Genomic DNA, 55,770 nt, shown 5'->3' with positions numbered 1-55,770 from the left:
GACCTCCTCGAGGTTGAAGGGTTTGGCGACGTAGTCGTCGGCGCCTACGGCGAGGCAGCCGACGCGTCGGCGCGCGCCCGCTTCGCCCGCGAGGACGAGGACGGGGGTGTCGGGGAACTCCGATCGCATGCGGCCGAGCAGGACGAGGCCGTCGATGTCGGGCATGGCGAGTTCGGTGACGACGAGGTCGGGTCGCTGCGCGCGCATGTGGGCGAGCGCGGTCGCGCCGTCGTCTGCCGGTATCGCGTGCCAGCCTTCGAGGCGGAACGCCAGGTTGAGCAGTCCTCGGACGTTGGGGTCCGGGTCGGCCGTGAGGATCCTAGTGAGGGTGGAGTCAGAACCGCTCAGCCGTGGTGTCTCGATGTTGAACTCCACGTGAACATTCTAAACCTGACATTCCATATACATCCACATGTATCGATACATAGTTGTAGGAGGCATGGTTGTAGGGGCATGGTTGCGGGCCGGCGCGGAGTCGTGGGCCGGTGCCGCGTGAGGTGGCGCGACAGGACACCGGGGGCCTCGGTGGGCCCGTCGGCCGTTGCCGCGCGGGGGCGAACTCGCCCCCGCGCGGGGTCGGTCAGATCCCTGCGGCGGTGCAGGCGGCCTGTTCGACCTTGTCGCGGTAGGCGACCCACCAGTCTTCGTCGCCTTCGGGGAGGTTCTCGCCGCCCTTGCGCAGTCCGGCGGTGCCGTCGATGGTCTCGCGGACGATGTCGGCGTGGCCGGCGTGGCGGTTGAGCTCGGCGATCATGTGGACGAGGATCTCGCCGAGGGTGACGGGCACGTCGCCCCACCAGGGGACGGTGCCGGGGGCGTCGAGGTCGAGCGCCTCGATGGTGGCGTCGGCGTGCTCCCAGACGCGGCGGTGGAGGTCGAGGAGGGACTCGGTGGACTCCTCGGCGAGGGCGTACATGTCGGCGTTCGGTTCGGCCTCGGGGTCGAACCAGGGCTGCGGGTCGGGGAAGGGTCGGTCGAAGACCGCGCCGAAGTAGTCGGCGCTGACGCAGGTGACGTGCTTGACGAGGCCGAGGAGGTTGGTGCCGGTGGGGGTGAGCGGGCGGCGAAGGTCGTACTCTCCCAGGCCTTCGAGTTTCCAGACGAGGGCGTCGCGTCCGGACTTGAGGTAGCGGTGGAGGTCGCTCTTGAGGTCGGTCATGGGGCGAGTGTGCCACCCGGGTGTGACATCAGGGGCGCATGGGGGGCGTCGGGCGGGATTCGGCCAGGTGGGTGCCGTGGTGGGTCAATGCGATTGCGGGCGGGGTGGGGCGGTGTTAGCGTGGCGCGCGATGACTACTCATGACGGGCCGACTCGGTACGGCTTCCTCGACTGCAACTCCCCCATCGCGCCGTGGCGCTTCGACCGGCAGGTCCGGGAGTGCGCGGCGGCGCGGCCGCAGACCATCGTCGACATCGGGTGCGGGTGGGGCGAGCTGCTCCAGCGCGTCGCGGCGCAGGTGCCGGGCGCGAAGGCGTACGGGATCGACTCGGACCTGGAGCTGCTGGAGCGCGGCCGGGCCGGGGCCGTCGAGAAGGGCGTGGGCGACCGGGTCGAGTTCGTCGAGTACCGGGGCGAGTCGTGGACCGAGCCTGCGGACCTGGTGATCTGCATCGGGGCGGCGCACGTGTTCGGGACCTGGGCGGAGGCGCTGGCGGCGTTGTATCCGCTGGTGAAGCCCGGCGGGCGCCTCCTGTTCGGAGACGGGGTCTGGGCGGTCGAGCCGACCGAGGCCGACCTGGCGCGGATGTGGCCGGGTACGACCAGGGGCGACTGGCCGCTGCTGCCGGACCTGGTCGACGACGCGGTGGCGGCGGGGTTCCGGCCGTTGCGCGTCGAGGCGGTCGAGCAGCACGAGTGGGACGACTTCGAGTCGGCGTTCCTGGCCGACAAGGAGGTCTGGCTCCTGGCGAATCCGGACCACCCGGAGGCGGCCGCGGTTCGCGCGGGGGCCGACGAGCACCGCGGCTGGTGGCTGCGGGGGCACCGCGGCGTGCTGGGGTTCGCGTATGTGACGTTGGGCAGGCCGGTGGCCTGATCCGCCTCTGAAGGCCCCGAACACCGTTCGGGGCCTTCGTCGTGTCCGTCTCAGAGTGCGGCGAGGACGGCGAGGGCGATGAAGAGGAGCTGTTCGGGCAATCGGAGGGCGAGAGGTGTGGGGCCCTTGCCGGCGAGGGTGACGCCGCGGCGGGCCGCCGAGTGGTTCGCCGGGTACATGGCGACCAGGAGCAGTGCGAGGCACCAGCCGGCGGCCGGGGCGGTGGCGGGGACGAGGAGGCCGAGGGCGCCGGCGATCTCCAGGACGCCGGTGAGGGCGACCAGGGCCGCGGGGGCGGGCAGGCGTTCGGGGATCATGCGGATCATGTCGTCGCGGAACTTCGGGACGAAGTGGACGGCGCCGGTGAGCAGGAACATCGCGGCCAGGCCGAGGCGCAGGCTCGCCTGCCAGCCGTCGAGGGGTTCGACGCCGAGCTGGCCGGTGAGGCGGGCGAGGAGGGTGACGGCGGTGAGGGTGATGACAGGTGCCATGGTCGTTCCTTGGAGTCGGTGGCGGGCGTGCCCCGACACGGTCATCTTGACGGTGTCAAGTTCATCATGCGGCAAGCATCTTGACGATGTCAAGTAGGTGTGGTGTCGCCGAGCTGTGACGTGGGCCGCGGTGCGGCTAGGCCCGGCGCTCGCGCCAGGCGGTCACGGTCGCCTCGGCGTCCAGGAGCCCGAACCGCAGGGGCGGTCCGTCGACCGGTCCGATGAGGGCCCGCTTGATGCGCGCGTTCAGCGCCGCGACGGCCTCGCGCACGGCCGCTTCGCCGTCGAGGGCGTCCAGGGTCTGGGGCAGGTCCTCGACCTCGCGGGCCAGGCGCAGCGCCGGAGGGAGGGCGTCCAGGCCCATGTTCTCGCGCGTGGCCTGCTGACGCAGCCACCAGTCCTCGTGGAGCGGGGCGTCCATGCCGGGGATCGGCTTGCCGGCGCCGGGCAGGTTCTTGAACTCGCCACGGGCCTCGGCTTCACTGATCTGCCGTTCCACCCCGCGCAGCCGCCTGTCGCTCATGCGGACCTCCTCGCCTTGGGCCCCATCGTAGCCCTCAGCCCGCGGCCTGGACCACCATTGCGACGGCGACGAACTGCACCGCGTAGGCCGCCAACGTGAACGCGTGGAAGACCTCGTGGAAGCCGAACCAGCGCACCGACGGGTTGGGGCGCTTGAGCGCGTAGATCACCCCGCCGACGGTGTAGAGGACCCCGCCGGTGAGGACCAGGACGGTCGCGGCGACGCCGGCGCCGGCGACCAGTTGCGGCATGACGAAGACCGCGGCCCAGCCCAGGAGGATGTACAGCGGCGTGTAGAGCCAGCGCGGGGCGCCGACCCAGAGGGTGCGGAAGGCGATGCCGGCGGCGGCGCCGGCCCAGACGGCGGTGAGGAGGGCGGTGCGGGTGGTGCCGTGGAGGGCGAGGGCGGCGATGGGGGTGTAGGTGCCGGCGATGATGAGGTAGATGTTGGCGTGGTCGAGGCGTTTGAGGGTGCGGGTGGGGCGGGGGGCGAGGTCGGTGCGGTGGTAGAGGGCGGAGATGCCGAAGAGGGCGGCGGAGGCGGCGGTGTAGACGGCGGCGGTGAGGCGTGCGGTGGGGGTGGGTGCGGTGGCGGTGAGGAGGAGTCCGGCGAGGAGGGCGGTGGGGAAGGCGCCGAGGTGGAGCCAGCCGCGGAGGCGGGGTTTGGGGGGTGTGGTTGCCGTTGCCGTTGCCATGGTTCGAGGGTACGTCTGTTGGTTACCGGTCGGTAGTGTCGCTGATCCCCCGGTCGGTGGTGGGGTTAGGCCCCGAAGGTGCCGCGTGCGGGGTGGGTGGGGGCTTAGGCTGCGGCCGTGGACTTGGACGGGTTGTCGGTGCAGTTGGTGGTGCTGGCGTTGGCGGCGGTGGCGGCGCCGTTGCTGGTGGACCATGTGGAGCGGTGGGTGCGGTTGCCGAGCGTGGTCGTGGAGATCGTGCTGGGGATCGTGATCGGTCCGCAGGTGCTGGGGTTGGTGCAGACGGGGCCGTTGCTCGAGGCGGTGTCGCAGTTGGGTTTGGCGATGCTGTTCTTTCTGGCGGGGTTCGAGATCGATTTCCGGTCGGTGCGGGGGCGTCCGATGGGGTTGGCGGGTGCGGGGTGGTTGGTGTCGTTCGGTCTGGCGGCGTTGGGGTTGTGGTTGGCGGGTGCGGGGGCGGCGGTGTTGATCCTGGCGATCGGGGTGTGTTCGACGGCGTTGGGGACGATTCTGCCGATCGCGCGGGATGCGGGGTTGTTGGCGGGGCCGGTGGGGCCGCATCTGATGGCGGTGGGGGCGGTGGGCGAGTTCGCGCCGATCGCGTTGCTGGCGTTGTTCTATTCGGAGGGTGCGCATTCGGGTCGGACGACGTTGGCGATCGCTTTGGTGGGGTTGGCGGTGGGTGCGGCGGCGTTGGGGTCGTTGCGGCGGTCGGCGCGGGTGGGTCGGTTGCTGTCGGCGACGTTGGGGACGAGTGCGCAGTTGGCGGTGCGGTTGTCGGTGCTGGTGCTGTTGGCGTCGGTGCTGTTGGCCGCGGAGATCGGGGTGGACATCGCGTTGGGGGCGTTCGCGGCGGGGGTGTGCATGCATGTGCTGCTGTCGGCGTTGGACGACCGGGAGGAGGCGCTGGTGCAGTCGAAGTTGGACGGGATCGGGTTCGGTGCGGTGGTGCCGGTGTTCTTCGTCTATACGGGGGTGACGTTCGATCTGGACGAGTTGTTGGGGTCGGCGGTGGCGTTGGTGTTGATTCCGGTGTTCTTGGCGGTGTTCGCGGTGGTGCGGGGTGTGGTGACGTGGGTGTCGGCGCGGGGTGTGCTGGTCGGTGGGGAGCGGGGTGCGTTGGGGGCGTTCGCGGCGACGCAGTTGCCGATCGTGGTGATCGCTTCGGGGACGGCGGCTGAGCGGGGTCTGGTGTCGGCGGCGGTGGCGGCGGCGATGGTGGGGGCGGCGATGGTGTCGGTGCTGGTGTTTCCGCTGGTGGGGTTGCGGTGGGCGCGGCGGGACACGTCGGCGGTGTCGGTGGAGCCGATCTAGTCGGGTCTCAGCGTGGGGGCGTAGGGGTGGATACGTCGGTGCGGTGATGTGCGGGTGCGGTGGGGGCGGCGAGGCTCGGGGGTATGAGAAAACTGCGTCGTCCTGTGTATCGGTTCTTCGTCGTCGTGCATGTCGCCTCGTCGGTGGCGTGGCTGGGGTTGTCGTTGAGCCTGTTGGTGCTCGCGGTGCGGGCGTTGACGACGTCGGAGGCGCGGGTGCAGTTCGCGGCGGGGACGGCGATGGAGGCGTTGGCGTCGGCGCTGGCGTTGCCGTTCGGTGCGGTGGCGATCGTCTCGGGTGTGGTGTTGATGTTCGGGACGCGGTGGGGGCCTTCGCATAAGTGGGTGCTGACGAAGCTGGTGGCGACGGTGGCGGCGTATGCGGCGACGGTGTTCGCGTTGCTGCCGGGCCTGGGGGTGTTGGCGGCGACGGTGGATCCGGGTGTGCTGCGGGTGGTGGACGAGGGCGTGGTGGCCGGGCCGATCGTGTCGTCGGGCGTGTATCTGGGGGCGACGGTGCTGTCGTACGTCAAGCCGTGGGGACGGGTTGGCGGGCGGCGGGCACCGGTCCGAGCGCGAGTGCCCGCCGGTAGTGCTCGATGAGGGCGTCGCCTTCGGCTTCCCAGGTGCGGGTGCGGACTTTCATGCGTCCGCGTCGGCCCCATTGGCGCAGGACGTCGCGGTGGTCGGCGAGGGCGGCGACGGTGGTGGCGAGGGCGGCGGGGTCGCCGGCGGGGAAGTGGGTGCCGTCGACGCCGGGGTCGACGAGTTCGGCGGCGCCGCCGGTGTCGACGGCGACGACGGGGACGGCGGAGGCGTGGGCTTCCTGGACGGTCTGCCCGAACGTCTCGAACGGTCCGGTGTGGACGAACAGGTCGAGTGAGGCGTAGAGGCGCGAGAGGTCGTCGCCGCCGAGGGCGCCGAGGAACGATGCGCCGGGCAGGAGCCGTTCGAGGGCGCGGCGGCGGGGCCCGTCGCCGACGACGACCAGGCGCACCCCGGGGAGGCGGGCGAGGTCGGCGAGCCAGTGGAGCTGCTTCTCGCGGGCGAGGCGCCCGACGTAGCCGACCAGGAGATCCCCGTCGGGGGCGAGGGCGTCATGGAGGGCGCGGTCGGCGTAGCGGGGGTGGAAGCGGTCGGTGTCGACGCCGTGGGGCAGAACGGCGACCGAGCCGATGCCCTGGGCGGTGAGGGACCGGGCGGTGCATTCGGACAGGGCGAGGTTGACCGCGGCGCGGGAGTGGATGGAGCGCAGGCGGTGCCATACGAGCTGCTCGAAGGCGGTGAGGTGGTAGGCGCGGGTGTAGGCGGGCAGGTCGGTCTGCCAGACGGCGACGGCGGGGACGCCGCGGCGCTGGGCCCAGGCGGCGGCGCGGGCGGTGTAGCCGAAGGGGCTGGCGAGGTGGAGGACGTCGGGGCGGTGGGCGTCGAGGGCGTCGTCGAGCGCTCGGGTGGCCAGGCCGGCGCGGAAGTGGCGGTAGGCGGGCAGGCGCACCGAGGGGACGTGGACGACCGGCCAGTCGAAGGCGGGGCGGGGGCCGGGCCCGGGGGCGGGGGCGACGACGACCGGTTCGACGCCGCGCGCGGCCAGGTGGGCCGCGGCCCGCGCGACCGAGCGGGCGACGCCGTTGACCTGGGGCGGAAACGATTCGGTGACCAGTGCGACTCTCATGACCGGAGCGTAAAGGCGCAGGTGGGCGCCGGAGGGAACCCGACATGGCGGGGGCTTGAACCCCCAGGGGACATTCCCGGCCCTGCCGGGGCGCGGGGCGGTGTCGTACCCGTGCGGTAGGTATTGGAGGATCGCACTGGCCGCCCGCTCCAGGTCGGCCGCACACGTATGAAGGAGCCCTCGATGTCACTGTCGAGTGCCGACATCGCCCATCTGGAATCGGTGTTGGCCCAAGGGAAGAAGCCCAAGGTGGTGTTCACCGACGCCGCGGGGCAGATCGCCGGGCGGGCCGGGAAGGTCGTCGCCCTCGACCCCGCCGGCGTCGACGACTTCGTCACCGTCGCGTTCGGATCCGACGAGCTGCCGTTCGCCGCCGCCGAACTGCGCCTGCCCGCCCCCGGCGAGGGCGCCCGCCGCACCGCCGCGCCCCGCCAGCGTTCGCACGAGCCCACCGGGCCCGGCCTGCTCCCCGACGAGCCCAAGCCGCAGCCCGCCGCCACTGAGAGGAAGACCGTGACCACACCTGAGGCGCCCGCGCCCGCCGCCGAGGCCGCACCGGTCAAGAAGAAGGCCGCCCGTCCCCGCGCCGCGCAGGCCAAGCAGGCCGAACTGACCATCACGCTGACCTACGAGGACGGCGAATGGGCCGTGGCCGCCGCGCGCGGAGCGCGCACGGTCGTCAAGGGCGCCAAGGTCGCCCACCCCGCGGCCCTGGCGATGTGCCAGGCCTCCGGTTCGGACGAGGTCGCCGAGGTCGTGTCCGAACTGGTCGAGAAGATCCGCTCCGAAGCCGCCGAGGAGGCCTCCCGGCTGCGCCGCCAGCTCGAAGAGGCCGAATCACGCCTGGCCGAACTGAACTGACCCGTGCGGGGGCGCGCGTCGCCGCATCACGCCCCCGCACCGACCAGTCGACGCGACCGAGCACCGTACGCGACCGTTCGATCGGACCGAGCATTCGATGAGACAGTGGACGACATGACGAACGAGGACGCCAAGGGCCTGCCTGCGGGCGTCAGCGCCCCGGCGACGCGGGCGCTGGCCGCCGCGGGGATCACCACGCTCGATGCGGCCGCGGCGCTCAGCGACCGCGAACTGCTCGCGCTCCACGGCGTGGGGCCCAAGGCGGTGCGGCTCATCAGGGAGGCCGCCCGGTGATCAGTCCCGGGCGTGCTTGATGTAGATCATGACCGCCTCGCGGGTGGTCTTGACGCCCAAGGCCTGACGGGCCGCGGCGATGCGCCGGTTGGCCGTGCGCAGCGACACGAACTCGGCCTCCGCGGCCGCCGCGATCGTCGAACCGGCCGCCAGCCGCGCCAGCAGCGCCCGCTGCTCGGTGTCCAGGTCCAACCCGTCGGCCGCCTCGACCTTCCCCGGCGTCACCCCCAGGGGCCCGACACGGCGCAGGTCCGAGGCGAGGGTCAGCGCCAACTGCCCCGAGGCCACCGCGACGATCCCGGCCCCCCGCGCCGCCGCCAGCACCGCCTGCGAGGCCGTGTGCTCGTCGGCCACCGCGCCGTGGCACACCAGGCGCCGCTCGGCCAGATCCCACGCCGGCTCCAGCAGCGCGAACCCCCGATGCGCCGACCAGCCCGCCGAAGCGCACCGTCGCACCAGCGCCTCGGCGTCCTGGAGGGCCGCCACGACGTGCAGCGGCACCGCGGCGCTCACGGCTCACCGCCCTCGGAGGCCGACAGCAGGACCGCCGCCTCCGTGCGCGTCTTCGCGCCCAGCTTGCGCATCCCCGACCGGATGTGCGTCTCGACCGTCTCGGCCGTGATCCCCAGGATCTCGGCGATCCGCCGCGACGGGTGCCCCGAGGCGACGTGGCGCAGCACCTCCGACTCGCGGTCGGTCAGTCCCCCGCCGCCCCGCGCCGAGCGCCGGTCGCGGCGCACGTCGTGCTTGCGCAGGCCCCGCCGGGCCCGACCGGCCAGGACGATGAGCCCGTGCTCGTCGGCGATCCGCTCCGCGGCTTCCAGCGCCGCCACCGCCGACCGCGCGTCCCCCGAGTGCACCGCCAGCGCCAGCAGGCAGCGGACCTGCTCGCGGGCGGCCAGGCCGTCCCATGCGGTCGCGGCCTGCGCGAACGGTCCGGGTGCGGCCTTGTCCCAGGCGGTGAGGGTCGCGTCGACCGGTGCGGGCCAGGGCGCGGGGGCGGCGGCGACCGGTTCGGTGCCGGTGTCGTAGGCGATCCAGCGGCCGGTGATGTGGGCGAGGCCGCCGACGAGGCCGGGGCGGGCCTCGGGGGCTTCGGGGCCGGGTTGGCCGTCGAGCCAGGCGGTCTCGTGTTCGAGCCAGGCGACGAGGCCGTCGAGGGCGGCCGGGGCGTCGTGGAGGCGGGCGAGGCGGGCGCGGGCGGCGCCGAGGGCGCCGGTGTCGGCTTCGGCGAGGGCGATCGCGGCGGCGATGAGGGTGTCGGCGACGGCCGGTAGGGCGTGGTCGGCGAGGGACTGGGCGGCGGCGATGACGTTGTCGAGGCCGGTGCCGGACAGGACCAGGCACCAGGCGGCGGCGGCGAGGAAGCGGGTCTGCCAGGAGTAGGCGCCCGCTTCGCCGGCGCGGTCGGCCGCTTCGTGGGCGACGGCTTCGGCTTCGACGAGGCGGGCGGCGTCGGCGAGGGCGATGACGCGCGACCAGGCGCACCAGGCGGCCGTGGTGGCGTCGCCGGCGGCCCGGGCGAGCGCTTCGGCGCGGGCGAGGGCGTCGGGGTCGTCGCCGGCGAGGGCGGCGGCCAGGCCGGGGTGGGCGATGTGGGGGTGGGCGGCGGCGATGTCGGCGGCGAGGTCGGCCCGTTCGTGGGCGGGGGCGCACAGCAGGCGCAGCTGGTCGGTCTCGGGTCCGGGGGGTGCGGCGTCGAGGGCGGCGCGGGCGCGGGGGGTCTCGCCGACGGCCAGGAGGGCCCAGGCGCGGACGACGGCGGCGTCGCCGTCGGTGGGGGCGTCTTCGAGGACGGCCAGGGCCGCGCCGGTGCGTCCGGCCTCCAGGGCGGCGCGGGCGGCGGCGACGGCGTGGACGGGGTCGAGGTCGGCGGCCAGCAGGAGCGCTTCGGCGCGGCTTTGGGGGCGGGCGTCGCCGGCGGCGGCCAGGGCGGTGGTCAGGGCGAGGGCGTCGTTGCCGGCGGCGTGGGCGTGGCGGGCCGATTCGACGCCGGTCGTGGCCGCGGCGAGGTGCTCGTGCATGGAGCGGCGGGCGTCGGGTTCGAGGATGCCGGCGGCGACTTCGGCCATCCACGGGCTCACCGGGCGCAGGTGGGCGCCTTCGAAGACGGCCAGGCCGGCGTCGGTGAGGACGGTGGCGCCTTCGCCGAGGAGGCTCGGGTGCGCCGGGCGCCCGAGCAGGCCCAGGGCGGCCAGGGCGGTGCGTCCGGCGCGGGGCAGGTCGGCGATCGCGGCGGCCGCGGCCGAGGCGGGGTCGGCCGGTTCGTCGAAGCCGGCGGCGTCGCCGTCGTGGTGGGCGGCGCGTTTGGCGAGGGCGGTGAGGGCGAGCGGGTTCCCGCCGGCGCGGACGGCGAGCGCGGCGACCCGGGAGGGCGCCAGCGCGGGTGCGGCCTCGGCGACGAGGCGGACGGCTTCGGCGTCGGTCAGGGCCGGGACGTCGATGACGGTGGCGGCGGCCAGGAGGCGGTCGAGGGATTCGCCGGTGAGGCGGTTGGGGGTGCGCAGGGCGGCGGCGACGGGCAGGCGTTCGGCGAGGACGGGCAGGACGGCGAGGGTGGCCGCGTCGCACCATTGGAGGTCGTCGATGAGGAGCAGGCCGCCGCGGGTGCGGGAGTAGACCGCTTCGGCGAGGAGCGGGAGGTCGTCGGCGGGCATGCGGGCGCGGGTGGCGCGTTCGAGGGCGAGGGCGGGGGCGCCTGAGAGGGTGGCGAGGCCGCCACCGGCGTGGACGGGGCGTTTGGAGGCGCGCGCGAGCCGCTCGAGCAGTCGGGTGCGTCCGCAGCCGGGCGGGCCGGTGACCACGACCAGGCCCGGGCCTGCCAGTGCTCCGGCCATGGCGCGCAGTGCGTCGTCGCGGTCGGCGGGGCCGGGCGCGGGCGCGGTGGCGGGGCGGGACCGGGCCAGACCGGGGGTGGGCGGCGGGGCGGCCAAGGGGGCTCCTAACGCTGTGGCACGAATGGGGGAGGCGGCCGGGCGGCTGCGGTTTGTATCGTCGTGATGTCGGCGGCCTGCCGACGCCTCTCATGATATTGCGGATGCTTCGATGCCGCAGACCGGCGTCGGGCGGCCGAGCGCCGGGACTGACGGAGAGGGCGGACGCGGAGGCATGGTGGCAGGGCAACTCACCACGAGCGTGGCGGGCATGTGCGAAGAGCTGGCCGGCAAGGTCAGCGGCGCCTCGCGCCCCGTGGTCGAGGACGTGGCCTCCCGGCTGGGGCAGCCGTTGCGGGTGGCGGTCGCCGGGCGTCTGAAGGCGGGGAAGTCGACGCTGGTGAACGCTTTGATCGGTCGGCGTGTCGCGCCGACGGCGGCGGGCGAGTGCACGCGGGTGGTCACGCAGTTCCGCTACGGTCCGGCCGACCGGGTGGACGTGGTGGCGCGCAACGGGACCAAGCATGCGGTGCCGCTGGACGCCTCGGGGATGATCCCCACGACACTGCCGATCCCGGCCGACGAGGCCGCGATGATCGACGTGCAGTTGTCTTCTGACCGGCTGCGGGATCTGACGGTGGTCGACACGCCGGGCCTCCAGTCGGTGAACACCGATATTTCGGAGGCGGCGCGGGAGATGCTGTTCGCCGCGCCGATCGCCGAGGACGTCGACGACGATTCGCGTGCGGCGGTGGAGTCGGCCGAGGCGATCATCTACGTGTTCACCCAGCAGGTCCGCGCCGACGACGTGGAGGCGTTGGACGCGTTCGCGAAGGCGTCGCAGCAGATGTCGTCCTCGCCGATGAACGCGCTGGGGCTGTACAACAAGGCCGACAAGCTCGCGCCGGGGCCGGGGCAGGACCCGTGGCCGGTGGCCGGGCCGATCGCCGCCGACCAGGCCGCGGTGCTGCGCCGGTCGGTGTGCGACGTGGTGCCGGTGGTCGGGTTGCTGGCGGAGACGGCCGAGGCGGGGCTGCTGACGGCCGCCGACTGCGAGGCGCTGCGCACGCTAGCGGGGTTGGACGAGGACAAGCGGGCGCTCATGCTCGCTTCGGCGGGACTGTTCTTGAACACCGAGGGGCCGGTGGACCGGCATCAGCGCCAGCGCCTGCTGGAGCGCCTCGATTTGTACGGGATTCATTTCGCGATCGCGCATTTGGGGGCGAATCCGCATCTGGCGACCGGTGAGCTGGTGCGGCTGCTGTTCGCCGCTTCGGGGTTTCCGCGGTTGCGCACGACGTTGCATCAGATCTTCGGGGTGCGGGCCGATGTGATCAAGGCGGGGTGGGCGCTGGCGCGGCTTGATGCGGCGGCGGCCTCGGGCCCGGCGGCGGACCGGGATCTGCTGCGCGGGGCGGTGGAGTCGATCGTGGCCCGGCCGGAGTATCACCGTCTGCCGTTGCTGGAGGCCGCGGCGCAGGTGACGACGGGGCAGGTGGCGTTGCCTGAGGCGATGGAGGCCGAGGTGGCGCGGTTGGCGTTGACCGATGACGCCGGGGTGGTCTTGGGGTTGCCCGGTGAGGCGCGGCCGCAGTTGCGGCGTGCGGCGATCGAGGCGGCGGCGCGGTGGCGGGCGTTCGCGAACGGCGGTGCGACACCGTCGCAGGCGCGGGTGGCGAACGTGGTGCATCGTGGGTTCCACCTGCTGGCCCAACGGCTCGGTTAGTTGACAGCGTGTTTGACATAAGGAGTGCAAAGTGACGATTCGACTCGGCGGACCGCTGGTGGGGGCCCTGGTGGGCCTTGCCGCCGCCGCCCTCGGCGCGGTGTTCCTCACCGGCGGGTTCGATCCGGTGACGTTGGCCGTCGCGGCCGGGTCGGTCGTCGTCGCCGCCGTCGTCGCCGTCGTGTCGGGGCGTTCGATGACGCCGCCGCAGGCTCCGGTCGAGGCCCCTCCGGCGTTCCCGTCGGGTCCGGGTGCGCCTTCGGGTCCGATCCCGGTGCAGCAGTTGGGTGAGCCCGCTCGTGCGGCGCAGGCGATCGCCGACCGGACGGTCCTGGTCGAGACGTGCATCTGGATGCGCGACAGGGCGACGTCGCCGGCGTTGGCGCAGCATCTGGACGGGACGTTCGCTCGTGTGGGGGTGTCGTTGGTGGATGCGACCGGGCAGCGGTTCGATCCGGCGGTGCACGAGGCCGGGGCGACGGTGGCGGCCTCCTCCCCCGCCGAGGACGGCATCATCGCTCGTACTGAGACGCCCGGTTACTCCGATCGGGGTCGGCTGCTGCGCCACCCGATCGTGACCGTCTACCGCGGGCAGGTGCGCGCATGACCGACACCGCCGCTCCCGCCCAGTCGGCCGCGCCGGCGAAGAAGGCGCAGCCGAAGCCGAATCCGGCCCAGCAGATCCACAAGCTGTGCGCCCGTGCCGCCAAGGCCGGGAACGCCTCGTTGCGGACGGTGGACGCCAAGGCGGCCGCGGAGGTCGACGAGGTCGCCCGCTGGCAGCCCGACAAGCCCGTGGCCGTCGTGGTCGGCGAGACCAAGCGCGGCAAGTCCTCGCTGGTGAACGCCCTGTTGGGGATGCCAGGGCTGTCGCCGGTGGACGCCCAGGTGGCGACGACGGCGTATCTGGAGTTCGCGTGGGCCGAGCAGGCGTCGGTGCGCGCGTGGCAGCCGGGCGCGGCCGACCCGATGCTGCTGGGCGTGGGCGACCTGCGCAACTGGGCGACCCGGTTGGGCACGATGCCGCCGGGGATGGTGCCGCCGCGGCGGATGCTCGTGGGGCATCCTTCGGCGCTGCTCAAGCACATGTCGATCGTGGACACGCCCGGGACGGGCGGGCTCGACCCCGACCACGCACAGATCGCGCTCGAAGCGGTGGCGCGGGCGACGTGCCTGATCATGGTCACCGACGCGTCCTCGCCGATGGCGAAGACCGAGCTGGACTTCCTGTCCGAGGCGTCCAAGCGGGTCAACTTCGTCGTGTTCGCTTTGACGAAGACGGACACGTACCCGGGTTGGCGCACGGTCATGGAGGAGAACCGGTCGCTCATCGAGGCGCACGCCCCGCGTTTTCGCAGCGCCCCGCACTATCCGGTCTCGGCGATGCTCGCCGAGCACGCTTTGGCCTCGCAGGGGCCCACGCGTCAGGCCCTGGCCCGCGAGTCGGGCATCGGGAAGATGCAGCGGGCCCTGGTCAAGGTCGGTTCGGCCGGGAAGGCCCTGGTCGCGGCGAACGTGGTGCGCGCGGTGCGCACCGAGTTCCAGCGCCTGGCGGCCTCGGCGGCCGAGGACATGAAGGCCTACGACCCCGATCCGGAGGCCGCCAACCGGTTGAAGGAAGAGAAGAAGCAGGCCCTGGCGGTGCGGCGCACCGAGACGAAGAAGGCGAACCTCGCGCTGCGCGTGGAGACCCAGCGGGCCAAGATCGAGGTCCAGGGCCGGTTGCGCACGCACTTGGCGGAGCTGGAGGAGGCCCTGCTCGACGAGGTCGAGAAGGCCAACAAGGCGGCCCTGGAGTCGCTGCCCCAGCGCGTGGACATCGCGTTGCAGGGCATCGCGGCGCGCCTGTCGGGCGAACTGCACCAGCGGTTCGTGCTGCTGGCCGAGCGGGTGCTGCGGCAGGTGTTCAACGACGACGAGCTGCGGCAGGCGACCAGTGCGATCTCGGCGGGGCTGCGCACGGCCGCGTCGGGTCGGGCACGCCGGGACGCGGCGAACGACGGCGCGCTGCTCATGGCGTCCTCGGCGGGTGTGGCGATGATGGCCGGGCGCGCGGTGTCGATGGGCGCCGGCGCGATCGGCCTGGGCGCCTTGACGGGAATCGGCGCGGTCGCGCTGTCGGCCTCGGGCATCGGCGTGGGTCTGGCGGCGGCGGCGTTCCTGCTGTACCGGCGCAAGATCCAGGGGAACCGGCAGGCGGCCAAGGGCTGGGTGCAGCGGATCATCGCCGAGGCGCGGGCGAACCTGAACGAGGAGATCAGCTTCCGGTTCACCGAGGTCGAGTTCGTCTTCAACTCCACGCTCGACGACGCCCTGGAGCGCCGCGCGGCCGAGTTCGACGCGCGGATCTCGGCGGCCGAGAACGCCGCGAAGGCCGACCAGGCCGCGCGCGCCAAGAAGCAGGCCGCGCTCAAGCAGCGACGCGACTCCATGGCCAGCAAGGTCAAACAGCTCGACGAGGTGCTGGCCAAGGCCCGCACGCTCGTCCCAGGAGAGGCGGAAGCCGATGGATGATTTCGACCCGTTCGAACCTGAGGCCGACGGCGAGGACTTCGCCGACGCCGAGTTCGGCGACGAGGACGCGGACGCCCCCGACTTGGACGCCTTCGACGACGCCGAGGTTCCCGGCGACGAGGATCTGGACGCCTTCGCGTTCGAGGACGAGGGCGGCGAGGACTTGGACGAGGACTTCGCGGTCGAGGCCGACTTCGAGGACGGCCACGACGAGGGCGGCGAGGACCCGGCCGGGGACGAGAGCGCGTACGCGGCCACCTATGAGGACATGCTGCTGGCCGAGGCCGACAACCCGCCGAGCTTCCCGCCCGAACTGGACCTGGACCTGCCCGAGCCGGTCGACGGCTACCCGTGGGTGGACCTGGACGCGATGGGCACGGCCGAGGCCGAGCCGTGGGTGAACTCGGTGGAGACCTCGCAGTACGCGCTCGCCGACATCGACGACCCCGCCGCTTCGGCGCTCGCGCGCTTCTGGCAGGGCTGAGGACGGTCCGGCGGGCCCGGCGGCCGCCGTACCGGACATCGAGTGGCCCCGCACCGGGAGGTGCGGGGCCACTGTCATGGACGAGCCGCGGACGCGAGGTGTCACCCGGGCGCAGCACCGCGCCATCACCGCCGACACCTGCATCGACAATGGTGAATGGCTGGGGTGTGCACTGTCCGATGTCACCACCACAGACACCGGACGGCAATGGCGCCGCGAATGGGACGCTCCCTCCGGCGAGCACGCACTCACGGTGCGCGCCACCGACGGTGAGGGAAACGTGCAGACCAGCGCGGTCGCCGGCGTCGTCCCCGACCGCGCTGCGGGCCTCCACAGTGTCACCGTCACGGTCGAATGAGGCGCATCCGAGTGAAAATCTCGGACCTGGCGACACCGAAAGAGGCGAAGCGGCGGTAGATTGGCTCCATTACCGTCGAGTCCGACGCCCGATTCCCCCTCGCCGGGCACAGGCCCGTCCCCGTACGAACCGACCGGGAGCCGCGTGGTGAACGAACCAGACCACTACCGCGTCCTCGGGGTGAGCCCGCAGGCACCCAGACCCGAGATCCAGGCCGCCTACCGCCGACGCCTGCGCGAGACCCACCCCGACCGCGGCGGAGACGAGACCGAGTTCCATCTCGTGCAAGGCGCCTGGGAGACCCTCTCCCATCCGGGGCTGCGCCGCGAGTACGACCTGCTGCGCTTCGGGCGCCGCGCGGCCCGCCGCTACGGCAAGGCCGCCGCCAAGCCCTCCCACCGCAAGGTCCGCGGCTGGAACGTCGCGCCCGCACCCGAGCCGAGGGCGCGGTCGCTGTCGACCGAGGGCGCTCTGGTCGCCGTCCCCTGGCACGCGCGCCTGCGCCGGGCCCGGCCGGTGCACCGGCCCTCGGTGTGGACGGCCGCGGCCCGCAGCACCGCCGTCGCCGCGATCTGGGCGTTCTGCGGCCTGGGCTACCTCGGGCAGGCCCTCGCGGCCGACTCGTGGCTGTTCCCGGCGCTGGCGATCCCGGTGACGATCGCGATCGCGATGATCGTCATCGTCCAGACCTCGCGCGCGCTGCGCCGCCGCTACGACACCGCGCCGCACCCGCCGACCGGGCGCCTGGTCCTGGCGTTCCTGTTCGCCGCGGCCGTCATCTGGGTCGCGGGCCTGAGCACCCCGTGGGGGTGGGCGCTGGGCGTGTACGTGCTCACCGGCGCGAGTCTGGCGTGGACGGTCAGGCGCCTGCGGTGGACGATGGCGCTGCGCCGCTCGGTCGGCGGGGCCCTGCGCCAGTTCAACGCGTTCGGCCCGGCAGGGACGCGGCCGAAGGCCGACCGGCCCACCGGGAAGCTCCTGCGGGAGGTGCTGACAAATCTCCCGGCGGCGCGCCTGTTCGTGGCGCTGCCGGCCGAGACCGGGACAAGGGTGCCGCACGCGATCGTGTGCGGCGACCGGATCGCCCTGCTGTGCGCGCCGGTCGGCAGGGACGGCGCCGACGTGGACTCGGTGAACCTCCCCGAGGCCGTCGCCGCGCTCGCCGCGGCGGTGCCGGACGCCCATGTGCAGGGCTGGGTGCTGTGGCCGACCCTGCCCGAGACCGCCCGCGAGGGCGAGACCGCGGCCGTGCACGACGTCGCGGTGGGCCAGGCCGGGTCGGACATCGGCCTGTGGCTGGCCGCCGGCGGCGCCGTCTACGACCTGCCGGTGCTCCAGACCCTGCGGATGCGCCTGGCGTCGATCCCCGGGCCGCGCAGCGACGAGCTGACACCGGTCGCCCGCACCTGACACCGCGAGTCCCCGTGAGCAAACGCACCCTCCACAGGGGCGTGTTCTCCCAGTACAGTGCAGGCAATGGACGCCACCGCCCGGGCCGACGCGATCGTCGCCGACCGACTGCGGGCCGCCGCCGAACGCGAGGCCCTGCCCGGCAGGGCCGAGGGCGCGAGCGCGCTCGACCTGGCCGCCTCGCTGAGCGCCGGATCGGCGCACGCCGAACGCTTCCGGGCCGAAATCGTCGACGCCGTGCGGGGCACCGCCCTCGCGCTCGAAGCGGCCCGGCCGCACCCGACCGACCTGTGGGCCGCCGCCGCCGCGGCGCACCCCGACCCGTCGGTGTGGTTCGAGCAGGCCGTGCTCCTGGGCCACCCGACGCACCCGCTCGCACGCTCGCGCGGGGAGTTGACCGACGACGAGATCCGCTCCTACGCGCCCGAGCACGGGGCCCGGTTCGACCTCCACGTGTTCGACCTGCCGCGCGTGGACACCACCCCGTTCTGGATCACCTACTGCCGCAAGACCAATGAGCTGCCGGTCCACCCCTGGCAGGCGGCCAGGCACGGCCTCGCCGGGCCCTCCAGGACCTGGGCCGACGCGGCACCGCTGATGAGCCTGCGCACGCTCTCGGTCGGCGACCTCCACGTCAAGACCGCCGTCGACCTGCAACTGACCTCCGCGGTCCGCCACGTCTCGGCCGCGGCGGTCCACAACGGACCGCTCCTCGCCGGGCGGCTCAAGGCCCCCGCCGCACGCTGCGGGATCAGCCTGCTGCCCGAACGCGCGGGCATCGCCTACGACGAGGAGGGCCGCGCGCTGCCGCACCTGGCCGCGATCGTGCGCCTGGCCCCCCACGCGAGCGGCCACCCGCGGGCCGTTCCGCTCGCCGCGCTGGCCGAGCCGTGCCCTTCGGACGGTCGGCCGATCGCCGTGGCCTTCACCGGCGACGACCCGCAGGCGTGGTGGGAGGCCTTCGTGGCGGTGGCGCTCGCGCCGCTGCGCCTGTTCGCCGCGACCGGCGTGGCCTTGGAGGCGCACGGGCAGAACACGCTCGCGTCCTTCACCGGCGACCGGCCGACGAGCCTGGTGTACCGCGACTTCGGGGGCGTCCGCGTCCCGCCCGAGGACTGGCCCGACATTCTCGGCGACCTGCCCGAACCCGACCCGCGGGCGCGGTTGACGAAGCTGCTCGCCGCGCTGTTCCCGACCACGCTCACATCGATCGTCGAGGCGTTCGCGGCCTGGTCGGACACCGACCCCGGCCAGTGGTGGTCGACGGTGGCCGACGGGGTGCGCGCGCTGGATCTGGAGCCGTGGATCGCCTCGGCGGTCCTGCGCGAGCCGTGGCCGATCAAGGCCACCACCGCGATGCGCCTGGCCGACGATGCGACCGACGACATATGGGTGAACGTCGACAACCCGCTGGCGGCGGCGTGACGCTCGCCGGACAGGTCGCCGCCGCCGCATGGCGCGAGAACCTCGCCGGGTACCGCGACGGCCCGGTCCCCGAAGGCGCGAACGAAAGCGCGTTCAACCAGCTCGCGTGGGCAAAGGCGCCCGAGGGCGACGCCGTCGCCGCGCTCGCCGCGATCCTCGGCGAACCCCCGCCCGCGCACCTGGCGGCCGAACTCGACTCGGCCCGCACCGGACTCGACGTCGCACTCCCCCGGGCCGCCGCCCGCTCCCGCCATCTCGCGGGACTGGCGCACCGGGCCGGGACCGACACGCTCGCCGCGCTCGCCGCCCGGTGCACCAAGGACGCCGACGCGACCGCGCGGCTGCTGGAGACGCTCGCGACCGAAGGGCACCAACTGCACCCGTGCGCGCGCACCCGCCTCGGCTGGAGCCGCACCGACCTCGAACGGTACGACCTCGAAGCCCCCCGGCCCGTCCCGATCCGGCTCGTCGCCGACCCCGGCCGGGTCCTGGAGCGCTCGGGCACCGACTTCCGCGACCACCCGATGCTCGCCGGACTCGACCTGCCCGACCCGGTCCTGCCCGTCCACCCCTGGCAACTGGAGCACCGCGTCCTGCCCGGCCACCGCGACCTGTTCGACGCCGGGCGCCTGCGGGTGCTCGAAGCGACCGTGGCGGCCTGGCCCACCGCCGCCGTCCGCACCCTCGCCGGGCACCGCGCCCCCGGCTACCTCAAACTCGCCCTGGGCATCCAGATCACCTCCACCAGGCGCGACATCTCCCCCGCCACCGCCGCCCTCGGCCCGGCCCTCAGCGCCGCAGTGCGGCGCCTCGACGACGGCTCGGGGCACCGGATCGTCGCCGACGTCGCCGGGGCCTGGCTGCCGGGTTCGCGCGACCTGACGGCCCTCGCCCGCGAGAGCCTCGCCGCCCACGCCCCGCCCGGCACCGTGTGCGTCCCGGCCACCGCCCTCGCCGCGACCTCCCCGGTCACCGGCATGAGCCTCGCCGCCGAATACGCGCACTGGTCGGGCGATCCGGCCGCATGGCTGCGCGACTACGCGAAAGCGTTCACCGGGCCCGTCCTCGCCAAGGCCCGCATGGGCGTCGGCCTCGAAGCGCACCTCCAGAACAGCCTCGTGGCGATGCGCGGACACCGGCCGGTCGCCGCGCTGACCCGCGACCTCGGCGGCGCCCGCATCCACACCCCGAGCGTCCCCTTCGCACTGACGCTGCCGCCGGGCAGCCCCGTCGACGCGCCGAGCATGGACGACGTGCGCGCCAAGGTCGCGTACACGCTGTTCCAGAACCACTTCGCGGCCCTCGCCGCCGCCCTCGAACGCGACCTCGGCCTCGACGCCGCCGCGTTCTGGTCCGACCTGGCCGACCACATCGCCGGGCTCGACCTGCCCGCGGCCGACCGCGACGCCTACCTCGCGCCGAAGCAGCCCACCAAGGCCCTGCTGACGATGCGCCTGCGACCCGGCCGCGACATCGAGGCCCTCGTGGACAACCCGCTCGCGGCAGGACGCCGATGACCGCCCCGGACGCCGCCCTGGGCGCTGCGATCGGCGCCCTCGCCTCGCCCGCCAGCGCCTGGATCTACGACCCGTCGGTCCTCGCCGAGCGCCTCGCGCGGCTGCGGGAGGCCTTGGCGGGTCACACGGTCCTGTACGCGATGAAGGCCTGCGCGAACCCCGGGATGCTCGCTCGCGCGGTGGCCGAGGCCGACGGGATCGAATGCGCCTCCGGGGGCGAGCTGGAGGCGGCGGCCGCGGCCGGGGCCGCCCGGTTGGCGTTCTCGGGGCCGGCGAAGACGGCCGCCGACCTCGCCGCGGCGGCGGCGCGGGGGGCGTGGGTGCACGCCGAGAGTCTCAGGGACCTCGACGGTCTCGCCGCGGCCGGTCACACCGGTCCGGTGGCGCTGCGGGTCAACCGCGGCGGGGCGCTGCCGGGCACGCACCAGATGACGGGGGCGCCGACGCCGTTCGGGTTCGACGAGGGCGCGGTGCCCGCGGCGCTGGAGCGGGCGCTGGCGCTGGGGCTGGACGTGGCGGGGTTCCATCTGCACGCCGTCTCCAACTGCCTCGACGCCGCCGCGTACGCGCGCCACGTGCACGGGTCGCTGGCGTGGTCGCATACGGCCGCACGGGGCTTCACGCTGCGGTATGTGAACGTCGGCGGCGGATTGGGGGCGGATCCGCGGGGGCCGGTGATCGATGTGGGCGCGCTCGCCGAGGCGTTGGGGCGCCCCGACACTCGGGGCGCGGAGCTGGTGTTCGAGCCGGGGCGGTTCCTGGCGGCGCCGGCGGGCTGGTACGTCGCCGAGGTCCTCGACCTCAAGTCGGTGCGCGGGCAGGCGTTCGCGCTGGTGCGCGGGGGCACGCACCATTTCCGGCTCCCGGCGGCCTGGGGGTACGCGCATCCGTTCACGGTCGCACCGGGGCCGCGCGAGGAGGCGGTGTGGGAGGACGTGGAAGTGCGGGTGTGCGGGGAGTTGTGCACGCCCAGGGACGTGCTCAACGGCGGGCAGCGGGTCGCCTCGATCGCGGTGGGCGACCGGCTCGTGTTCGCGAACGCGGGGGCGTACGGCTGGGAGATCTCGCACGACCGGTTCCTGGGGCACCCGGGGCCCCGGCAGGTCCTCATCTGATCGGCGGATACGCAAGCGTTCGCCAGGGTCTACGATGAAGGGCCCTCGGCGTCGCGGGTCCGTCCCGGCCCGCGCCCGACAGCCTCGATTCCCCCATTGAGGAGCCCGTATGCCCAATCGGCGTCATGCCCGGCGGACCCACCGCGACGCTGCCAGACTCGCCGCCGCCGGCAACCACCGCGGCGCGCTCGCCGTCTTCGCCGGCGCCGTGGCCGAGTACCGCGGCTGCCTGGCCGTCCACCCCGACGACCGCGGCGCCCGCATCGACTTCGCCGACCTGCTCGCCGACCGCGCCACCTCCCACACCGCCCTCGGTGAGCTCGCCGAAGCGTATGCGGCCCAACGCGAACGCCTGGAGCTCACCGAAGGGCTCGACACCGACCGCACCGAGCGGGCCGCCGCGCGGCTCGACCTCGCCGAGGCCGCCGCGCGCACCGGGCGGATCCTCACCGCCGCCGTCGAGGCCGACGCGGGCCTGGGCCTGCTGGACGACACCGACCCGACCGACCCCGCCGCGCCCGGGTTCGGCGCCCTCGCCGCGGCCTTGGCGCGCGCCGCGCGCATCTACTACCGGGCCGCCGACCCCGACCTGGCCGTCGGCGCCGCCGACCAGGCCGCCCGGATGCTCATGGCCTCGGGAGGCGCCGACGACCTGCTGCGCGACAGCCTGCGCCTGGCCGTGGCCCTCCACACCGCCGCCGGGCGCGGCGCCCACGCCCGCGGCGCCGCCGCGCTCCTGGCCGAGCGCCACCCCGGCGCCGAACCGCTCGCGCCGCCGCAGGCGCCGTCGCTGCGGGCCGCGCTCGAAGCGGCGATCGGCATGGGCGCCTTCGCCGACCGGGGCCTGGTCGACCGCCTCTGCCCCGACCCGGCCGGGCGGGACGCGCCGGTGACGCCCGGCGCCCGCTGCGACCTCGCGTTCGCCGCCGTCGCCCTCCACGGCGCCGAACCGGCCGTCACCGCCCTCGCCGCCGTCCACCCCGACCTCGCCTGGCGCATCGCCACCGAGGTCCACTACCTGCTGTGCGCCGCCGACCGCGGCACCGAACGCAACCTCCACCTCAACTTCCGCGACCACGGCCCCGCCTGGCTGGCGATGCTCATGGCCCTGGCCCGCACCGGCCGCCGCGGCCCGCTCGCCGCCGACCTCGCCGACTCGCTCACCGACCTGTGCGAACGCCTGCACACTCGGCACGCCGCCGCCGACCACGAACCGCTCATGCGCGCCGCGGGCCGCTTCATCGACGCCCACCGCGACAAACTCCGGCGGTGACACGCGGCAACGAGGTGCAGATCGTGCACGCCTGCACGCGCGGCGACACCGGCGGCAGCCCGACCGCCGTGTGCGCCGACGGCGACTACGGCGACGAGCAGCGCCGCGCCCTCCCGGGCACGGCAGGGACCTCCCACGCGGTGTTCGTACGCGAGCGCGCGGACGGGTCGATCGGCCTGCGCTTCTTCACCGCCGCGGGCGAACTGCCCGCCTGTGGGCACGGCACCGTCGCCGCCCTCGCACTGCACGCCCACCGCACCGGCACCAGCCGGTGGCGCGTACGGGCCGGCGGGCGCGTCTTCGAAGGCCGTTGCGAAAACGAGCACGGGCGCCTCCACGCGTCCTTCCACGCCGGACCGGTCACCCTGCGCGACCCCGATCCGCGCACGACGGCCGCCGTCGCCGCCGCGCTCGGGACCGGCCCGATCCGGCCGCGCGTCGCCGGCATCGGCCGCGAACGCCTCCTCGTACCCCTCGACGACACCGACGCACTCGCGGCACTGGCACCGGACTTTGACGCACTGCGCCGTGCCTGCGATGCGGCCGGGCTCCTCGGGTGCTTCACCTGGGCGCCCGCAAAGGGCCAAAGCCGGTACGGCGCCCGCATGTTCGCGCCCTCCATCGGCGTCCCCGAAGACGCCGCGAACGCGAACTCCACCGCGTGCCTCGCCGCCCACCTCGACGCCGCGATCACCGTCGACATGGGCGACGCCCTCGCCCGCCCCTCGACCGTCACCGCCGCACCCGCACCACATGGGGCAGTGCGCATCGGCGGCACCGCCCGCATCGGCGACGCACCGGCAACGCTACGGTGGCGGCCATGAGCGTCCTCCGCGTCATCGCCTCCGATCTCGACGGCACCCTCCTCGCCCCCTGCAGCACCCTCACCGAACCCACGATCGCCGCCCTCCGCGCCGCCCGCGAGCGCGGTGTCCTCACCGTCGCCGTCACCGCCCGGCCCCCGCGCGTCTTCGACGAATGGACCGGCCTCGCCGCCCTCCTGGACGCCGCGATCTGCTCCAACGGCGCCATCGTCTACGACCCCGCCGCCCGAGAGGTCCGCACCGCCCTCGGCATCGACGCCGAGGCGGCCGCGCTGGCGGCCAAGACGCTGCGGGAGGCGCTGCCGGGACTGCGCTTCGCGGTCGAGACCGGATTCGAAGTCGTCGCCGAACCCGGCTACGACCGCGTCGACTCGGTCGGCGAACGCCGCGTCACCCGCGATTCCCTCGCCGAGGCGATCGGCGCGGCGCCGCAGATCGTGAAACTGCTGGCGCACCGGCGCGGCGGCGACCAGGACGCGCTGCTGGCCGCCGCGCGGGGCCTCGACCTGCGCGGTGTCGCGCTCTCGCATTCGGGAGGCTCGGGCCTGCTCGAACTCACCGCCGCGGGCGTGGGCAAGGCCGAGGCGCTGGCGGCGTGGTGCGCTGCGCGCGGGGTCGGGCCGGAAGCGGTGGCGGCGTTCGGGGACGCGCCGAACGACGTGCCGATGCTCGCGTGGGCGGGCCGGTCGTTCGCGGTGGCGAACGCGCATCCGGAGGCGGTCGCGGCCGCCGCCGGGCGGTGCGGGTCCAATGCGGAGGACGGGGTGGCCGCGGCGGTCGCAGGGCTGCTGCGTTCGGTGTGAGCGCGGTTCAGCGGTCGGCGCCGAACCAGCCGGGGGCGTCGAGGCGGAAGAGTTCGCCGGGTGCGACGGCGGCGAGGTCGGTGTGGAGGGCGGCGAGGCGGTCGGCGCCGATGACGGCGGCCCAGCGGTCCTGGACCTGGTCGAACACGCGGGCCGAGAGCGCGAGGACCTCGACGCCGCGGGCGGTCAGGCGCACGGTCTTGCGGCGGGCGTCGCCGGGGTCGGCGGCGCGTTCGACGTAGCCCTGGCGTTCGAGGGCGGCGATGGTCTTGCCCGCGGCCTGCTTGGTGACGCCCAGGCGCGCGGCGAGGTCGACGGCGGTGGTGCCGTCGGTGCCGATGGCCTGGAATACGAAGCCGTGCATGGGGCGCACGTCGGGGTGACCTCGGCGGGCGAGTTCGGCGTGGACCTCGTCGATGGCGGCGCGGAAGGCCGCGAACAGGCGCAGCGGCAGCTCGTAGCCGGGGGTCGCCTCAGACACGGGGACCCGCCCGACCAAGATCGACAACCAGGTTTACTATATGGGTAACCATGTTGTCCATCTTAGGAGTACGCGCCATGCGCATCGTTCGCAGTGCCGAGACCCGCCGCACCGAGACCCCCGCGGCCGTCATGACCACCCTCGCCTCCCCCGCGCTCGGCGGCGCCGAGCGGCCGCTCTGGCGGGTCGAGGCCGCCGCCGGGACGCAGGGCCCCGTGCACCACATCGACGCTGAGCAGGTCTGGACCCTCACCGCGGGCACGGCCCGCGTCGAAGTGGCGGAGGACGCGGCCGAGCTCGGCGCGGGCGACACCGTCGTCGTCCCCGCCGACGTCGCCCGCCGGTTCACGCCCGGGCCCGAGGGGTTCGCCGCGATCGTGACCGGACCGGCGGGCATGAGCGCCCGCCTGCCCGGCGGCGAGCCGGTGGCCCCGCCGTGGACGGCCTGATCAGGCGCTCGCGCGCCGCTTCGCGTAGTCGCGCAGGGCGCGCAGGAAGTCGACGTGGCGAAAGCCCGGCCAGTACACGTCGCAGAAGTACAGTTCGGCGCGCGCCGACTGCCACAGCAGGAAGCTGGAGAGGCGCCGCTCGCCGCTGGTGCGGATGATGAGGTCGGCCTCGGGCAGGTCCGGGGTGTACCGGTGGGCGCCGATGTCGGCGGCGGTGAGGCGCTCGGCGAGTTCGTCGATGCCGGTGCCCTGCGCGGCTTCGGCCTCCAGGAGCGAGCGGACGGCGTCGACGATCTCGGCCTGGCCGTCGTAGCCGATGGCGACGGTCAGGTGCCCGCCGGTGCGGTCCGCGGTGGCCTCCAGGGCGGTCTTGAGCGCGTGCGCGGTCGTCTCGGGCAGGTGTTCGAGGCTCCCGGCGATGTGGAGGCGCCAGGGGTTGCCCGATCGCATGAGGCGTTCGGCCACGATCTGCTCGATCATGTCCATGAGATGGGCGATCTCGCCGCCGTCGCGCTTGGTGAGGTTGTCGTTGGAGGCGACGTAGACGGTGACGTGGTCGATGTCGATGCCCGCGCACCAGCCCAGGAGCGTGTCGAGGTGCTCGGCGCCGTAACGGTGGCCCACACCGGGATCGGCATGGCCCTGCTGCCGGGCCCAGCGCCGGTTCCCGTCCATCGCCACGGCCACGTGCCGCGGCAGGTCCGCGCCTTTGAGGCTGCGCCGCAGCCGGTTCGCGTACATCCGGTAGACCCAGGCGGGAGCGTCCATGCGCCCGAGCCTATCGGTCGCGCGGGGCGGCGGCGGTGCGGTCTCTCACGGACCTAGAAACCGAAGTGACCCTCGATCGCGAAGCGCGCCGCGAACAGCGGCGCGCTTTCGACCTCGCCCACACGGTGGGTCAGCAGACCGGCGATCAGGGTGAAGCGGGGAGTGACTCACTTCCGGCCCTCACGGGCGTCATCGGCGCTGGACATGCCCAGGTTCGTCCAGTCGTCGACGTCCGTCTGCGGCATGGCGCCGACGATGGTGTTTCCGCCGTCGCGAAGCTCCTTGAGGTGACGAGCCTTTACCGCCGCCTCGATGTAGGCACTGGCATCGCCCGATTCCGCCGCGATCTGCCAGACCTGATCGCTGACATGGATGTTGTGCCGAGTCATGCACACAGTTGTAGCGCACGGCTCTGACCGTGCGGGGCGGCGGCGGTGCGGTCTCAGAGGTGCGTGTCGGCCCAGTGGCGTATGGCTTCCGCGAGGTAAGCGGCGAAGCCGTCGGCGACCTGGTCGTAGGTGTCGGCGAAGCGGGGGTCCTCGGTGTAGAGGGCGGCGAGTCCCTTGTAGGCCTCGGCGCCGGGCTGTGAGTCCCAGTGGCGGGCGACGAGGCGGTAGTGGTCGGCGACGACGGTCTGGACGGCGTCGTCGTCGGGCGCCGCGCCGGCGTCGCGCAGGGTCTGGAGGCGGGCGTTGATCGCGTCGAATTCGGCCGGGATCGCCCGGCGCTCTTCGGGGCGCAATTCCTGGAGCACGGTCCAGGCGCGTTCGACCACGGCCTGGCCCCAGCGGCTGCGGGCCTCGGCGCGGTGGGCCGCTTCGGTGGCGGGGTCGAGTCCGTCGAACCAGGTCTCGGGGGTCATCGGAGGTCCTCCTTCGAGTTGGCGGATGGTCGCGTCGACGGTGGCGGCGAGCCGTTCGAGCCGCCGGCGCTCCTCAGCGAGGCCTGCGGCGTGCCGTTTGAGCGCCTCGATGCGGTCGAGGTCGCCTTCGAGGACGTCGGCGATGGTGTCCAGCCGCAGGCCCAGGCGCTTGAGCAGGAGGATCTGCTGGAGGCGCAGGAGCTCGGACCGGCCGTAGCGGCGCAGACCGCCGTGGCCGGTCTCGGCGGGCGTCAGAAGCCCGATGGCGTCGTAGTGGCGCAGGGTGCGCGCCGAGACGCCCGCCATGCGGGCGACCTCGGCGGTCGGCCAGGTGCGCATCGGAGTCCTCTCGTTCGTCGGTGCGCCCTCGACGGTATTGGCTGCCGCAGCGTCAGCCGCAACGGTCCGGAGAAGAGACGCGGGTCACCGTCAAGCGGCGCGACCTGGCGGCCCGCGAGTCGTTGTTTACATAGGGCGGTCCTGTCCTGCTCACGTGGGACCGAACCCGCCTCATGGGGTCTCCCCGCTCACGCGGGGCAGCGGAATCGAGGGGCCTTCGGATGCGAGTCCGGGGGCCCCTTCCGCGCGCACGCGGGGATGAGCCGGGCAACCTCTTCGACTTGGGCGACCGGATGTGTTCCCCGCCGGCGCGGGGATGGTACGACGTTCGGCCCCAGGCGAAGCCTGGGGCCGAACGCGTTGCGAGGTTCCTATGCCGCGCGGACCGCGGCCTTGCGGAAGTCCCGGTTGAGCTTGCCGATCACGTCGAGACCGATCTCCTTCGGGCACGCCGCGGCGCACTCGCCTTGGTTGGTGCACCCGCCGAAGCCGGAGGCGTCATGCTCGGCGACCATGCCGAGCACGCGCGTGCGCCGCTCGGGCTGGCCTTGCGGCATCAGGCTCAGATGCGAGACTTTCGCGCCCATGAAGAGCATTCCCGACCCGTTCGGGCAGGCCGCGACGCAGGCGCCGCAGCCGATGCAGGCCGCCGCGTTGAAGGCCGCGTCGGCGTCCTGCTTGGGGATCGGCACCGAGTGGGCCTCGGGGGCCGTGCCGGTGGGCGCGGAGATGTAGCCGCCGGCCTGGATGATGCGGTCGAAGGCGGAGCGGTCGACCACGAGGTCCTTGATCACCGGGAACGCTCCGGCGCGCCAGGGCTCGATGTCGATGGAGTCGCCGTCCTTGTAGCGCCGCATGTGGAGCTGGCAGGTCGTGGTCGCGGCCTGGGGGCCGTGCGGCTGGCCGTCGATGACCAGGGAGCAGGCGCCGCAGATGCCCTCGCGGCAGTCGTGGTCGAACGCGACCGGGTCCTTGCCCTCGGCGATGAGGTGCTCGTTGAGGACGTCGAGCATCTCCAGGAACGAGGCGTCCTCGGAGACGCCCTCGATCTCGTAGGGCACCATCTGGCCCTTGGTGTCGGCGTCGGGCTGGCGCCAGATGCGCAGAGACAGCTTCACTTGTAGCTCCGTTGCGTCGGGTGGACGTACTCGAATTCCAGGGCTTCCTTGTGGAGGACGGGCTCGTCGACGCCGAACTCCCAGGCCGCGACGTACGAGAAGTGCTCGTCGTCGCGCTTGGCCTCGCCCTCCTCGGTCTGGGACTCGGCCCGGAAGTGCCCGCCGCACGATTCGGTGCGGTGCAGGGCGTCGATGCACATCAGTTCGCCCAGTTCGAAGAAGTCGGCCACCCGGCCGGCCTTCTCGAGCTGCTGGTTGAGCTCCTCGGCCTTGCCGGTGACCTTGACGCGCTTGTAGAACTCGTCCTTGAGGTCGCGGATGAGGCCGATGGCCTTGCGCAGGCCCTCGTCGCTGCGCTCCATGCCGCAGTACTCCCACATGATCTTGCCCAGTTCGCGGTGGAAGGAGTCGACGGTGCGGTCGCCGTCGTTGCCGAGGAAGAACGCGATCCGGTCGTCGACCTCCTTGCGGGCGGCCACGACGGCCTCGTGGTCCTCGCTGAGGGCCTCGAAGGGGCCGTCGGCGAGGTAGTCCGAGATGGTGTTCGGCAGCACGAAGTAGCCGTCGGAGAGGCCCTGCATGAGCGCCGAGGCGCCCAGGCGGTTGGCGCCGTGGTCGGAGAAGTTCGCCTCGCCGGTCACGAACAGGCCCGGGATGTTCGACGACAGGTCGTAGTCGACCCACAGGCCGCCCATCGTGTAGTGCACGGCCGGGTAGATGCGCATGGGGCGCTCGTACGGGTTCTCGCCGGTGATGCGGTCGTACATGTCGAACAGGTTGCCGTATTTCGCCTCGACGGCCTTCTTGCCGAGCCGCTTGATGGCGTCGGCGAAGTCGAGGTAGACGCCGAGGCCGCCGGGGCCGACGCCGTGGCCCTCGTCGCACACGACTTTGGCGGCGCGCGAGGCGATGTCGCGCGGCACCAGGTTCCCGAACGCCGGGTAGCGGCGCTCGAGGTAGTAGTCGCGTTCGGACTCGGGGATGTCGGCGGGGTGGCGGTCGTCGCCGCGGGCCTTGGGCACCCAGACGCGGCCGTCGTTGCGCAGCGACTCGGACATGAGCGTGAGCTTGGACTGGTGGTCGCCCGACTGCGGGATGCACGTGGGGTGGATCTGGGTGTAGCAGGGGTTGGCGAAGTACGCGCCCTTGCGGTGGGCCCGCCAGGAGGCGGTGACGTTGCAGCCCTTGGCGTTCGTGGACAGGAAGAACACGTTGCCGTAGCCGCCGGTGGCGAGGACGACGGCGTCGGCGAGTTCGGTGGAGATCTCGCCGGTTACGAGGTCGCGGACGATGATGCCGCGGGCCTTGCCCTCGACGATGACCAGTTCGAGCATCTCGTGGCGGGTGTGGAGGTCGACCGTGCCGGCCGCGACCTGCCGCTGGAGGGCCTGGTAGGCGCCCAGGAGGAGCTGCTGGCCGGTCTGGCCGCGGGCGTAGAAGGTCCGCGAGACCTGGGCGCCGCCGAAGGAGCGGTTGTCGAGCAGGCCGCCGTACTCGCGGGCGAAGGGCACGCCTTGGGCCACGCACTGGTCGATGATCTCGGTGGAGATCTCGGCGAGGCGGTGCACGTTCGACTCGCGGGAGCGGAAGTCGCCGCCCTTGACGGTGTCGTAGAAGAGGCGGTGGACCGAGTCGCCGTCGTTGCGGTAGTTCTTGGCGGCGTTGATGCCGCCTTGGGCGGCGATGGAGTGGGCGCGGCGCGCGGAGTCCTGGAAGCAGTAGTTCGCGACGCGGTAGCCCAGTTCGCCGAGGGTGGCGGCGGCGGAGGCGCCGGCGAGGCCGGTGCCCACGACGATGACGCGGAGCTTGCGGCGGTTGGCGGGGTTGACCAGGCGCCCTGAGAAGCGGCGCTGCTCCCATCGTTCGCTGATGGGCCCCTCGGGGGCCTTGGCGTCCGCTACGGGTGCGCCTTCGCGGTAGAAGTCAGTGCTCATGTCAGCTCACCACTCCGAAGGTGACGGCCAGGGGCACGATGGCGAACCCGGCCACGATGAGGACGGCGACGGCCAGGGCGATCGCCTGGGTCCGCTTGCGCCACTTGGTGTTCGGCCCGGCGATGGTCTGCACCGCAGACCAGATGCCGTGGCGCAGGTGCAGGCCGAGTGCGGTCAGCGCCAGGAGGTAGAAGACGGTGACGGGCCACCGGTCGGGGTCGAAGGTGGCCATGACGGCGCCGTAGGCGTCGTGGGCGTCCTTGACGGGGTTGACGGTGCGCCAGGTGAGGTCCAGCAGGTGCCAGATGACGAACAGGAAGATGACGATGCCGCCGAAGCGCATGATGCCGTAGGCGTTGGGGGATTCGCCCTTGGCCTTGTGGCGGTGGGCGTAGCGGACGGGGCGGGCGTGGTGGGCGCGCCGGGAGAGTGCGATGAGGGCGCCGATGTGGACGGCGATGGAGGCGACGAGGCCGATGCGCATGACCCACAGGAGGCTCTCGTGGGGCAGGAGCGGGGCGCCGAAGGAGCGCAGTCCGGCGGCGTAGGCGTTCATCTCCTCGCGGCCTTCGAAGACGTGGAGGTTCCCGGCCATGTGGGCGATGATGAACAGGACCATGAGGACGCCGGAGACGGCCATGGCGATCTTGAGGCCGATGTTGGAACGCCACGGCTTCCAGGGGGCGGGGCGGGCCGCCTTGGGCGCGGCGGTGCGCGATTGCAGATCCGTAGACACGCCCAGAGGCTAGACGCGACAGGCGTCACCGGTCCAATTCATGGCGGATCGCCGTTCCATGCCGTTACGTTATGGTAATGCGTCCGCAGCAGCTTCAGGCGTTCCTCACCGTCGCGAAAACCCGACATTTCACTCAGGCGGCCGATGAACTGGGTGTGACACAACCGTCATTGAGCAAGCAGATCCAGTCGCTGGAAACGGAACTGGGGGCGCCGCTGCTCACGCGGTCGCGGGGGCGCATCGAGTTGACGGACGCGGGGCAGACGCTGCTGCCGCACGCGCGGCGGATCACCGCGGCACATGCGGCCGCGCGCGCCGACATCGACGACGTGCTGGCAGTGCGGGCCGGGCACCTGCGTCTGGGGGCGACGCCGAGTCTGTGCTCGTGGCTCATCGCGCCGCTGCTGACGCGGTACCTGGAGACGCATCCGGGGGTGACGGTGACGTTGACCGAGGACGGGTCGGGGCCGTTGACCGAGCGGCTGAGCGCCGGGGACCTGGATCTGGCGTTCACGATCGGCGACAAGGCCGACGCGACGGGTCTGACGGTGCGCCCGCTCCTGGCCGAGGCGCTCGTGGTCGCTTCGGCCTCGCATCTGCCGCCGTTGACGCGGCAGGCGTTCATAGGGTTGCCGCAGTTGCGCGAGCAGGCGTTCGTGCTGCCCGCGCACGGCTACGACCTGCGGGACTTGACGATCACGACGTGCGAGGCGGCGGGGTTCAGTCCGCGTACGGGCGTCGACGGGGGTGCGACGGACGCGGTGGCGAGCCTGGTGGAGGCGGGGCTGGGCATCGCGTTGCTGCCGGCGATGATCGCGGCGGGCCGTCCGGGGCTGCGGGCGACCCCGATCGCGCCGCCGGGGGCCAGCCGCACGATCGCTCTGGCGTCGCGGCGGGAGTCGCCGCCGACGAAGGCGGCGGCGGCGTTCGCGGCGAGCCTGGAGGCGCATTTGACGGACCTGCACGCGTGGGGGCGCCTGCCGGAGGGGATGCGTTCGGTCTGAGGCGCTCTCAGGCGAAGGCGTCGCGGTCGAACATGGCGGCGATCTGGCGGGCCGAGGGCGTGCCGGCGTCGGGGTCGGCGCCGGCAGCGAGCAGGGCCGCGACGACCTCGCCGAAGTCTTTGAAGACGGCGCCGGCCAGGGGCGACTGGTCGCGGTCGTTGCGGCGGTCGACGTCGGCGCCGGCGGCGGCGAGCGCGGTGACGGTGGCGGCGTGGCCGTGGTAGGCCGCGAGCATGAGCAGGGTGTCGCCCGAGCCGTTGACGAGGTCGACCGGCAGGCCGGCCTCGACGAACCGCAGGAGTCGTTCGGTCTCGCCGGCGCGGGCCAGGTCGAAGGCGGCTTCGGCTATGTCGCGGAATTCCTCGTTGTCGCTCACGTCTGCAAGCTTGGCACACGCGCACGGGTGCGGCGGGGGTTCGGTGGCCGTCAGGGTGTCCTCCGCAATGGACCGGTCGGGTCGTTTCACCCGCCCAGGTGTCGGGCCGGGTATTGACACGGCTGCGCAGAGGTGGGAAGGATTGATGCGGGCCCGCGCGGCGGCGTCGCTGACACGCACCGCCGCGCGCCCTTTCTCGGTGGGACAAGGACGGTGAGGACTCGATCATGAGCGAGCCGAAGATTCTAGGGCAGTTCCAATTGGAGCATCGCACCATTCAGGTCAGCGGGGACGACGGCAATGCCGGCACCGTCTGGCTGCGGCGCGTCCACCCCGATCCGCCGATGGCGCTGGGGTGCGTGGTCGAGCTCGACTCCCCCACGCCGCGGCTGCGGCTGTACCGGGCCGAGTGGCCCGAGGGGCTCAGGGAGAGCGCGAAGGAGCAGACGCTGGCGATCTGGCGGGCCGCCAGGGACTAGGCGACGAGCGCGGCGGTGACGGCGGCGGCTTTCGCTTCGGCTTCGGCCACTTCGGCTTCGGGCTCGGAGCGCCAGGTGATGCCGCCGCCGGCCCACAGGTGGGCGCGGTCGGCGTCAAGGGCGAGCGTGCGGATGGTGACGCCCAGGCGCACCTCATCTGCGGTGACGAATCCGAAGGCGCCCATGGCGGGCCCGCGACCGACCGGCTCCAAGGCGCCGACGAGGTCGAGGACGGCGAGTTTGGGCGTGCCGGTGACCGATCCGGGCGGGCAGGTCGCGCGCAGCAGGTCGGCCAGTCCGGTGCCCGCGGCGATCGCCGCGGTGACGGTGGACTCGGCCTGCCACAGGTCGGCCCAGCGGCGCAGCGCGAACAGTTCGGGGACGGCGACGGTGCCGGGCCGGGCGACGCGGGCGAGGTCGTTGCGGGCGAGGTCGACGATCATGACGTGCTCGGCGCGTTCCTTGACCGACCCGGTGAGCGCGGCCCGGCCCGCCTCGGTGGCCTCGGCGGTGCCCTTGACCGGCCGCGCGGTCACGCTCAGGGCGTCGGCGGTGAGGAAGCACTCGGGCGAACCGGAGGCGACGAGCCAGCCCCGGCCGGTCAGGACCCCGCCCCACGCGGCGCCGGGGACGGCGGCGACGGCCGCGGCGAGCGCGCCCGGATCACCGCCCCAAGGGGCGCTGCGGTGCCCCACGACGTTGGCGACGTAGACCTGCCCGCGGCCGATGGCCTCCTGGACGGCGACCACGGCTTTGGCGTGGTCGGCGCCGGTCCACGAGGGCCGCCAAGGGCCGACCGTGAACGGCCCGGGCGCGGGCGCGGGTACGGCCGGGCCGTGCGCGAACGCCACCAGAGCGAGGTCGGGGACCGCAGGGGCCGGCGTCGGGGCGCCGCTCGCGCCGCCGACCATGACCGCACCCGCGGCGGCCGACACCAGCACGGCGACGCCGCACACCGACCCCTCGGACGCCTCGTGCGGTCCGGTGTATCGGGCGCAGAACGCCGCGGCGACCTCGGCGGGATCGCCGCCCTCGCCCAGGCGCCATTCGAACCGGTCGACCTCCACCAGGCGCCCGGCGCACGCCGCAGGCGCCCCCGCGGGAGCGGGCCGAACATGAGCGAACACCGACACCGCTCTAGTGTCGCCCAGGCCCGGCCGCACGCCAAGATCGCGAACGGGTCCTCCCCGGTGGCCCCGGTCACCCGCTACGGGGCGCCGATCGCCTCCAGGACACCGCCCTCGGACGGCGCCTCGACATACGCGCCGCCCGTCGCCTCGGCCAGCAGCGCGAGGTTGTCCGCGTTCGCGTCCCCGAACCCGACCGTGTACACCGTCGCCGCACCCGCCATCGAAGCGAGCGTCTCGGCCGTCTCCCCCACCGTCGGCGGCGACGCGGTGTCCTCCACGTTGTTCGTCAAGACCACCACCACGTTGACCGAGCCGTCGGCCGCGTGCTCGCCCATGTACCCGTACGCCGCCTCCAAGGCGCCGTACAGCGGCGACGTGCCCTCGTACTCCTCGTTCTCCGAAACCGCCCACAGGTCGTTGCGCAACGCCTCGCGGTTGCCGTCGGACATCTCGGCCTGGTCGGTCACCGCCCGCCAGTTCGCATCGCCGTCGGCCCCGACCCCGAACTCCCACAGCCCGGCCCGCGACGTCGACTCCATGTCCTCGACCATGTCCACCGCCATGCGGATCGCCGCGTCGGCCACCGACACGTCGCTCTCACCGCCGTAGTCGGTCGTCTCCTCGCCCATCCGCGACGACCGGTCCACCAGGAACAGCACGTTGAGGTCCTGGCGGCCCTCCTGCCACGACCGCACCGCCTGGCCCACCGCCTCCGGCGTCGCCTGCGCCAGCGCCGCCGCACCGTCCTCGGCCGGCGTCAACTCGATCGCCGAGAACGACCCGTCCGCCACCGCACCGGCCAGGAACGAACCGAACCGCCCCGCGATCGACGCGTCCGACTCCGACACCCAGCTCGTGCCCCCCAGCACCAGGTACGTCGCCACCGCTGCCACCGAGGACCCGCTGGGCGTCACCGGCACCAGCTGCTCCTCCATGCCGCTCGTCGCGTTGAAGTTGTCCACCTGGTAGCCCAGGGTCGTGAACACCTGCCCCGCCTCGCCCGACTCGGCGTACGCCGCCAACTGCTCCGAAGCGTCGTCGGCCACCGACCCCGCCTCGATCGCCGCCGTATACGACGCCAACGCCTCCTCGGAGAACCCGCCCTCGCCGTCCGAAGTCGCGTTCAGCATCGCCACCAGGCCTTCAGTGGACGTGCGCGGATTCGCCGCCGCCAGATCGACGTCACCGGCGAGCGCCGCATCGAGCACGTCCGCCCACGACGGCGGCTGGCCCCCCAGCCAGCCCAGCGCGTCGGCCGTCGACTCCGGCACCGCCAGCACCGACGTCGCCTGACCCAGCACCACCGGGTCCGAGGACACGTACCCGGCCGTCGCCTCACTGGAGCCCACCCACGACGCCCATGCCTGCGAATCGGGCACCCACGCGATCGGCGGCGGCCCCAGCGACTTCTGGTCCCACACGCCCAAGATCCCGCGCGAGGCCGCCGCCGCCGACACCTCCTGCACCTCCACGCCCACGCACTCGCCCTCGACCTCGGGCTGCGTCGCCTCCCACTCCTGCGCCGCGTCGTCGACCGCCGCCGCGATGCTCGGCGCCGCCGCCACCGTCACCCGGTACACCGAACCCGAGCACCCTGACCGCAGGAGCGTCATGAACCCCCACGTCAGCCCGGAGGCGACCAGCACGCACACCAGCGTGATCACGATCCACGGCGCCACCGGCAGCCGCGAGCCGCCCTTCTTGCGCCGCCGCCCTAGCCGGTGCGACTTCACCGCACGCGCAGTACCGAAAACCATCAGCTTCACTCCTGGGGGAACCGTCGGCGCCCAGTCTAGAACCAGCAGATCGGAGCCCCGCTCACAGTGCGAGCGGGGCCCTCGACGAACGCGCGGCGACTAGGCCCCGTACGCCTCGATCGGCGGGCACGTGCACGCCAGGTTCCGATCCCCCCACGCATTGTCGATCCGGCCCACCGGCGGCCAGTACTTCGCGGCCGACACCCCCGCCGGCCACGCCGCCTCGGCCCGCGAATACGCCCGATCCCACACGTCCGCGGTCACCACCGCCGCCGTGTGCGGCGCCGCCCGCAACGCCGAATCCTCCACCGCCACCGCACCCGAGGCCACCGCCTCGATCTCGCCGCGAATGGCGATCATCGCCTCGCAGAACCGGTCGAGCTCGGCCAGGTCCTCCGACTCGGTCGGCTCCACCATCAACGTCCCCGCCACCGGGAAGGACATCGTCGGCGCATGGAACCCGTAGTCGATCAACCGCTTCGCCACGTCCTCCACGCTCACCCCCGACCGCTTCGTCAACTCCCGCAGATCCAGGATGCACTCGTGCGCCACCAGCCCGTGCGCGCCCGCGTACAGCACCGGGAAGTGCTCCCGCAGCCGCGCCGCCACGTAGTTCGCCGCGAGCACCGCCGACGACGTCGCCGCCGTCACCCCCGCCGAACCCATCATCCGCAGGTACATCCACGGGATCTGAAGGATGCCCGCACTCCCCCACCGCGCCTGCGACACCGGTCCCACCGCACCGGCCTCGCCCATCGGGTCCGAAGGCAGGAACGGCGCCAGGTGCTCGGCCACCGCCACCGGGCCCACGCCCGGACCGCCGCCGCCGTGCGGAATGCAGAACGTCTTGTGCAGGTTCAGGTGCGACACGTCCGCACCGAAACGGCCCGGCTTCGCCCACCCCAGCAGCGCATTCAGGTTCGCGCCGTCGACGTACACCTGCCCGCCCGCGTCGTGCACCCGCGCGCACACCTCGCCGATGGTCGCCTCGTACACCCCGTGCGTCGACGGATACGTGACCATGATGGCCGCCAGGTCGTCGGCGTGCGCGCCGATCTTGGCGTCGAGGTCGCCCAGGTCCACGTTCCCGGCCTCGTCGCACGCCACCACGACCACGCGCATCCCGGCGAGCACCGCCGAGGCGGCGTTCGTGCCGTGCGCGCTGGCGGGGATGAGGCACACGTCCCGCCCGGCCTGGCCGCGGTCGGCCTGCCAGGCGCGGATCGCCAGCAGCCCGGCGAGCTCGCCTTGCGAGCCGGCGTTCGGCTGCACGGAGACGGCCGCGTACCCGCACACCTCGGCGAGCCAGCCTTCGAGTTGGTCGATCAGGGCCCGCCAGCCCTCGGTCTGGTCGGCCGGGGCGAGCGGGTGCACGTCGGCGAACTCGGGCCATGAGATCGGCTCCATCTCGGCGGCGGCGTTGAGCTTCATCGTGCACGACCCGAGCGGGATCATGCCCCGGTCGAGCCCGTAGTCCATGTCGGCGAGGCGCTTGAGGTAGCGCATCATCGCCGTCTCGGAGTGGTGTGCGGTGAACACCGGGTGGGTCAGGAACGCGCTGGTGCGGCGCAGTCCGAAAGGAACCGGATCGCCGTCGAACGGGTCCGCCAGCGGAACCCCGAACGCCTCGCAAACGGCCTGAAGATCGGCCTCGGTGGTGGTCTCGTCGCAAGAGACGCCGACGGTGTCGGCGTCGATGCGGCGCACGTTGACGCCCCGGTCGGCGGCTGCTGCGATGACGGCGTCGGCGCGGCCGGGTACGACGGCGGCGACGGTGTCGAACGCCCGTTCCGCCGCGAGTGCGATTCCCGCGCTTTGCAGCGAGGCGTCCAGCCGCGCGGCATGCCCGGCGGCGTGTTCGGCGATCGCACGGAGGCCTTCCGGTCCGTGCCAGACCGCGTACGAGGCTGCGACGACGGCCGGGAGCACCTGGGCGGTGCAGATGTTGCTGGTGGCCTTCTCGCGGCGGATGTGCTGTTCGCGGGCCTGGAGGGCGAGGCGCAGCGCGGGATTGTCGCCGGAGTCGCGGGAGACGCCGACCAGGCGCCCGGGCAGTTGGCGCTGGAAGGTGTCGCGCACGGCCATGTATCCGGCGTGCGGGCCGCCGAAGCCCATGGGCATCCCGAACCGTTGCGTCGAGCCGACCGCGATGTCAGCCCCCTGCGCGCCCGGCGCTTCCAGCACCGCCAGCGAGAGCAGATCCGCGGCGGTGACCAGCAGGCCGCCCCAGGAGTGCACCATGGCGGCGAGGGCGCACAGGTCCAGGGCGGACCCGTCGGTAGCGGGGTACTGGGCCAGGAACCCGAACGCGCCGGTCAGCGGAGGCTGATCGGCAGGGAAGTCGAGGTCGGCGACGACGAGGTCGATGCCGAGCGGTTCGGCGCGGGTCTTGAGGACGGCGATGGTCTGGGGCAGGACGCGGTGGTCGACGGCGAAGACGTTTCCGGTGGTCTTCTTGGCGGCCCGCCGCGCGAGCAGCATCGCCTCGGCGGCGGCGGTGGACTCGTCCAGGAGGCTCGCCCCGGCGACGTCGAGGCCGGTCAGGTCGGTGACGACGGTCTGGAAGTTCAGGAGGGCTTCGAGCCGGCCTTGGGAGATCTCGGCCTGGTAGGGCGTGTAGGCGGTGTACCAGGAGGGGTTCTCCAGGATGTTGCGGCGCAGGACCGCGGGGGTGTGGGTGCCGTGGTAGCCCAGGCCGATCATCGACCGCAGCGGCCGGTTGCGGCCGGCGAGGGCCCGCAGTTCGGCCTGCGCCTCGGTCTCGGAGACCGCCGGGGGCAGGCCGAGGTCGCCCGCTGAGCGGATGAGGTCGGGCATGCAGGCGTCCATGAGCGCTTCGATGCTGGGCTGGCCGACGGCCTTGAGCATGGCGTCCTGGTCTGCGGCGCTGGTGCCGATGTGGCGTGCGGCGAAAGACAACTCGGGTTCCCTCCGGTGACAGGCGGTGCGTGAACGCATCCCTCATCTGTCACCGGTGCCGCGGCTTGCCAGCCGTGCGTTGGCACTGTCCGGTTTCAGAGCGGCCAATGACGGGCGGTCCTGTTACCTGAGAGGTTCGGAGAGAAGTCTTGCCCCTTCGGTGCCGCGCCGGGCCCCGGGCCGCCCCACAGGGCGGTTTCGGGGCCGCGCGGACTCTCCCACCAGTCTTTCCGGCTCTGCGGCCATGGTAGGTCAGGAAGCGGTGCGGCGGCCACCGGGCACGTGCCCGGTGTGGCGTTCGGCGGCCCGGTCGGGGGCGTGGAGCTGCGTGGGGGCCTTGACGGGGGCCTCGCCCGGGAGGGTCGACAGGCGCCCCATGACCTCGGTGACGGTGGTGCGCACGGCGATGCCGAAGACGCCCTGGCCTCCGCGCAGGAGGTCGATGACCTCTCCGGCGGAGCGGCACTCGTAGACGGTGGTGCCGTCGGACATGAGGGTGATCTCGGCGAGGTCCTTGACCCCGCGCGAGCGCAGCGCCTCGACGGCCTTGCGGATGTTCTGGAGGGAGACCCCGGCGTCCAGGAGGCGCTTGATGACCTTGAGGACGATGATGTCGCGGAAGGAGTAGAGGCGGTTGGAGCCCGAGCCGGTGGCGGGGCGGATGCTCGGCTCGACCAGGCCGGTGCGGGCCCAGTAGTCGAGCTGGCGGTAGGTGATGCCGACGACGCGGCAGGCCGCGGCGCCGCGCCAGCCGCGGATCTGGCTGGGGGGGACGGTGGTCCGTCCCGCCGGTTCACTGTGGGCGTCCATCGCTTCCTCCCCGCGCACGACCTGGCGTTACGAAGGTGAGCGTAGCGTCCGAACCCTCCACCATGGGCTGAACGAGAGAAAACTTCGGGGCGGTTAGCGGCCCTCGCCGAAGTCCTCGGGGGTGACCTCTTCGAGGAACTCGCGGAACTTCTCCACTTCGTCCTCCTGGGTGTCGGGCAGGACCACGCCGGCCTCGTCGAGGACGGCGTCGGCGCACCAGATCGGGGCCTCGGTCCGCAGCGCGAGCGCGATGGCGTCCGAGGAGCGCGAGGAGACGCGGGTGCGCCCGTCGAGGACGAGTTCGGCGAAGTAGACGGTGTCGCGCAGTTCGGTGATCTCGACGGAGGTGAGGGTGGTGTCGAGGGCGTCGAGGACGTCGCGCATGAGGTCGTGGGTGAGCGGGCGGGCCAGTTGCACGTCCTGCTGCTGGTAGGCGATGGCGGCGGCCTCGACGGTGCCGATCCAGATCGGGAGGTACCGGTTGCCTTCGGCCTCTTTGAGCAGGACCACCGGCTGGTTGCTCGGGAGTTCCACGCGGACCCCGACTACGGTCATCATCCGCACCGGTTCGCCTCCAACGGGTGTGCGTCCACTGCCTGTCGGACCCGCCACGGGAGGTCCCGGGCGGGTCCTGGGTCTCACAGCCTACTCGACGGTCCCGTTGTCCGCCTGCGCGCTTGGGGAGCGCTCCGGGGGCGGGGCGGGGGTGGTCAGGCGGCGGCCGGTTTGGGGCCCGAGACGAACACGAGGCGGAACTTGCCGATCTGGACCTCGTCGCCGTTGCCCAGGCCCGCGGTCTCCACGCGTTCGCGGTTGACGTAGGTGCCGTTGAGGCTGCCGACGTCGCGGACGGTGAATCCGGCGGCGTCGCGGTGGAACTCGGCGTGGCGCCGCGAGACGGTGACGTCGTCGAGGAAGATGTCGGAGTCGGGGTGGCGCCCGGAGGTCGTCACTTCTTGGTTGAGCAGGAAGCGCGCGCCTGCGTTCGGTCCGCGGCGGACGATCAGCAGCGCGGTGCCCGCGGGGAGCGAGTCCGCCAGGCGGGCGGAATTGAGTTCCGCATCGACCTCGCCGCTCTCCTGGAGAGCGGACAGGTTCATCGTGGCCGTCACATCCGGCGGAGGGAACTCGTCATTCGAACGCGTCATGGATTGCCACCTTCTACAAGTCTGGACCCTCTGGTCACTCCGTAAGCTTCGCATACGCTCCGGCGTCGAGCAAAGCGGTGAGCGAGCCTGCATCCTCGACTTCGATGTCGAACATCCAGCCCGCCGCATAGGGGTCGCTGTTCACCAATTCCGGGGATTCCGACAATTCGTCATTGCACGCAAGAATCTTACCGGTCAACGGAGCGTACACGTCGGAGACGCTCTTGGTCGACTCGACTTCGCCGACCACGTCGCCGGCCCGCACCTCGGTGCCTGCCTCCGGGAGCTGGACGTATACGACGTCGCCGAGCGCGTTCTGCGCGAAGTCGGTGATGCCGATGCGGACGACGCGGGCCTGGCCGCGCTCCTCGACCCACTCGTGCTCCGCGGTGTAACGCAGTTGCTCCGGAATCACCTGGCGCTCCCCTCTGAGAAACCCGCCGTATCGCGCGGGTCGGACGCCCATGACCGTATCGCCCGTCGCGGCGGGCTGCGCGCCGGGGCCGATCGGGGTGACGGAGGCGCTCCTCAGGCGAGGGCGTCGGCGCGGGGGGCGCCCGCGCGGAGCAGTCCGGCGGCCTGGCGCAGGTAGACGAGGGCGGCGAGCCAGTACAGGCCCAGGCCCCACCAGGCCAGGGCCCAGCCCAGGGGGGCGGCCCACGCCGAGGCGTCGTCGACGAGTCCGGCGATGACAAGGACGGGGAAGGACATGAAGACGACGGTGGTGGCGCTCTTGCCGAGGAAGTGGACCTGGGGCGGGGCGTAGCCGTGCCAGCGCAGGACGATGACGATGGTCACCAGGACGGCCTCCCTCAGGAGGACGGCGGCGGTGAACAGCCACGGGAGCAGGCCGATGAAGGTGAGGACCAGGAGCGAGGAGAGGATGTAGAGGCGGTCGACGAACGGGTCGAGCAGGCGCCCGAGTTTGGAGACCTGGTTCATGTGGCGGGCCATCTGGCCGTCGACCCAGTCGGTGCCGCCGCCGACGGCGAGGACGAGGGCGGCCTGCCAGTAGTACTCGGTGGCCAGCAGCAGGTAGCAGAACAGGGGGATGCCGAGCAGTCGGACGGCCGTGACCAGGTTGGGCCACGTCCACACGCCCCAGCCGGGCGGCGCTGATGCTGACTTGCTCAAGGCGGTCCTCTCGGCGGCCCGGCGTCGCGCTCCGACGGCGGCCCTGGGTCGGTCTCCTCTCGCCCGCCGGGCGGGCGGGCGGTCCGTGCTGTGCGTGATCGTGGGGCCGCCGCGGGCTCGGGTGCCGTGCGCTGCGTGACCCTTCGGATCGGTTCGGTGGGTGTTCCGCGATTCTAGCCGCCGCCTCCGACGTCCGTACCGAGTTGATGCGCGCCGTCACCGGGGGCCGTTCGCGGGCGGTGGCGTCCCTTTGGCGAGCTGGGGGCGCCGCCGCTCGCTCCAGTGGGGAGGGCGCGGGGGCCCTGGGTCGGGTGGGGCGGGGGGAAAACGTGACGGGAAACAACCCGGGCCGGCCCGTCGGGCCGGCCCGGGCGGGGCCTCGGTCAGGCCGGCGGGGCGCCGGGGATGAACGTCTGCGGGGTCTCCTTGCGGAAGAACGCGTTCGCAGCGGGGACGGCGAGGAGGACGATCACGGCGATCGATCCGGCCGTCGCGAGTGCGAACGCGCCGTAGGAGGCGATGTCGGCCCAGACGGGGTAGACGCCGCCGAGGGCGTCGACGAGGGCTTGGGCGTCGAGGTCTTCGGGGCCGCCGCCCGCTTCGATGCCGGCCTCCATGAACGTGGCGGCGAGCGCCTGGGAGACGAACAGGAAGCCGCCGCACACGAGGACGAGCGGCTGCACGACCCACGTCAGGATGCGGGCGGGGCGCTTCCCGGCGCCGTTGAGCAGCGCCAGGACCACCAGGAGGGCGGCGAAGACGATCGGGGCCCAGGCGGCGGCCCCGCCGCCTTCGAAGGTCGTGCCCTCGGGCAGGTCGGACATGGCGTAGCCCTGGTCGGCGAGTTCGGCTTCGGCCGCGGCCTGGGCGTCGGCGCCGTACATCAGGCCGGCGACGGACTGGAGGACGAGGAAGAGCGCGAGGAGGATCTGGAGGGCGACGGCGGCGGTGACGACGCCGGGTCGGGTGCGAGGGCTGTCGGGTGGGACGGACATGGGTGCCTCCGTGCGGCGGCACGGCGCCCGAGGGAGCCGGCGGGCCTCGTGCCTGCTTGTCGGACAAGGGGGGTTGCTCCTCCCCCAACGCTAGCAAGCATCGACGCCCGTCGCTGGAAGGAACTCGGGTCCTCCTGCGGCAGGAGACGGCGGCGGGCCTCCTACTCCTGGCGGGCGAGCCGGCGGCGTTCGACGGCGACGGCCGCGCCGGTCAGGCAGCCGATCATCGGGACCGCCAGCAGCCACAGCGCCCACGTGCACATCGTCAGGACCACGACGCCGCCCAGGAGGATCGCCGTCCCCGAGGGGTCGTCGCGGGTGCGGGCCAGGGCCAGGGCGAACAGGTCCCGCCAGCGCGATGCGGGCGTCCACGCCGAGGCCGCGCGCAGCAGGACCGTGGCGGCCAGGCCCGCGACGGCGAAGGTGGCGAGGGCGAAGCCGGGCCGGGCGGGGACGCCTTCCTGCGCGAGGACGAGGAGGTTGAGGCCCAGGAGTGCGGCGGCGCCGATCATGGCGGCGCCGGTGCGCCATCCGCGCCGCCATGCGGCGCGGAAGTCGGCCCAGAAGGTACGCCAGTTGGCGGTCTCGCCGTCGGCGTGCGCGGCCAGGTGTCGTGCGGCCGCGGCGAGGGCGGCGGGGGCGGTGACGACCGGGAGCGAGGCCAGGGCGATCCAGACGCCGGCGAGCAGGCATTCGGCGAAGAGGGCGAACCCTTCGGCGAACGCCTGCCCGCGCCTGGCCACGGGGGACGCCACTAGCCCTTGACTCCGGACGTGGCGATGCCCTTGATGAGGAACTTCTGGAACACCAGGAAGAACAGTACGACCGGGACCAGGGACAGCAGTGTCATCGCCATCATCCCACCGTAGTTCGTGACCGCCTCGGTGTTGTTGTAGGACTGGAGCAGCCGCGGCAGGGGGAACTTCGCGATCTCGTGGAGGTAGATCAGCGGGCCCATGAAGTCGTTCCAGGAGCCGATGAACGTGAAGATCGAGGAGGTGACGATCGCCGGTCGCAGCAGCGGCAGCATGATCGAGAAGAAGATCCGGAAGTGCCCGGCGCCGTCGATCATCGCGGCCTGGTCGAGTTCGCGGGGGATGCCCCGCAGGAACTGGACGTACATGAACACGAAGAACGCGTCGAGGCCGAGGAACTTCCCGATGACGAGCGGGAAGATCGTGTTGACCACGTCGAGTTCGGAGAAGATCAGGTACTGCGGGATGAGCATGACCTGGCCCGGCAGCAGGAGCGTGGCGATGACGACGGCGAACATCGCCTTGCGGCCGGGGAAGGACAGTCGGCCCAGGGCGTAGGCGGTGATCGAGCAGGAGACGACGATGCCGACCACCGACAGGGCGGCGATGACGAAGGAGTTCCAGAAGAACCGCCACAGCGGGATGCCCGCGAGGCCGTCGAAGGCGCTGGTGAAGTTCTCCCAGACGATCGTGGTGGGGATCGGGGAGAGGTTGGTGATGATGTCCTCGTTGGGTTTGAGCGAGGCGGTCACCACCCAGAACGCGGGGTAGAGGACGACGACGAGCGAGGCGAGGAGCGCCAGGTGCCAGATGACCGAGCGGGAGCGTTCGGCGGCGGTGCGCCTGCGGCGCGCTATGGTGCGCGGCGCGGTCTCGGTTGCGGTGGTCACTTGTTGTCCTCCCCTGCGTAGTAGACGAGGTTCTTGGCGGCGCGGAACATGATGAGGGTGACGACGCCGACGGCGAGCACGAGCATCCACGCCCAGGCCGAGGCGTAGCCCATGCGCAGGTCGACGAACGCGAGCGCGTAGACGCGGACGGTGTAGAAGAGGGTCGACCAGGCCGGTCCGCCGGCGGTGCCGCCGATGATGAAGGCGGGCCCGAACATCTGGAAGGCGTGGACGGTCTCCATGAGGACGTTGAAGAAGATGACCGGGGAGAGCATCGGGATGGTGATGTGGACGAACCGGTGCCATTTGCCGGCGCCGTCGACCTGGGCGGCCTCGTGGAGTTCGCCGGGGACCTGGAGGAGCCCGGCCATGAAGATGACCATGGGCGCGCCGAAGGTCCAGACGCTGAGGAGGACGAGCATGAGGATGGAGACGTCGGGGTTGCCGATGAAGCCGCCGCCTTCCCAGCCGAACCAGGACATGATCTGGTCCTGGGGGCCGTCGGTGGCGAACAGGGCCTTCCAGACCAGGGCCATGCCGACGCTCATGGCGATGAGCGAGGGCATGTAGAACGCGGCGCGGTAGAAGCCGATGCCGCGCCGGCTCTGGGTCAAGAGCATGGCGACCGCGAGCGAGGCGGCGAGTTTGAGCGGGACGGCCAGGACGACGTACAGGAGGGTGACCTTGACGGCGCGGGCGAACATCGGGTCGTCGAACATGGCCCGGTAGTTGGCCAGGCCGATGAAGTCGCCGCCGAGGATGAGGTGGTAGTCGGTGAACGACAGGTACAGCGACCACAGCATGGGCCCGACGGTGAACACCAGCGAGCCGATGATCCAGGGGGTCATGAAGGTGTAGCCGGCGAGCCGTTCACCGCGGCGGGTGACCGGGGGGCGGCGCTTGGCCGTCCCCCGGGTGCCCCGTGCGGTCGGCGTCCCGGCCTCACTCGCCGCGGGTGCCGCGGCGGTGGAGGGAGATGCTGACACGGTGGTGTTCCCTTCGCGGTTGGCTACTGCTCGGACGCGAGGAGGGTCTCGGCCTCGGTGAAGAACAGGTCGGCGGCGTCGGCGGCGGTCATCTCGCCGTACTGGACCTGCTGGTAGATCTCGCCGAACTTGACCTCGATGGCGCCGGTGGCGGCCGGCGGGGCCGGCGGGGGCGTGGTCAGGTACTGGGAGACGGAGGCCTCGTAGTCGAGGACGGCCTGGGTGTAGGCGTCGATCTCGACGGTCTCGAGCCCGGTGTTGGTGGCCGGGACGCCGCGGTTGGTGCCGAGGATGGCGATGGCCTCGGGGTCGCCCAGGAGGAAGTCGACGAGTTTGGCGGCGGCTTCGGCCTGCTCGGTGGCGCCGGAGATGACCAGCTGCATCGAGGGCTTGAGGTAGAGGCCGAGGTTGGCCGGGTCCAGGGTCGGGGGCGCGGCGAGGGCGAGGGTGCCGCCGTTGGCCTCGACGGTGGGCGCGAAGCCGGGCATGAAGTTGTCCCAGCCGATCTCCGAGCCCAGGACGTCTTGGACGAGGCCGTCCTCGGTCCATTCGATGGTGGTCTCGACCGGCGGGACGAGCCCGTCGGCGTAGAGGTCGGCGGAGGTGCCCCACCATTCGACGAGTTTGGCGGCGTCGAAGTTGAGGGCCTTGCCGTCCTCGGTGTAGAAGGAGCCGCCGGTCTGGCGCAGCCACAGCTCCATGAAGTGGTACTGGCCGGCCCAGTCGGCGCCGGCCCACATGCCCTCGCCGAGGGTGGCCCCGACGGTGCCGACGGCGGCCTTGTAGTCCTCCCAGGTGTAGCCCGGTTCGAAGGTGACGCCGTTGTCGCCGAACCAGTCGGCGCGGTAGAGCAGGCCGAGGGTGTTGCCGGCGATGGGGACGGCGACGAGCTGCCCGTCGAGTTTGGCGGTGTCGAGGAACCCTTCGCGGAAGTCGTCGGTCTTGACGACGCCCTCGAGGGGCAGCAGGAGGCCGCCGGTGCCGAACTGGCGCAGGCGCGAGTAGTCCATCTGGAAGACGTCGGGCAGGTCGCGCGAGGCCATGCGGCCGCTGAGGCCTTCCCAGTAGGTCGGGAAGTCGGCGAAGTTGGTGGTGACCTTGATGCCTTCGTTCTTCTTCTGGAAGAGTTCGACGGCTTCGGTGGTGATGCCGGCGCGGTTCTCGTCGCCCCACCATTCGAAGCTGATCTCGATGGGGTCGTCGGCGGTGCCGGCGGGGCCGTCGTCGCCGCAGGCGGCCGCGGCGGCCACGACGGCGGCGGCGGAGGCGCTGGTGAGGAGGGACCGGCGCCGGAGGCGGTAAGGGTCGCGGATCATCGTTGACTGCTCCTTCTATATGAGGGGTCCCGCCGGAGCGGGCCTTCGGGATCTATTCAGTTGCTCCGCCGACCGGCGGGCCGGTCGGCTGCGGAGGGTTCGAGGCGGCGTGCCGCTTTTTCCCAGGGTCCTTGGGGGCCTTGGGGTTCGTGGCGCCGTGGCCGGGCAGAGGCGCGTGCGGCGTCGCGGCGCGCCTGCGGTCCGGCGGGGATGAGGCCCAGGGCTTGGGCCTGGACGAGGGCGTTGCCGAGGGCGGTGGCCTCGTCGGGTCCGGCCAGGACGGTGCGGCCGGTGGCGTCGGCGGTCCGCTGGCACAGGAGGGTGTTCTTGGAGCCGCCGCCGACGATGTGGACGGTCGCGACCGGTGAGCCGGTGAGCGCTTCGAGCGCTTCGAGGGCTTTGCGGTGGGCGAGGGCGAGGGAGTCGATGACGCACGCGGCGACTTCGGCGGGGGTGGCGGGCGGGGTCTGGCCGGTGCGGGCGCAGTGGGCGGCGATGCGCGCGGGCATGTCGCCCGGTTCGGTGAAGGCGGGGTCGTCGGGGTCGACGACCGAGCGCAGGACCGGGACGTCGGCGGCGGCCTTCAAGAGGGAGGGGAGGTCGACGTCGAGGCCGCGGGCCGTCCAGGTGCGGATCGACTCGCTGAGCAGCCACAGTCCGGCGACGTTGCGCAGCAGGCGGATCGAGCCGTCGGCGCCTCTTTCGTTGGTGAACCCGGCGGCGAGGGCGGCGGGGGTGGTGACGGGCCGGTCGGTCTCGGTGCCGACGAGGGACCAGGTGCCGCTGGAGATGTAGGCGGCGCTGTCGCCCTCGTAGGGGACGGCGGCGACGGCGGCGGCGGTGTCGTGGCTGGCGGTGGCGACCACGCGTGCGTCGGCGTTGAGTCCGGTGTGGGCGGCGATCTCGGGTGCGATGGTGCCCAGGACGGTGCCGGTGGGGGTGATGGGGCCCAGCAGTCCCGCGGGGATCCCTGCGGCCTCGCACAGGGCGTCGTCCCAGGTGCCGGTGGTGAGGTCGACCAGGCCGGTGGTGGAGGCGTTGGTGGCCTCGCACGCGGCGGTGCCGCTGAGCCAGTAGGCGATGAGGTCGGGCACGAGCAGGAGCCGGTCGGCCGCGGCGAGCGTCGCGGGGTGTTCAGCGGCGAGTTGGAACACGGTGTTGAACGGCTGGTGCTGGATGCCGGTGCGCGCGAACGCCGCGGTGCCGTCGACGCGGGCCAGGAGGGCGTCCCTGGCGCGGGCGCCGCGGGGGTCGCGGTAGCAGACGGGCCCGGAGGCGAGGTGGCCGCGGGCGTCCAGGAGCCCGTAGTCGACCGCCCAGGCGTCGACGCCGATCGCGGCGACCTCGCCGAGGGAGGCGAGGCCGTCGAGGACGCCGGCCCACAGGCCCAGGGCGTCCCATTGGAGGCGGCCGTGGACGGGCACGGCGCGGTTGGGGAACCGGGCGGCCTCGACGAGGTCGATCCGGTCCCCTTCCACGCTCGCGGCCATGACGCGTCCGGAGGACGCGCCGAGGTCGACGGCGGCCAGCAGCGGCCTCATCGGCGATCCCTCCCCGGCCGGGCGCTCATCGCAGGAACCCTTGCGGGTTGCCCGAGTCGACCGGGACGTGCACGCCGGTGGTCAGGCCCAGGTCGGGGCCGACGAGGGCGTAGACGGCGTCGGCGACCGAGGAGGGCAGGACCTCGCGTTTGAGCAGCGTCCGGCCCGCGTAGTACTTGCCGAGTTCGGATTCGTCGACGCCGTAGACGGCGGCGCGTTCGGCGCCCCACCCGGAGGCGAAGATCCCCGAGCCGCGCACGACCCCGTCGGGGTTGACGCCGTTGACGCGGATGCCGTGCTCGCCGAGTTCGGCGGCAAGGAGGCGCACCTGGTGGGCCTGGTCGGCCTTCGTCGCCGAGTAGGCGATGTTGTTCGGGCCGGCGAACACCGAGTTCTTGGAGGCGATGTAGACGATGTCGCCGCCCAGGCGTTGCGCCGCCATGATCCGGGCGCTCTCCCGCGAGACGAGGAAGGAGCCCTTCGCCATGACGTCGTGCTGGAGGTCCCAGTCGGCGGCGGTGGTCTCCAGGAGCGGTTTGGACAGTGAGAGCCCGGCGTTGTTGACGACGAGGTCGACGCCGCCGAAGGCGAGGGACGCCTGCGCGAGTGCGGCCGCGACGGCCGTCTCGTCGGTGACGTCGCAGGCGACGCCGACCGCGGTGTCGACCGAGCCGATGGCGGCGGCGGCCTCGTCGGCTCTGGCCTGGTCGAGGTCGGCGATGACGACGCAGGCGCCTTCGCCCGCGAGGCGTTCGGCGGTGGCCCGTCCGATGCCTCCGGCCGCGCCGGTCACGAACGCGACGCGTCCGGCCAGCGGCTTCGGCTTGGGCATCCGCTGGAGTTTGGCCTCTTCGAGCGACCAGTACTCGATGCGGAACTTCTCGGATTCGGGGATCGGCGCGTACGTGGAGATCGCTTCGGCCCCGCGCATGACGTTGATCGCGTTGACGTAGAACTCCCCGGCCACGCGCGCGGTCTGCTTGTTCGGCCCGAAGGAGAACATGCCGACGCCCGGGACGAGGACGATCGCCGGGTCGGCGCCGCGCATGGCGGGGCTGCCCGCTTCGGCGTAGCGCTCGTAGTAGGCGCGGTACGCCTCGCGGTAGGCGCCGTGGCGCTCGGTGAGGTGAGCGATCACCTCGTCCAGCGGGGCGTCGGGCGCCGTCTCGAGGACGAGCGGGCGGACCTTGGTGCGCAGGAAGTGGTCGGGGCAGGAGGTGCCCAGGGCCGCGAGGTCGCCCAGGCGCTCGGAGGCGAGGAAGTCGAGCACGGCCGCCTCGTCGTTGAAGTGCCCGACCTGGCGCCGGTCGGTGGAGACCAGGCCGCGCACGACCGGTGCCAGCGCGGCCGCGCGGGCGCGCCGCTGCGCCTGGGGCAGGGGCGCGTAGGCGGCCACGGGGGCGCCGAACGGTTCGGGCGCGCCGTGCTCGGCGATGTAGGCCTCGCATCCGCGGATGATCGCCAGCGAGTTCGCCTCGCACTCCTCGGACGTGTCGCCCCAGGCGGTGATGCCGTGGCCGCCGAGGATGCACCCGATGGCCTGCGGGTTCGCCGCTTTGACCGCGGCGATGTCGAGGCCGAGCTGGAAGCCGGGGCGACGCCATGGGACCCATGCGACCGCATCGCCGAAGCAGGCCTTGGTGAGCGCGGGGCCGTCGGCGGCGGTGGCGAAGGCGATCCCGGAGTCGGGGTGGAGGTGGTCGACGTGGTCGGCCTCGACCAGGCCGTGCATGGCCGTGTCGATGCTCGGGGCCGCCCCGCCCCGCCCGTGCAGGCAGTAGTCGAACCGCTCGACCATGACGTCTTCGGCGTCGGGGCCCGGGTAGGCGCCGGCCATCGCGCGCAGCCGGTCCAGTCGCAGGACCGCCAAGCCGGCCTCGGTGAGGGTGCCCAGGTCGCCGCCGGAGCCCTTGACCCACAGGACGTCGACGTCGCCGCCGGTCACCGGGTCGGGCGCGGTGCCTTTCGCGGAGGTGTTCCCGCCCGCGAAGTTCGTGTTCCGCCTGTCGGCGCCGAGGCGGTTGGACCGCTCGATGAGCGCACGCCGCACGCCGTTGTCGACCGTGCCCACTACGCCCCCCATCCCGCGGCCTGGCCCCCGAGGCGGTCCTCGCGGATCGCCTCGGCGTAACCGGAGGCAGCGTACGCGCGCATCGGGTCGGCGGCCAGTCCCAGCTCGCCGCGCAGCTCCGCCAGGAGCGGGCGCACGTCGGTGTTGTAGGCGTCCATGAGGACCGCGTTCGCTTCGAGCACGTCTCCCGATGCCTGTGCGGCGCTGAGGGCTTCGGTGTCGACCAGCAGGGCCTTGGCGGTGGCCTCCTGGACGTTCATGACCGACCGGATCTGGCCGGGGATCTTCGCTTCGATGTTGTGGCACTGGTCGAGCATGTACGCGATCCCCGAGTCCGGGCCCACGACGTCCTGGGAGGCGAGTTCGTGCATGATCCGGAAGAGCTGGAACGGGTCGGCCGAGCCGACCATGAGGTCGTCGTCGGCGTAGAACCGCGAGTTGAAGTCGAACCCGCCGAGCTTGCCCTCGCGCAGCAGGATCGCGACGATGAACTCGATGTTGGTGCCCGGCGCGTGGTGGCCGGTGTCGATGACGACCTGGGCCTTGGGGCCGAGTTTGAGGCAGTGCGCGTACGCGGTGCCCCAGTCGGGGACGTCGGTGGTGTAGAACGAGGGCTCGAAGAGCTTGTATTCGAGCAGGAGGCGCTGGCCGTCGCCGAGTCGGTCGTAGACGGTGGCGAGGACTTCGGCGAGGCGGTCCTGGCGGTCGGCGATGGAGTCCTGGCCGGGGTAGTTGGTGCCGTCGGCGAACCAGAGTTTGAGGTCGGTCGAGCCGGTGGCGTCCATGATGTCGACGCATTCGAGGAGGTGCGCGGTGGCCTTGCGGCGTACGGCGGGGTCGGGGTGGCAGACCGAGCCGAGCATGTAGTCGTCGTCTTGGAAGGTGTTGGAGTTGATGGTGCCGATGCGCACGCCCAGGGCTTCGGCGTGGGCGGCGAGGGCGGCGTAGTCCTCGACCTTGTCCCAGGGGATGTGGAGGGCGACGGAGCCGGCGGCGCCGGTGTAAGCGTTGACCTGGGCGGCGTCGGCGATCTTCTCGAAGGGGTCGCGGGGGACGCCCTGCTGGGCGAAGACCTTGAAGCGGGTGCCGGAGTTGCCGAAGGCCCAGGAGGGCAGTTCGATGTTCTGGCTCGCCAGGACCTGCTTGGCGTGGGTGACGCGGTCGTTCATCGGCCGGCTCCTTCGCCGTGGGAGGCGAGTTGGGTGGCGAGGTTGAACACCTCGGGGAGGACGTTGAAGTTGTCGTCGGCTTTGGCGCCGCCTTCGAAGAAGGGGGCCATGTCGGCCTGCCAGCGGGCGTTGACCTCGGTGGCGGCCATGCCCGCCTGTGCGGCGGCGAAGTCCTCGGTTTCGAGGTAGCCGACGAGGAGGCCGTCGTCGGCGAGGAACAGCGAGTAGTTCGTCCATCCGGTGTCGGCGAGGGCGCGGAGCATGTCGGGCCAGACCGCGGCGTGGCGTTCGCGGTATTCGGCCATGCGCTCGGGCCTGACCCGGAGGGTGAAGCACACACGTTGTGTCACGGGGGTTCCTCTCCTAGAGGACGGGGCCGCGGCGGGTTACCGCCACATTTTTGAATCGTTTCATGAGGGGATTTCGCTAAGTTAGAACGTCGAGGCCACGGTTGTCAAGCCGCGACCGGGAAGTAATTCGAACACGGTTCGGTATATGCTCCACACGCTCGCCGTTCGTTGTTGAACCGTTTCAAAAGATCGGTGCGTCGATGGGCGTCGATCCGGCCCTGCGGCGTGCCCTTCTCGGCCCCGCCGCGGGGGCCCGCGCCCCGCTCCCCCGATAGACTCCATGAGGTGACCATGACCACTACCAGCATGAAGGACGTCGCGCGGGCGGCGGGCGTGTCGGTCGGCACCGTCTCCAATGTCCTCAACCGGCCCGAGGCCGTCGCCGAGGAGACGCGCTCGCGCGTGCTGGCGGCGATCGAGGAGCTCGGTTACGTCCGCAACGACTCGGCGCGCCAGTTGCGGGCCGGTCGCAGCCGCACCGTCGCGGTCGTGGTGCTGGACGTGGCGAACCCGTTCTTCACCGACGTCGTGCGCGGGGCCGAGCCGCTCATCGAGTCCGCCGGCGGCGTGGTCACCGTCTGCGACTCCGGCGAGGACGTGCGCCGCGAGCGCCGCCACCTGGAGATCCTCGAAGAGCAGCGGGTGCTGGGCCTGCTCATCACCCCGGTGGACGACTCCTCGGCCTCGTGGATCGAGCGTCTGTCGGGCCACGACATCCCGCTGGTCCTGGTCGACCGCGGGGCCGGGCGCCACCCGCACTGCTCGGTGGCAGTCGACGACGTCCACGGCGGGCGTCTGGCCGCTGCGCACCTGGTTGAGGCCGGGCACGAGCGGATCGCGTTCATCGGGGGGCCCTCCTCGATCCCCCAGGTCGCCGACCGTCTCGCCGGGTGCCGCCAGGTGTGCGAGGAGACGGGCACGGCATTGGAGGTGTTCACCACCGCCGGGCTCAACTTCGCGGCGGGCCGCGAAGCAGTCGAGGCGATGCTCGGGCGGGAGGACCGGCCCACGGCCCTGTTCTGCGCCAACGACCTCGTCGCGCTCGGGGCGCTGCAGGCCTTGACGATGCACGGGGTGAAGGTCCCCCACGAGTGCGCGATCGTCGGCTACGACGACATCGACTTCGCCGCGGCGGCGGCGGTGCCGCTCTCCTCGGTGCGCCAGCCGCGTTCGCAGCTGGGGCGCACGGCCGCGCAGCTGCTGTTCGATGAGATCGCCGAGGGCGAGGGGCACACGCACCGCAACGTCGTCTTCCAGCCCGAGCTCATCGCGCGGGCATCGACGGCGCTCGACCTCAGAGCATTGATGTAACGGTAAAGTCCCCTGGTGGGGCGGAATTCGACGTCTGGTAGCGTCGCGGCAACCGACCCGCGAGGGTCGCCGGTGAGCGTTCACATTCCAACCCTTCCGGGAGGCGATCATGGCCGAGAACCACCGCGCGCGCATCGATTTCGATCGGCGCTTCACCGTCGCCGAAGTCCCCGAGCGGCTGTTCGGGTCCTTCGTCGAGCACCTGGGCCGGTGCGTCTACACCGGCATCTACGAACCGGGCCACCCCACCGCCGACGCAGGCGGCCTGCGCCGCGACGTTCTCGACCTCGTCGCCGAGCTGGGCCCGACGATGATCCGCTACCCCGGGGGGAACTTCGTCTCCGGCTACCGCTGGGAGGACGGCACCGGCCCCAAGGCCGACCGCCCCCGGCGCCTCGACCTCGCCTGGGGGGTCACCGAGACCAACCAGTTCGGCCTCGGGGAGGTCATCCGGTTCTGCCGCACCGTCGGCGTGGAGCCGAACATGGCCGTCAACCTCGGCACCCGCGGCGTCCAGGAGGCTTTGGACCTGCTCGAATACGCCAACCACCCCTCGGGCACGCACTGGTCGGACCTGCGCCGCTCCCACGGCGACGAGGAGCCCTACGGCATCAAGCTGTGGTGCCTGGGCAACGAGATGGACGGCCCCTGGCAGATCGGCCAGCGCACCGCGACCGAGTACGGGCGCGTGGCCGACCAGACCGCCCGCGCCATGCGCATGATCGACCCCGGGCTCGACCTGGTCGCCTGCGGCTCGTCCTCGCGGGCGATGCCGACCTTCGGCGAGTGGGAGGCCGAGGTCCTCGCCCAGTCCTACGAGTCGGTCGACTACATCTCGGCGCACGCCTACTACCAGCCGCAGGACGGGGACGTCGCGAGCTTCATGGCCAGCGCGCAGGACATGGAGCTGTTCATCGACGGCGTCATCGCCACCGCCGACGCGGTGGGCGCGAAGCTCAAGAGCGACAAGAAGATCGATATCTCCTTCGACGAGTGGAACGTGTGGTACCAGTCGGCGCCGACCGGTGAGCGCCCCGAGCCGTGGGCCGAGGCCCCCCGGCAGCTCGAAGACGTGTACTCGGCGATGGACGCGGTGGTGTTCGGGTCGCTCATGATCACGCTGCTGCGCCGCTCGGACCGGGTGACGGCCGCGTGCCTGGCGCAGCTGGTGAACGTGATCGCGCCGATCATGACCGAGCCGGGCGGTCCGGCCTGGCGTCAGACGACGTTCTTCCCGTTCGCGGAGGCCTCGAAGTTCGGGCGCGGGACGGTCCTGGCGGTCAACGCCGAGGGTCCGACGTTCGCGACGGCGAAGTTCGGGGAGGTGGCGGCGCTGCACTCGGTGGCGGTGGCGAACGAGGACGGCTCGGTGACGGTGTTCGCGGTCAACCGGGACCTGGAGCACCCGTTGACGCTGACGGTGGACGCGTCCTCGCTGGGGGGCTTCGGGGAGGTCACGTGTTCGACGCTGACCGACGCCGACCCCGACGCGAAGAACACCCTGGCCGACCCTGAGCGGGTGGCGCCTGCGGTGAACGGGAGCGTCGTGGTCGAGGGCGGGACGGTGTCGGTCGAGCTGCCGGCGATGAGCTGGAACACGATCCGCTTCCTGCCGTAGGGCGCAAGGAGGGCCGCGGTGCTTCGGCGCCGCGGCCTTTCTCATGCACAGGTTCGTTGGTTGGTCCAATGATCGTGGTATCGTTGGCTGCACCAACGTTTAGGAGTGTGCCGTGATCCACCCGTACCGCATCCACATCCCCCAAGCCGACCTCGACGACCTCGACGACCGCCTCGACCGCACCCGCTGGCCCAACGAGGTCGACGGCGCCGGCACCGACTACGGCTTCCCCCTCGCCCGCCTCCAAGCCCTCGTCGACCACTGGCGCCACCACTACGACTGGCGCACCCACGAACAGCGCCTCAACGCACTCCCCCACTACACCACCGACATCGACGGCCAACGAATCCACTTCCTCCACGTCAGGTCCGCCAAGGCGGACGCGTTCCCGCTGCTGCTCACCCACGGCTGGCCCGGGTCCTTCCTGGAGTTCCTCGACGTCATCGAACCGCTCGCCGCCGAATTCCACCTCGTCATCCCCTCGATCCCCGGCTTCGCGTTCTCCGGGCCCACCACGACCCGCGGCTGGGACGCCCTGCGCATCGCAGCGGCCTGGGACGAGCTCATGCGCCGCCTCGGCTACGACCGCTACGGCGCCCAGGGCGGCGACTTCGGCGCCGGGATCTCCCTCGCGCTGGCGGCGGTGGCGCCGGGGCGTGTGGCGGGGGTGCATGTGAACTATCTGCCGACGCGGCCTGATCCGGCGGTGGCGGTGTCGGCGGCCGACGAGGTGCGCCTGGACAAGGTGCGGTCGCTCATGGCGGCGCGGCCGCCGTATCAGGCGTTGTCGGCGCTGACGCCGCAGACGATCGGGTATGCGCTCACCGATTCGCCGGTGGCGCAGTTGGTGTGGATCGCCGAGCGGTTCGCGCAGTGGACGGGTCCGGACACGCCGGTGGACGATGAGCGGATGCTCACGGACGTGTCGTTGTACTGGTTGACGGCGACGGCGGCCTCGGCGGCGCGGCTGCATCGGGACGCGGGGCTGCGTCCGGTGCCGGACACGAGGGGGGTGCCGGTGGGGGTCGCGGTGTTCGCCCATGACATCACGCGGTCGGTGCAGGTCTTGGCCGAGCGGCGGTTCGACGTGGTGCACTGGTCGGAGTTCGACCGGGGCG

At 72.6% G+C, this 55,770-nt stretch carries 56 protein-coding genes and 1 riboswitch (2 of these 57 cut by a window edge); of the genes, 22 read left to right on the top strand and 34 right to left on the bottom strand.

The window, feature by feature from the left end; genetic code table 11:
• Both E9998_RS19110 and E9998_RS19105 read right to left on the bottom strand, forming a co-directional pair.
• A protein-coding gene (locus E9998_RS19110) for a response regulator transcription factor (protein ID WP_136531289.1) crosses the window boundary here: on the bottom strand, positions 1-375 show its 5' portion. Its footprint begins 348 nt before the window's first position; 375 of the gene's 723 nt are visible here — the first part of the coding sequence; the start codon lies at positions 373-375; the stop codon falls past the left edge of the window.
• Between the two features lie 205 nt (positions 376-580).
• Positions 581-1,159: a DinB family protein gene (locus tag E9998_RS19105; protein WP_136531288.1), complete on the bottom strand. Its 579-nt coding sequence runs from the start codon at positions 1,157-1,159 to the stop codon at positions 581-583.
• A gap of 130 nt (positions 1,160-1,289) precedes the next feature.
• Between E9998_RS19105 and E9998_RS19100 the strand changes: the two genes are divergently transcribed.
• On the top strand, positions 1,290-2,036 hold the full coding sequence (locus E9998_RS19100; protein ID WP_136531287.1) for an SAM-dependent methyltransferase: 747 nt from the start codon (positions 1,290-1,292) through the stop codon (positions 2,034-2,036).
• Between the two features lie 50 nt (positions 2,037-2,086).
• On the opposite strand, the gene E9998_RS19095 is transcribed toward E9998_RS19100, so the two are convergent.
• From E9998_RS19095 to trhA, 3 genes are all read right to left on the bottom strand, one after another.
• The gene (locus tag E9998_RS19095; RefSeq protein ID WP_136531286.1) at positions 2,087-2,527 is read right to left on the bottom strand and encodes a DoxX family protein; all 441 of its coding nucleotides are present in this window, start codon (positions 2,525-2,527) and stop codon (positions 2,087-2,089) included.
• A gap of 136 nt (positions 2,528-2,663) precedes the next feature.
• Positions 2,664-3,050, bottom strand: coding sequence for a DnaJ family domain-containing protein (locus tag E9998_RS19090; RefSeq protein ID WP_136531285.1), 387 nt, complete (start codon positions 3,048-3,050; stop codon positions 2,664-2,666).
• Positions 3,051-3,084: 34 nt separating this feature from the next.
• Positions 3,085-3,744 (bottom strand): PAQR family membrane homeostasis protein TrhA, encoded by a 660-nt coding sequence (gene trhA, locus E9998_RS19085; protein ID WP_136531284.1) that lies wholly within the window; start codon positions 3,742-3,744, stop codon positions 3,085-3,087.
• A gap of 117 nt (positions 3,745-3,861) precedes the next feature.
• On the opposite strand from trhA, the gene E9998_RS19080 reads away from it, so the two are divergent.
• On the top strand, positions 3,862-5,058 hold the full coding sequence (locus tag E9998_RS19080; protein ID WP_136531283.1) for a cation:proton antiporter: 1,197 nt from the start codon (positions 3,862-3,864) through the stop codon (positions 5,056-5,058).
• A 7-nt stretch (positions 5,059-5,065) separates the two neighbouring features.
• Here E9998_RS19080 and E9998_RS19075 read toward each other — a convergent pair whose 3' ends face one another.
• Positions 5,066-5,590: a hypothetical protein gene (locus tag E9998_RS19075; RefSeq protein ID WP_136531282.1), complete on the bottom strand. Its 525-nt coding sequence runs from the start codon at positions 5,588-5,590 to the stop codon at positions 5,066-5,068.
• The gene (locus E9998_RS19070; protein ID WP_136531281.1) at positions 5,587-6,729 is read right to left on the bottom strand and encodes a glycosyltransferase; all 1,143 of its coding nucleotides are present in this window, start codon (positions 6,727-6,729) and stop codon (positions 5,587-5,589) included. Before E9998_RS19070 ends, E9998_RS19075 begins: the two co-directional genes overlap by 4 nt.
• Before the next feature lie 183 nt (positions 6,730-6,912).
• On the opposite strand from E9998_RS19070, the gene E9998_RS19065 reads away from it, so the two are divergent.
• Together E9998_RS19065 and E9998_RS19060 are read left to right on the top strand one after the other, a co-directional pair.
• Positions 6,913-7,590, top strand: a complete 678-nt coding sequence (locus tag E9998_RS19065; protein WP_136531280.1) for a hypothetical protein — start codon at positions 6,913-6,915, stop codon at positions 7,588-7,590.
• Between the two features lie 114 nt (positions 7,591-7,704).
• Positions 7,705-7,884: a helix-hairpin-helix domain-containing protein gene (locus E9998_RS19060; protein ID WP_136531279.1), complete on the top strand. Its 180-nt coding sequence runs from the start codon at positions 7,705-7,707 to the stop codon at positions 7,882-7,884.
• Here the strand turns inward: E9998_RS19060 and E9998_RS19055 are convergent, their stop codons facing one another.
• Positions 7,885-8,397, bottom strand: coding sequence for a LuxR family transcriptional regulator (locus tag E9998_RS19055; protein ID WP_136531278.1), 513 nt, complete (start codon positions 8,395-8,397; stop codon positions 7,885-7,887).
• The gene (locus E9998_RS26845) at positions 8,394-10,817 is read right to left on the bottom strand and encodes a helix-turn-helix transcriptional regulator (protein ID WP_204745535.1); all 2,424 of its coding nucleotides are present in this window, start codon (positions 10,815-10,817) and stop codon (positions 8,394-8,396) included. The genes E9998_RS19055 and E9998_RS26845 overlap by 4 nt, the downstream gene beginning before the upstream one ends.
• Positions 10,818-11,028: 211 nt before the next feature.
• On the opposite strand from E9998_RS26845, the gene E9998_RS26840 reads away from it, so the two are divergent.
• From E9998_RS26840 to E9998_RS18990, 12 genes are all read left to right on the top strand, one after another.
• Positions 11,029-12,483 (top strand): dynamin family protein, encoded by a 1,455-nt coding sequence (locus tag E9998_RS26840; protein WP_275669524.1) that lies wholly within the window; start codon positions 11,029-11,031, stop codon positions 12,481-12,483.
• A 31-nt stretch (positions 12,484-12,514) separates the two neighbouring features.
• On the top strand, positions 12,515-13,090 hold the full coding sequence (locus E9998_RS19040; protein ID WP_136531277.1) for a nucleotide exchange factor GrpE: 576 nt from the start codon (positions 12,515-12,517) through the stop codon (positions 13,088-13,090).
• Complete coding sequence (locus E9998_RS19035; protein ID WP_136531276.1) at positions 13,087-14,997, top strand: dynamin family protein; 1,911 nt, start codon at positions 13,087-13,089, stop codon at positions 14,995-14,997. Before E9998_RS19040 ends, E9998_RS19035 begins: the two co-directional genes overlap by 4 nt.
• Positions 14,990-15,481 (top strand): hypothetical protein, encoded by a 492-nt coding sequence (locus tag E9998_RS25475; protein WP_158299882.1) that lies wholly within the window; start codon positions 14,990-14,992, stop codon positions 15,479-15,481. The genes E9998_RS19035 and E9998_RS25475 overlap by 8 nt, the downstream gene beginning before the upstream one ends.
• A gap of 76 nt (positions 15,482-15,557) precedes the next feature.
• A complete protein-coding gene (locus tag E9998_RS19025) occupies positions 15,558-15,839 on the top strand; it encodes a molybdopterin-binding protein (RefSeq protein ID WP_136531275.1) in 282 nt (93 codons plus the stop codon).
• Between the two features lie 147 nt (positions 15,840-15,986).
• Positions 15,987-17,249 carry a J domain-containing protein gene (locus tag E9998_RS19020; RefSeq protein WP_158299881.1) on the top strand — a complete coding sequence of 421 codons (1,263 nt, stop codon included), beginning with the start codon at positions 15,987-15,989 and terminating at the stop codon, positions 17,247-17,249.
• A 66-nt stretch (positions 17,250-17,315) separates the two neighbouring features.
• Complete coding sequence (locus E9998_RS19015) at positions 17,316-18,674, top strand: IucA/IucC family protein (protein WP_136531273.1); 1,359 nt, start codon at positions 17,316-17,318, stop codon at positions 18,672-18,674.
• Entirely contained in the window at positions 18,671-20,191 is a 1,521-nt protein-coding gene (locus tag E9998_RS19010; protein WP_158299880.1) for an IucA/IucC family protein, read from the top strand. Before E9998_RS19015 ends, E9998_RS19010 begins: the two co-directional genes overlap by 4 nt.
• Positions 20,188-21,306, top strand: a complete 1,119-nt coding sequence (locus E9998_RS19005) for a type III PLP-dependent enzyme domain-containing protein (RefSeq protein WP_136531271.1) — start codon at positions 20,188-20,190, stop codon at positions 21,304-21,306. Before E9998_RS19010 ends, E9998_RS19005 begins: the two co-directional genes overlap by 4 nt.
• Before the next feature lie 109 nt (positions 21,307-21,415).
• Positions 21,416-22,579 carry a hypothetical protein gene (locus E9998_RS25470; protein ID WP_158299879.1) on the top strand — a complete coding sequence of 388 codons (1,164 nt, stop codon included), beginning with the start codon at positions 21,416-21,418 and terminating at the stop codon, positions 22,577-22,579.
• Positions 22,576-23,403 (top strand): PhzF family phenazine biosynthesis protein, encoded by an 828-nt coding sequence (locus E9998_RS18995; RefSeq protein WP_136531270.1) that lies wholly within the window; start codon positions 22,576-22,578, stop codon positions 23,401-23,403. The genes E9998_RS25470 and E9998_RS18995 overlap by 4 nt, the downstream gene beginning before the upstream one ends.
• Positions 23,400-24,206: an HAD family hydrolase gene (locus tag E9998_RS18990; protein WP_136531269.1), complete on the top strand. Its 807-nt coding sequence runs from the start codon at positions 23,400-23,402 to the stop codon at positions 24,204-24,206. The genes E9998_RS18995 and E9998_RS18990 overlap by 4 nt, the downstream gene beginning before the upstream one ends.
• Before the next feature lie 7 nt (positions 24,207-24,213).
• Here the strand turns inward: E9998_RS18990 and E9998_RS18985 are convergent, their stop codons facing one another.
• On the bottom strand, positions 24,214-24,687 hold the full coding sequence (locus E9998_RS18985) for a MarR family winged helix-turn-helix transcriptional regulator (RefSeq protein WP_136531268.1): 474 nt from the start codon (positions 24,685-24,687) through the stop codon (positions 24,214-24,216).
• Between the two features lie 77 nt (positions 24,688-24,764).
• Between E9998_RS18985 and E9998_RS18980 the strand changes: the two genes are divergently transcribed.
• Positions 24,765-25,136: a cupin domain-containing protein gene (locus E9998_RS18980; protein WP_136531267.1), complete on the top strand. Its 372-nt coding sequence runs from the start codon at positions 24,765-24,767 to the stop codon at positions 25,134-25,136.
• Here the strand turns inward: E9998_RS18980 and uppS are convergent, their stop codons facing one another.
• From uppS to E9998_RS18950, 6 genes are all read right to left on the bottom strand, one after another.
• On the bottom strand, positions 25,137-25,904 hold the full coding sequence (gene uppS / locus E9998_RS18975) for a polyprenyl diphosphate synthase (protein WP_204745534.1): 768 nt from the start codon (positions 25,902-25,904) through the stop codon (positions 25,137-25,139).
• A 167-nt stretch (positions 25,905-26,071) separates the two neighbouring features.
• On the bottom strand, positions 26,072-26,293 hold the full coding sequence (locus tag E9998_RS18970; RefSeq protein WP_136531266.1) for a hypothetical protein: 222 nt from the start codon (positions 26,291-26,293) through the stop codon (positions 26,072-26,074).
• A 53-nt stretch (positions 26,294-26,346) separates the two neighbouring features.
• Complete coding sequence (locus tag E9998_RS18965; protein ID WP_136531265.1) at positions 26,347-27,105, bottom strand: MerR family transcriptional regulator; 759 nt, start codon at positions 27,103-27,105, stop codon at positions 26,347-26,349.
• Positions 27,106-27,476: 371 nt separating this feature from the next.
• Complete coding sequence (locus E9998_RS18960) at positions 27,477-28,223, bottom strand: succinate dehydrogenase/fumarate reductase iron-sulfur subunit (protein ID WP_136531264.1); 747 nt, start codon at positions 28,221-28,223, stop codon at positions 27,477-27,479.
• Positions 28,220-30,157 (bottom strand): fumarate reductase/succinate dehydrogenase flavoprotein subunit, encoded by a 1,938-nt coding sequence (locus E9998_RS18955; RefSeq protein ID WP_136531263.1) that lies wholly within the window; start codon positions 30,155-30,157, stop codon positions 28,220-28,222. The genes E9998_RS18960 and E9998_RS18955 overlap by 4 nt, the downstream gene beginning before the upstream one ends.
• A 1-nt stretch (position 30,158) precedes the next feature.
• Complete coding sequence (locus E9998_RS18950; RefSeq protein ID WP_204745533.1) at positions 30,159-30,893, bottom strand: succinate dehydrogenase cytochrome b subunit; 735 nt, start codon at positions 30,891-30,893, stop codon at positions 30,159-30,161.
• A gap of 77 nt (positions 30,894-30,970) precedes the next feature.
• On the opposite strand from E9998_RS18950, the gene E9998_RS18945 reads away from it, so the two are divergent.
• Positions 30,971-31,897, top strand: coding sequence for a LysR family transcriptional regulator (locus tag E9998_RS18945; RefSeq protein ID WP_136531262.1), 927 nt, complete (start codon positions 30,971-30,973; stop codon positions 31,895-31,897).
• 7 nt (positions 31,898-31,904) lie between these two features.
• Here the strand turns inward: E9998_RS18945 and E9998_RS18940 are convergent, their stop codons facing one another.
• On the bottom strand, positions 31,905-32,273 hold the full coding sequence (locus tag E9998_RS18940) for an ankyrin repeat domain-containing protein (RefSeq protein ID WP_136531261.1): 369 nt from the start codon (positions 32,271-32,273) through the stop codon (positions 31,905-31,907).
• A gap of 227 nt (positions 32,274-32,500) precedes the next feature.
• Between E9998_RS18940 and E9998_RS18935 the strand changes: the two genes are divergently transcribed.
• Positions 32,501-32,752, top strand: a complete 252-nt coding sequence (locus E9998_RS18935) for a hypothetical protein (protein WP_136531260.1) — start codon at positions 32,501-32,503, stop codon at positions 32,750-32,752.
• Here E9998_RS18935 and E9998_RS18930 read toward each other — a convergent pair.
• The 17 genes from E9998_RS18930 to E9998_RS18855 form a co-directional block, all read right to left on the bottom strand.
• Entirely contained in the window at positions 32,749-33,885 is a 1,137-nt protein-coding gene (locus E9998_RS18930; protein WP_240037678.1) for a chorismate-binding protein, read from the bottom strand. The genes E9998_RS18935 and E9998_RS18930 overlap by 4 nt on opposite strands.
• 74 nt (positions 33,886-33,959) lie before the next feature.
• Entirely contained in the window at positions 33,960-35,615 is a 1,656-nt protein-coding gene (locus tag E9998_RS26835) for a substrate-binding domain-containing protein (protein ID WP_204745532.1), read from the bottom strand.
• 123 nt (positions 35,616-35,738) lie between these two features.
• The gene (gcvP, locus tag E9998_RS18920) at positions 35,739-38,558 is read right to left on the bottom strand and encodes an aminomethyl-transferring glycine dehydrogenase (protein ID WP_240037677.1); all 2,820 of its coding nucleotides are present in this window, start codon (positions 38,556-38,558) and stop codon (positions 35,739-35,741) included.
• Between the two features lie 105 nt (positions 38,559-38,663).
• Positions 38,664-38,789: riboswitch (glycine riboswitch) on the bottom strand.
• Between the two features lie 21 nt (positions 38,790-38,810).
• A complete protein-coding gene (locus tag E9998_RS18915; protein ID WP_136531257.1) occupies positions 38,811-39,368 on the bottom strand; it encodes a MerR family transcriptional regulator in 558 nt (185 codons plus the stop codon).
• 93 nt (positions 39,369-39,461) lie between these two features.
• The gene (locus E9998_RS18910) at positions 39,462-39,932 is read right to left on the bottom strand and encodes a bifunctional nuclease family protein (protein ID WP_136531256.1); all 471 of its coding nucleotides are present in this window, start codon (positions 39,930-39,932) and stop codon (positions 39,462-39,464) included.
• Positions 39,933-40,078: 146 nt separating this feature from the next.
• Positions 40,079-40,516 (bottom strand): FHA domain-containing protein, encoded by a 438-nt coding sequence (locus E9998_RS18905; RefSeq protein ID WP_136531255.1) that lies wholly within the window; start codon positions 40,514-40,516, stop codon positions 40,079-40,081.
• 34 nt (positions 40,517-40,550) lie between these two features.
• The gene (gene gcvH, locus E9998_RS18900) at positions 40,551-40,982 is read right to left on the bottom strand and encodes a glycine cleavage system protein GcvH (protein ID WP_136531254.1); all 432 of its coding nucleotides are present in this window, start codon (positions 40,980-40,982) and stop codon (positions 40,551-40,553) included.
• 62 nt (positions 40,983-41,044) lie between these two features.
• Positions 41,045-41,650 carry a CDP-alcohol phosphatidyltransferase family protein gene (locus E9998_RS18895; protein WP_136531253.1) on the bottom strand — a complete coding sequence of 202 codons (606 nt, stop codon included), beginning with the start codon at positions 41,648-41,650 and terminating at the stop codon, positions 41,045-41,047.
• Between the two features lie 383 nt (positions 41,651-42,033).
• Positions 42,034-42,645: a hypothetical protein gene (locus E9998_RS18890; RefSeq protein ID WP_136531252.1), complete on the bottom strand. Its 612-nt coding sequence runs from the start codon at positions 42,643-42,645 to the stop codon at positions 42,034-42,036.
• 161 nt (positions 42,646-42,806) lie between these two features.
• Positions 42,807-43,388 (bottom strand): DUF624 domain-containing protein, encoded by a 582-nt coding sequence (locus E9998_RS18885; RefSeq protein WP_204745531.1) that lies wholly within the window; start codon positions 43,386-43,388, stop codon positions 42,807-42,809.
• Positions 43,389-43,399: 11 nt separating this feature from the next.
• Positions 43,400-44,290, bottom strand: coding sequence for a carbohydrate ABC transporter permease (locus tag E9998_RS26830; RefSeq protein ID WP_275669523.1), 891 nt, complete (start codon positions 44,288-44,290; stop codon positions 43,400-43,402).
• Positions 44,287-45,276: a carbohydrate ABC transporter permease gene (locus tag E9998_RS25950; RefSeq protein ID WP_204745530.1), complete on the bottom strand. Its 990-nt coding sequence runs from the start codon at positions 45,274-45,276 to the stop codon at positions 44,287-44,289. Before E9998_RS25950 ends, E9998_RS26830 begins: the two co-directional genes overlap by 4 nt.
• 23 nt (positions 45,277-45,299) lie before the next feature.
• On the bottom strand, positions 45,300-46,592 hold the full coding sequence (locus tag E9998_RS18875) for an ABC transporter substrate-binding protein (RefSeq protein WP_136531249.1): 1,293 nt from the start codon (positions 46,590-46,592) through the stop codon (positions 45,300-45,302).
• 56 nt (positions 46,593-46,648) lie between these two features.
• Positions 46,649-48,133, bottom strand: a complete 1,485-nt coding sequence (locus E9998_RS26825; RefSeq protein ID WP_136531248.1) for a rhamnulokinase — start codon at positions 48,131-48,133, stop codon at positions 46,649-46,651.
• Positions 48,134-48,158: 25 nt separating this feature from the next.
• Entirely contained in the window at positions 48,159-50,216 is a 2,058-nt protein-coding gene (locus tag E9998_RS18865) for a bifunctional aldolase/short-chain dehydrogenase (RefSeq protein WP_136531247.1), read from the bottom strand.
• Positions 50,204-51,373 carry an L-rhamnose isomerase gene (gene rhaI, locus E9998_RS18860; protein WP_136531246.1) on the bottom strand — a complete coding sequence of 390 codons (1,170 nt, stop codon included), beginning with the start codon at positions 51,371-51,373 and terminating at the stop codon, positions 50,204-50,206. The genes E9998_RS18865 and rhaI overlap by 13 nt, the downstream gene beginning before the upstream one ends.
• Entirely contained in the window at positions 51,370-51,723 is a 354-nt protein-coding gene (locus tag E9998_RS18855; RefSeq protein ID WP_136531245.1) for an L-rhamnose mutarotase, read from the bottom strand. Before E9998_RS18855 ends, rhaI begins: the two co-directional genes overlap by 4 nt.
• Positions 51,724-52,014: 291 nt before the next feature.
• On the opposite strand from E9998_RS18855, the gene E9998_RS18850 reads away from it, so the two are divergent.
• The 3 genes from E9998_RS18850 to E9998_RS18840 all read left to right on the top strand — a co-directional run.
• Positions 52,015-53,034 carry a LacI family DNA-binding transcriptional regulator gene (locus E9998_RS18850; RefSeq protein ID WP_204745542.1) on the top strand — a complete coding sequence of 340 codons (1,020 nt, stop codon included), beginning with the start codon at positions 52,015-52,017 and terminating at the stop codon, positions 53,032-53,034.
• A 109-nt stretch (positions 53,035-53,143) separates the two neighbouring features.
• Complete coding sequence (gene arfA, locus E9998_RS18845; RefSeq protein WP_136531244.1) at positions 53,144-54,652, top strand: arabinosylfuranosidase ArfA; 1,509 nt, start codon at positions 53,144-53,146, stop codon at positions 54,650-54,652.
• Positions 54,653-54,764: 112 nt separating this feature from the next.
• Positions 54,765-55,770, top strand: partial view of an epoxide hydrolase family protein gene (locus E9998_RS18840; protein ID WP_136531243.1) — the 5' portion only. The gene runs 92 nt beyond the window's last position; the window shows 1,006 of its 1,098 coding nt (coding positions 1-1,006); its start codon is at positions 54,765-54,767; its stop codon lies beyond the right edge, outside the window.

It is taken from the genome of Glycomyces paridis (assembly GCF_004912155.1).
Taxonomy (GTDB): domain Bacteria; phylum Actinomycetota; class Actinomycetes; order Mycobacteriales; family Micromonosporaceae; genus Glycomyces; species Glycomyces paridis.
The sequence above is the reverse complement of the archived record's forward strand: the minus strand, read 5'-3'. Positions and strand labels throughout refer to the sequence as shown.

Bases quoted from the DNA above. Each gene is read 5' to 3' on its own strand.
- E9998_RS19035 (WP_136531276.1), top strand. From the start codon at position 13,087: ATGACCGACACCGCCGCTCCCGCCCAGTCGGCCGCGCCGGCGAAGAAG.
- E9998_RS19065 (WP_136531280.1), top strand. From the start codon at position 6,913: ATGTCACTGTCGAGTGCCGACATCGCCCATCTGGAATCGGTGTTGGCC.
- E9998_RS18970 (WP_136531266.1), bottom strand. From the start codon at position 26,293: ATGACTCGGCACAACATCCATGTCAGCGATCAGGTCTGGCAGATCGCG.
- E9998_RS18935 (WP_136531260.1), top strand. From the start codon at position 32,501: ATGAGCGAGCCGAAGATTCTAGGGCAGTTCCAATTGGAGCATCGCACC.
- E9998_RS19070 (WP_136531281.1), bottom strand. From the start codon at position 6,729: ATGAGAGTCGCACTGGTCACCGAATCGTTTCCGCCCCAGGTCAACGGC.
- E9998_RS18865 (WP_136531247.1), bottom strand. From the start codon at position 50,216: ATGGGGGGCGTAGTGGGCACGGTCGACAACGGCGTGCGGCGTGCGCTC.
- E9998_RS19090 (WP_136531285.1), bottom strand. From the start codon at position 3,050: ATGAGCGACAGGCGGCTGCGCGGGGTGGAACGGCAGATCAGTGAAGCC.
- E9998_RS18875 (WP_136531249.1), bottom strand. From the start codon at position 46,592: ATGATCCGCGACCCTTACCGCCTCCGGCGCCGGTCCCTCCTCACCAGC.
- rhaI (WP_136531246.1), bottom strand. From the start codon at position 51,373: ATGAACGACCGCGTCACCCACGCCAAGCAGGTCCTGGCGAGCCAGAAC.
- gcvH (WP_136531254.1), bottom strand. From the start codon at position 40,982: ATGGGCGTCCGACCCGCGCGATACGGCGGGTTTCTCAGAGGGGAGCGC.
- E9998_RS19025 (WP_136531275.1), top strand. From the start codon at position 15,558: ATGGACGAGCCGCGGACGCGAGGTGTCACCCGGGCGCAGCACCGCGCC.
- E9998_RS18915 (WP_136531257.1), bottom strand. From the start codon at position 39,368: ATGGACGCCCACAGTGAACCGGCGGGACGGACCACCGTCCCCCCCAGC.
- E9998_RS18955 (WP_136531263.1), bottom strand. From the start codon at position 30,157: ATGAGCACTGACTTCTACCGCGAAGGCGCACCCGTAGCGGACGCCAAG.
- E9998_RS19100 (WP_136531287.1), top strand. From the start codon at position 1,290: ATGACTACTCATGACGGGCCGACTCGGTACGGCTTCCTCGACTGCAAC.
- uppS (WP_204745534.1), bottom strand. From the start codon at position 25,904: ATGGACGCTCCCGCCTGGGTCTACCGGATGTACGCGAACCGGCTGCGG.
- E9998_RS19105 (WP_136531288.1), bottom strand. From the start codon at position 1,159: ATGACCGACCTCAAGAGCGACCTCCACCGCTACCTCAAGTCCGGACGC.
- E9998_RS26840 (WP_275669524.1), top strand. From the start codon at position 11,029: ATGTGCGAAGAGCTGGCCGGCAAGGTCAGCGGCGCCTCGCGCCCCGTG.
- E9998_RS18945 (WP_136531262.1), top strand. From the start codon at position 30,971: ATGCGTCCGCAGCAGCTTCAGGCGTTCCTCACCGTCGCGAAAACCCGA.
- E9998_RS19015 (WP_136531273.1), top strand. From the start codon at position 17,316: ATGGACGCCACCGCCCGGGCCGACGCGATCGTCGCCGACCGACTGCGG.
- E9998_RS19095 (WP_136531286.1), bottom strand. From the start codon at position 2,527: ATGGCACCTGTCATCACCCTCACCGCCGTCACCCTCCTCGCCCGCCTC.
- E9998_RS18980 (WP_136531267.1), top strand. From the start codon at position 24,765: ATGCGCATCGTTCGCAGTGCCGAGACCCGCCGCACCGAGACCCCCGCG.
- E9998_RS25470 (WP_158299879.1), top strand. From the start codon at position 21,416: ATGCCCAATCGGCGTCATGCCCGGCGGACCCACCGCGACGCTGCCAGA.
- E9998_RS25475 (WP_158299882.1), top strand. From the start codon at position 14,990: ATGGATGATTTCGACCCGTTCGAACCTGAGGCCGACGGCGAGGACTTC.
- E9998_RS18990 (WP_136531269.1), top strand. From the start codon at position 23,400: ATGAGCGTCCTCCGCGTCATCGCCTCCGATCTCGACGGCACCCTCCTC.
- E9998_RS18965 (WP_136531265.1), bottom strand. From the start codon at position 27,105: ATGCGCACCTGGCCGACCGCCGAGGTCGCCCGCATGGCGGGCGTCTCG.
- E9998_RS18890 (WP_136531252.1), bottom strand. From the start codon at position 42,645: ATGTCCGTCCCACCCGACAGCCCTCGCACCCGACCCGGCGTCGTCACC.
- E9998_RS18850 (WP_204745542.1), top strand. From the start codon at position 52,015: ATGACCACTACCAGCATGAAGGACGTCGCGCGGGCGGCGGGCGTGTCG.
- E9998_RS26825 (WP_136531248.1), bottom strand. From the start codon at position 48,133: ATGAGGCCGCTGCTGGCCGCCGTCGACCTCGGCGCGTCCTCCGGACGC.
- E9998_RS19005 (WP_136531271.1), top strand. From the start codon at position 20,188: ATGACCGCCCCGGACGCCGCCCTGGGCGCTGCGATCGGCGCCCTCGCC.
- arfA (WP_136531244.1), top strand. From the start codon at position 53,144: ATGGCCGAGAACCACCGCGCGCGCATCGATTTCGATCGGCGCTTCACC.
- trhA (WP_136531284.1), bottom strand. From the start codon at position 3,744: ATGGCAACGGCAACGGCAACCACACCCCCCAAACCCCGCCTCCGCGGC.
- E9998_RS19060 (WP_136531279.1), top strand. From the start codon at position 7,705: ATGACGAACGAGGACGCCAAGGGCCTGCCTGCGGGCGTCAGCGCCCCG.
- E9998_RS18905 (WP_136531255.1), bottom strand. From the start codon at position 40,516: ATGACGCGTTCGAATGACGAGTTCCCTCCGCCGGATGTGACGGCCACG.